At 59.1% G+C, this 56,918-nt stretch carries 54 protein-coding genes (2 of these 54 running past the window's edge); 33 read left to right on the top strand and 21 right to left on the bottom strand.

The window, feature by feature from the left end; genetic code table 11:
* The 9 genes from EV281_RS26000 to EV281_RS25960 all read left to right on the top strand — a co-directional run.
* Positions 1-563, top strand: partial view of an exopolysaccharide biosynthesis protein gene (locus tag EV281_RS26000; protein ID WP_245508359.1) — the 3' portion only. 16 nt of this gene lie to the left of the window's left edge; only the last 563 of its 579 coding nucleotides appear in the window; its start codon lies off the left edge, out of view; its stop codon occupies positions 561-563.
* A gap of 98 nt (positions 564-661) precedes the next feature.
* On the top strand, positions 662-1,615 hold the full coding sequence (locus tag EV281_RS25995; protein ID WP_132657149.1) for a sugar-binding transcriptional regulator: 954 nt from the start codon (positions 662-664) through the stop codon (positions 1,613-1,615).
* A gap of 145 nt (positions 1,616-1,760) precedes the next feature.
* Complete coding sequence (locus tag EV281_RS25990; protein WP_132657148.1) at positions 1,761-3,071, top strand: sugar ABC transporter substrate-binding protein; 1,311 nt, start codon at positions 1,761-1,763, stop codon at positions 3,069-3,071.
* A gap of 134 nt (positions 3,072-3,205) precedes the next feature.
* Positions 3,206-4,078 carry a sugar ABC transporter permease gene (locus EV281_RS25985; RefSeq protein ID WP_132657147.1) on the top strand — a complete coding sequence of 291 codons (873 nt, stop codon included), beginning with the start codon at positions 3,206-3,208 and terminating at the stop codon, positions 4,076-4,078.
* Between the two features lies 1 nt (position 4,079).
* Positions 4,080-4,910, top strand: a complete 831-nt coding sequence (locus EV281_RS25980; RefSeq protein ID WP_132657146.1) for a carbohydrate ABC transporter permease — start codon at positions 4,080-4,082, stop codon at positions 4,908-4,910.
* A gap of 18 nt (positions 4,911-4,928) precedes the next feature.
* Positions 4,929-5,927, top strand: coding sequence for an ABC transporter ATP-binding protein (locus EV281_RS25975; protein ID WP_132657145.1), 999 nt, complete (start codon positions 4,929-4,931; stop codon positions 5,925-5,927).
* Between the two features lie 106 nt (positions 5,928-6,033).
* Positions 6,034-7,515 (top strand): mannitol dehydrogenase family protein, encoded by a 1,482-nt coding sequence (locus tag EV281_RS25970; protein ID WP_132657144.1) that lies wholly within the window; start codon positions 6,034-6,036, stop codon positions 7,513-7,515.
* A gap of 91 nt (positions 7,516-7,606) precedes the next feature.
* Positions 7,607-8,296, top strand: coding sequence for an HAD family hydrolase (locus EV281_RS25965; RefSeq protein ID WP_132657143.1), 690 nt, complete (start codon positions 7,607-7,609; stop codon positions 8,294-8,296).
* Positions 8,296-9,879, top strand: coding sequence for an FGGY-family carbohydrate kinase (locus EV281_RS25960; protein ID WP_132657142.1), 1,584 nt, complete (start codon positions 8,296-8,298; stop codon positions 9,877-9,879). Before EV281_RS25965 ends, EV281_RS25960 begins: the two co-directional genes overlap by 1 nt.
* Position 9,880: 1 nt before the next feature.
* On the opposite strand, the gene EV281_RS25955 is transcribed toward EV281_RS25960, so the two are convergent.
* Positions 9,881-10,735 carry a MurR/RpiR family transcriptional regulator gene (locus EV281_RS25955; protein ID WP_132657141.1) on the bottom strand — a complete coding sequence of 285 codons (855 nt, stop codon included), beginning with the start codon at positions 10,733-10,735 and terminating at the stop codon, positions 9,881-9,883.
* 234 nt (positions 10,736-10,969) lie between these two features.
* Here EV281_RS25955 and EV281_RS25950 point away from each other — a divergent pair, with 234 nt between their 5' ends.
* On the top strand, positions 10,970-11,683 hold the full coding sequence (locus tag EV281_RS25950; protein ID WP_132657140.1) for a sulfate transporter family protein: 714 nt from the start codon (positions 10,970-10,972) through the stop codon (positions 11,681-11,683).
* Between the two features lie 24 nt (positions 11,684-11,707).
* On the opposite strand, the gene nth is transcribed toward EV281_RS25950, so the two are convergent.
* Positions 11,708-12,514 (bottom strand): endonuclease III, encoded by an 807-nt coding sequence (nth, locus tag EV281_RS25945; RefSeq protein ID WP_184328074.1) that lies wholly within the window; start codon positions 12,512-12,514, stop codon positions 11,708-11,710.
* Here nth and EV281_RS25940 point away from each other — a divergent pair.
* Complete coding sequence (locus tag EV281_RS25940; RefSeq protein ID WP_132657249.1) at positions 12,513-13,010, top strand: DUF2244 domain-containing protein; 498 nt, start codon at positions 12,513-12,515, stop codon at positions 13,008-13,010. The two genes, nth and EV281_RS25940, sit on opposite strands and share 2 nt — an antisense overlap.
* A gap of 69 nt (positions 13,011-13,079) precedes the next feature.
* Positions 13,080-13,952, top strand: coding sequence for a bifunctional helix-turn-helix domain-containing protein/methylated-DNA--[protein]-cysteine S-methyltransferase (locus tag EV281_RS25935; protein WP_132657138.1), 873 nt, complete (start codon positions 13,080-13,082; stop codon positions 13,950-13,952).
* 22 nt (positions 13,953-13,974) lie between these two features.
* Here the strand turns inward: EV281_RS25935 and EV281_RS25930 are convergent, their stop codons facing one another.
* Positions 13,975-14,958, bottom strand: coding sequence for a sugar-binding transcriptional regulator (locus EV281_RS25930; protein WP_132657137.1), 984 nt, complete (start codon positions 14,956-14,958; stop codon positions 13,975-13,977).
* Between the two features lie 446 nt (positions 14,959-15,404).
* On the opposite strand from EV281_RS25930, the gene tal reads away from it, so the two are divergent.
* Together tal and EV281_RS25920 are read left to right on the top strand one after the other, a co-directional pair.
* Positions 15,405-16,370 (top strand): transaldolase, encoded by a 966-nt coding sequence (gene tal / locus EV281_RS25925; RefSeq protein ID WP_132657136.1) that lies wholly within the window; start codon positions 15,405-15,407, stop codon positions 16,368-16,370.
* A 97-nt stretch (positions 16,371-16,467) separates the two neighbouring features.
* The gene (locus EV281_RS25920) at positions 16,468-17,136 is read left to right on the top strand and encodes a DUF1345 domain-containing protein (protein ID WP_132657135.1); all 669 of its coding nucleotides are present in this window, start codon (positions 16,468-16,470) and stop codon (positions 17,134-17,136) included.
* Here EV281_RS25920 and EV281_RS25915 read toward each other — a convergent pair.
* On the bottom strand, positions 17,133-17,933 hold the full coding sequence (locus EV281_RS25915) for an anti-sigma factor (protein ID WP_132657134.1): 801 nt from the start codon (positions 17,931-17,933) through the stop codon (positions 17,133-17,135). The genes EV281_RS25920 and EV281_RS25915 overlap by 4 nt on opposite strands.
* Complete coding sequence (locus EV281_RS25910) at positions 17,933-18,685, bottom strand: sigma-70 family RNA polymerase sigma factor (RefSeq protein ID WP_132657133.1); 753 nt, start codon at positions 18,683-18,685, stop codon at positions 17,933-17,935. The genes EV281_RS25915 and EV281_RS25910 overlap by 1 nt, the downstream gene beginning before the upstream one ends.
* Before the next feature lie 294 nt (positions 18,686-18,979).
* On the opposite strand from EV281_RS25910, the gene EV281_RS25905 reads away from it, so the two are divergent.
* From EV281_RS25905 to EV281_RS25895, 3 genes are read left to right on the top strand one after another with little or no spacing between them, the layout of a single operon-like run.
* Positions 18,980-19,954 carry an MBL fold metallo-hydrolase gene (locus EV281_RS25905; protein WP_132657132.1) on the top strand — a complete coding sequence of 325 codons (975 nt, stop codon included), beginning with the start codon at positions 18,980-18,982 and terminating at the stop codon, positions 19,952-19,954.
* A gap of 28 nt (positions 19,955-19,982) precedes the next feature.
* Positions 19,983-20,447, top strand: a complete 465-nt coding sequence (locus tag EV281_RS25900) for a tetratricopeptide repeat protein (protein WP_184328115.1) — start codon at positions 19,983-19,985, stop codon at positions 20,445-20,447.
* A gap of 60 nt (positions 20,448-20,507) precedes the next feature.
* Positions 20,508-20,954, top strand: coding sequence for a DoxX family protein (locus tag EV281_RS25895; protein ID WP_132657130.1), 447 nt, complete (start codon positions 20,508-20,510; stop codon positions 20,952-20,954).
* 57 nt (positions 20,955-21,011) lie between these two features.
* Here the strand turns inward: EV281_RS25895 and EV281_RS25890 are convergent, their stop codons facing one another.
* The gene (locus EV281_RS25890) at positions 21,012-21,185 is read right to left on the bottom strand and encodes a DUF1328 domain-containing protein (RefSeq protein WP_007817547.1); all 174 of its coding nucleotides are present in this window, start codon (positions 21,183-21,185) and stop codon (positions 21,012-21,014) included.
* 184 nt (positions 21,186-21,369) lie between these two features.
* On the opposite strand from EV281_RS25890, the gene EV281_RS25885 reads away from it, so the two are divergent.
* Positions 21,370-21,990, top strand: coding sequence for a YjbE family putative metal transport protein (locus tag EV281_RS25885; RefSeq protein ID WP_132657129.1), 621 nt, complete (start codon positions 21,370-21,372; stop codon positions 21,988-21,990).
* Here EV281_RS25885 and EV281_RS25880 read toward each other — a convergent pair.
* From EV281_RS25880 to EV281_RS25850, 7 genes are all read right to left on the bottom strand, one after another.
* The gene (locus EV281_RS25880) at positions 21,987-23,093 is read right to left on the bottom strand and encodes a LuxR C-terminal-related transcriptional regulator (protein ID WP_132657128.1); all 1,107 of its coding nucleotides are present in this window, start codon (positions 23,091-23,093) and stop codon (positions 21,987-21,989) included. The two genes, EV281_RS25885 and EV281_RS25880, sit on opposite strands and share 4 nt — an antisense overlap.
* A 186-nt stretch (positions 23,094-23,279) precedes the next feature.
* On the bottom strand, positions 23,280-24,707 hold the full coding sequence (locus tag EV281_RS25875; RefSeq protein WP_132657127.1) for a gamma-aminobutyraldehyde dehydrogenase: 1,428 nt from the start codon (positions 24,705-24,707) through the stop codon (positions 23,280-23,282).
* Between the two features lie 75 nt (positions 24,708-24,782).
* The gene (locus EV281_RS25870) at positions 24,783-25,598 is read right to left on the bottom strand and encodes an ABC transporter permease (protein ID WP_132657126.1); all 816 of its coding nucleotides are present in this window, start codon (positions 25,596-25,598) and stop codon (positions 24,783-24,785) included.
* Positions 25,588-26,550, bottom strand: coding sequence for an ABC transporter permease (locus tag EV281_RS25865; protein ID WP_132657125.1), 963 nt, complete (start codon positions 26,548-26,550; stop codon positions 25,588-25,590). Before EV281_RS25865 ends, EV281_RS25870 begins: the two co-directional genes overlap by 11 nt.
* Positions 26,547-27,533 (bottom strand): ABC transporter ATP-binding protein, encoded by a 987-nt coding sequence (locus EV281_RS25860; protein ID WP_132657124.1) that lies wholly within the window; start codon positions 27,531-27,533, stop codon positions 26,547-26,549. Before EV281_RS25860 ends, EV281_RS25865 begins: the two co-directional genes overlap by 4 nt.
* Before the next feature lie 198 nt (positions 27,534-27,731).
* The gene (locus EV281_RS25855) at positions 27,732-28,892 is read right to left on the bottom strand and encodes an ABC transporter substrate-binding protein (protein ID WP_132657123.1); all 1,161 of its coding nucleotides are present in this window, start codon (positions 28,890-28,892) and stop codon (positions 27,732-27,734) included.
* A gap of 120 nt (positions 28,893-29,012) precedes the next feature.
* Entirely contained in the window at positions 29,013-29,921 is a 909-nt protein-coding gene (locus tag EV281_RS25850) for a LysR family transcriptional regulator (protein WP_132657122.1), read from the bottom strand.
* A 179-nt stretch (positions 29,922-30,100) separates the two neighbouring features.
* Here EV281_RS25850 and EV281_RS25845 point away from each other — a divergent pair, with 179 nt between their 5' ends.
* Positions 30,101-30,823, top strand: coding sequence for a hypothetical protein (locus tag EV281_RS25845; RefSeq protein ID WP_132657121.1), 723 nt, complete (start codon positions 30,101-30,103; stop codon positions 30,821-30,823).
* A 108-nt stretch (positions 30,824-30,931) separates the two neighbouring features.
* Here the strand turns inward: EV281_RS25845 and lysS are convergent, their stop codons facing one another.
* From lysS to EV281_RS25820, 5 genes are all read right to left on the bottom strand, one after another.
* Positions 30,932-32,428, bottom strand: coding sequence for a lysine--tRNA ligase (gene lysS, locus EV281_RS25840; RefSeq protein ID WP_132657120.1), 1,497 nt, complete (start codon positions 32,426-32,428; stop codon positions 30,932-30,934).
* Between the two features lie 22 nt (positions 32,429-32,450).
* A complete protein-coding gene (gltX, locus tag EV281_RS25835) occupies positions 32,451-33,905 on the bottom strand; it encodes a glutamate--tRNA ligase (RefSeq protein WP_132657119.1) in 1,455 nt (484 codons plus the stop codon).
* A gap of 360 nt (positions 33,906-34,265) precedes the next feature.
* Positions 34,266-35,015: a TerC family protein gene (locus tag EV281_RS25830; RefSeq protein WP_132657118.1), complete on the bottom strand. Its 750-nt coding sequence runs from the start codon at positions 35,013-35,015 to the stop codon at positions 34,266-34,268.
* A gap of 101 nt (positions 35,016-35,116) precedes the next feature.
* Positions 35,117-35,956 (bottom strand): AraC family transcriptional regulator, encoded by an 840-nt coding sequence (locus EV281_RS25825; protein ID WP_132657117.1) that lies wholly within the window; start codon positions 35,954-35,956, stop codon positions 35,117-35,119.
* A gap of 106 nt (positions 35,957-36,062) precedes the next feature.
* Positions 36,063-36,743, bottom strand: coding sequence for a TetR/AcrR family transcriptional regulator (locus EV281_RS25820; protein ID WP_132657116.1), 681 nt, complete (start codon positions 36,741-36,743; stop codon positions 36,063-36,065).
* A 152-nt stretch (positions 36,744-36,895) separates the two neighbouring features.
* Between EV281_RS25820 and EV281_RS25815 the strand changes: the two genes are divergently transcribed.
* The 6 genes from EV281_RS25815 to EV281_RS25790 all read left to right on the top strand — a co-directional run bounded on the left by EV281_RS25815 (position 36,896) and on the right by EV281_RS25790 (position 44,498).
* Positions 36,896-38,104, top strand: a complete 1,209-nt coding sequence (locus EV281_RS25815) for an HlyD family secretion protein (RefSeq protein ID WP_132657115.1) — start codon at positions 36,896-36,898, stop codon at positions 38,102-38,104.
* A 23-nt stretch (positions 38,105-38,127) separates the two neighbouring features.
* Positions 38,128-39,726, top strand: a complete 1,599-nt coding sequence (locus EV281_RS25810) for a DHA2 family efflux MFS transporter permease subunit (protein ID WP_132657114.1) — start codon at positions 38,128-38,130, stop codon at positions 39,724-39,726.
* Between the two features lie 157 nt (positions 39,727-39,883).
* Positions 39,884-40,909: a LacI family DNA-binding transcriptional regulator gene (locus EV281_RS25805; RefSeq protein WP_132657113.1), complete on the top strand. Its 1,026-nt coding sequence runs from the start codon at positions 39,884-39,886 to the stop codon at positions 40,907-40,909.
* A gap of 21 nt (positions 40,910-40,930) precedes the next feature.
* Positions 40,931-42,385 carry a xylulokinase gene (gene xylB, locus EV281_RS25800; RefSeq protein WP_132657112.1) on the top strand — a complete coding sequence of 485 codons (1,455 nt, stop codon included), beginning with the start codon at positions 40,931-40,933 and terminating at the stop codon, positions 42,383-42,385.
* A 35-nt stretch (positions 42,386-42,420) separates the two neighbouring features.
* The gene (gene xylA / locus EV281_RS25795) at positions 42,421-43,731 is read left to right on the top strand and encodes a xylose isomerase (protein ID WP_132657111.1); all 1,311 of its coding nucleotides are present in this window, start codon (positions 42,421-42,423) and stop codon (positions 43,729-43,731) included.
* A gap of 146 nt (positions 43,732-43,877) precedes the next feature.
* Positions 43,878-44,498: a class I SAM-dependent methyltransferase gene (locus tag EV281_RS25790; protein WP_132657110.1), complete on the top strand. Its 621-nt coding sequence runs from the start codon at positions 43,878-43,880 to the stop codon at positions 44,496-44,498.
* Here the strand turns inward: EV281_RS25790 and EV281_RS25785 are convergent.
* Positions 44,482-44,886 carry an ester cyclase gene (locus tag EV281_RS25785; RefSeq protein ID WP_132657109.1) on the bottom strand — a complete coding sequence of 135 codons (405 nt, stop codon included), beginning with the start codon at positions 44,884-44,886 and terminating at the stop codon, positions 44,482-44,484. The two genes, EV281_RS25790 and EV281_RS25785, sit on opposite strands and share 17 nt — an antisense overlap.
* An 86-nt stretch (positions 44,887-44,972) precedes the next feature.
* Complete coding sequence (locus tag EV281_RS25780) at positions 44,973-46,004, bottom strand: LacI family DNA-binding transcriptional regulator (RefSeq protein WP_132657108.1); 1,032 nt, start codon at positions 46,002-46,004, stop codon at positions 44,973-44,975.
* 168 nt (positions 46,005-46,172) lie between these two features.
* Between EV281_RS25780 and EV281_RS25775 the strand changes: the two genes are divergently transcribed.
* The 5 genes from EV281_RS25775 to EV281_RS25755 all read left to right on the top strand — a co-directional run bounded on the left by EV281_RS25775 (position 46,173) and on the right by EV281_RS25755 (position 52,336).
* Positions 46,173-47,699, top strand: a complete 1,527-nt coding sequence (locus EV281_RS25775; protein WP_132657107.1) for a sugar ABC transporter ATP-binding protein — start codon at positions 46,173-46,175, stop codon at positions 47,697-47,699.
* A 78-nt stretch (positions 47,700-47,777) separates the two neighbouring features.
* Positions 47,778-48,782: an ABC transporter permease gene (locus EV281_RS25770; RefSeq protein ID WP_132657106.1), complete on the top strand. Its 1,005-nt coding sequence runs from the start codon at positions 47,778-47,780 to the stop codon at positions 48,780-48,782.
* An 86-nt stretch (positions 48,783-48,868) separates the two neighbouring features.
* Positions 48,869-49,816: a substrate-binding domain-containing protein gene (locus EV281_RS25765; RefSeq protein ID WP_132657105.1), complete on the top strand. Its 948-nt coding sequence runs from the start codon at positions 48,869-48,871 to the stop codon at positions 49,814-49,816.
* 247 nt (positions 49,817-50,063) lie between these two features.
* Positions 50,064-51,119 carry a sugar phosphate isomerase/epimerase gene (locus EV281_RS25760; protein ID WP_132657104.1) on the top strand — a complete coding sequence of 352 codons (1,056 nt, stop codon included), beginning with the start codon at positions 50,064-50,066 and terminating at the stop codon, positions 51,117-51,119.
* Positions 51,120-51,148: 29 nt separating this feature from the next.
* Complete coding sequence (locus tag EV281_RS25755; RefSeq protein ID WP_132657103.1) at positions 51,149-52,336, top strand: Gfo/Idh/MocA family oxidoreductase; 1,188 nt, start codon at positions 51,149-51,151, stop codon at positions 52,334-52,336.
* A 78-nt stretch (positions 52,337-52,414) separates the two neighbouring features.
* On the opposite strand, the gene EV281_RS25750 is transcribed toward EV281_RS25755, so the two are convergent.
* Positions 52,415-52,819 carry a DoxX family protein gene (locus tag EV281_RS25750; protein ID WP_132657102.1) on the bottom strand — a complete coding sequence of 135 codons (405 nt, stop codon included), beginning with the start codon at positions 52,817-52,819 and terminating at the stop codon, positions 52,415-52,417.
* Between the two features lie 241 nt (positions 52,820-53,060).
* On the opposite strand from EV281_RS25750, the gene EV281_RS25745 reads away from it, so the two are divergent.
* From EV281_RS25745 to EV281_RS25735, 3 genes are all read left to right on the top strand, one after another.
* Positions 53,061-54,434, top strand: coding sequence for a GH1 family beta-glucosidase (locus EV281_RS25745; protein WP_132657101.1), 1,374 nt, complete (start codon positions 53,061-53,063; stop codon positions 54,432-54,434).
* A gap of 246 nt (positions 54,435-54,680) precedes the next feature.
* Positions 54,681-54,884, top strand: a complete 204-nt coding sequence (locus EV281_RS25740; protein ID WP_132657100.1) for a hypothetical protein — start codon at positions 54,681-54,683, stop codon at positions 54,882-54,884.
* 82 nt (positions 54,885-54,966) lie between these two features.
* A protein-coding gene (locus tag EV281_RS25735) for an EAL domain-containing protein (RefSeq protein WP_132657099.1) crosses the window boundary here: on the top strand, positions 54,967-56,918 show its 5' portion. 241 nt of this gene lie beyond the right edge of the window; only the first 1,952 of its 2,193 coding nucleotides appear in the window; its start codon is at positions 54,967-54,969; its stop codon lies beyond the right edge, outside the window.

Genomic DNA, 56,918 nt, shown 5'->3' with positions numbered 1-56,918 from the left:
CGGATCAAAGCCGCGAACGCGTCTCGATCGGCGATCTGTTCCAGACGATGGGCGGCCGGGCCATCGGCGCGTTGATGCTCATCTTCGCGTTGCCGAATGCTTTTCCGACGCCGCCCGGTACCTCCTCATTGCTCGGCGCTCCCTTGGTCTTCCTAGCTGCGCAGCTCACCTTCGGCCTCAAGCCCTGGCTGCCGCGGGCGATTGCGGCTCGCTCCATGCGGCGAGAGGATTTCGGGACTATCGTCGGGCGCATCCATCCCTGGCTTGCCCGGGCGGAACGGATGATGCAGCCGCGGCTTGGTATTTTCGTCGAACCGCCTGCAGAATATCTGGCGGGTCTTTGCTGTCTGGTGCTGGCGATCGTTCTCGTGCTGCCGGTGCCGCTCGGCAATATCCTGCCGGCAATTGCGATATCGCTTTTCTCCTTCGCGATTCTTGGCCGGGATGGGTTGTTTTCGCTTCTGGGCTTCCTCTTGACGGCGGTTTCGCTCACTGTCGCCGTTGGGGTTATTTACGGCCTCGTTAAGGCGGCCATCTACGTCGTCATGCGGTGGTTTGCGTAGGGAAGCGACTGCTCACTTTTTCAACGCCCTCGACATTTGCCCGATTTTTGTTTTGATCTGACGCCAGATAGACTCAAAGGGAATATTGGCGGCAGCACATGGTTAAGAAAGCGGAGACTTCCGGACGGCTGGATGATGCGGCGCGCGCCGGGTGGCTCTATTATGTCGCCGGCCGCACGCAAGACGAAATCGCCTCCGCCATGGGTATTTCTCGCCAGTCGGCGCAGCGGCTGGTGTCGCTTGCCGTAGCGGAGCGGCTGATCAAGGTGCGGCTCGATCATCCGATTGCCGCGTGCCTCGAACTCGGCAATCAGCTTCGCGAGAAATTCGGCCTCAAGCATGTAGAGATCGTTCCGAGCGATTCGGGTTCGTCCTCGATGACGGTCGGCATTGCGGAGGCGGCAGCTTCTGAAATCGAGCGGTGGTTGAAGCGCCCCGAGCCGATCGTGCTCGCGGTCGGTACCGGGCGAACCCTGAAGGCCGCCGTCGATCAGCTGCCGGCGATCGAATGTCCCAATCATCGCATCGTTTCATTGACGGGCAATATCGCGCCCGACGGTTCGGCTGCCTATTACAACGTCATCTTCAGCATGGCCGATGCCGTGAAGGCGCGGCACTATCCGATGCCGCTGCCGGTTCTCGTCACCTCGGCGGAGGAGCGAGAGCTTCTGCATGGCCAGCAGCTGGTGCGCTCAACGCTGGCGATCAGCGCGCAGGCGGATGTGACATTCGTCGGTATCGGCGAACTCGGCATCGACGGCCCGCTCTGCGTCGACGGTTTCCTTGAGAAAGACGAAATGATGGCGCTGATGCGCGGCGGGGCGGCAGGTGAGATCTGCGGATGGATCTTCGACGCCGACGGCAGGCTGCTCGACGACCCGATCAACGAACGTGTCGCGTCCGCTCCCATCCCGTCGCGCGATTCGTCTGTCGTCATCGGGATTGCCAAGGGCAAGCGCAAGTTCAAGGCAATCAAAGCTGCCATATCAGGCCATCAGGTGAACGGTTTGATCACTGACGAAGAGACGGCCGAGTTTTTGCTCAATAGCTGAGCAAAAATATTACACTTTTGAATCAATAACATAGCTCGATTGTTCGGCATCGCAGCAACGATTGCCGATTGACAAATTATCGCCATTGGTGAGTAATTGCCCATGAGCAAAGCGAATGCTCACACTCGTCTTCTGGGAGGAAGATATGACATTGAGAACTTTCCTGCTGGGCGCCTGCTCGGCAATAGCGTTTGCCGGCATGGCTTCGGCCGAGACGCTGACAATCGCGACCGTGAACAACGGCGACATGATCCGGATGCAGAAGCTGACGGATGATTTCAAGGCGAAGAATCCCGGCATCGACCTTGAATGGGTAACCCTCGAAGAAAACGTACTGCGCCAGAAGGTGACGACCGACATCGCGACCAAGGGCGGCCAGTATGACGTGCTGACGATCGGTACTTATGAAGTTCCGATCTGGGCAAAGCAGGGCTGGCTCCTGCCGCTGGACAATCTCGGCGACAGCTATGATGTGAATGACCTGCTGCCGGCTATCCGCAGCGGCATCAGCCAGGACGGCAAGCTCTATGCAGCTCCCTTCTACGGCGAAAGCTCCATGGTCATGTATCGCAAGGATCTGTTCGACGCTGCAGGCCTGAAGATGCCCGATGCACCGACCTGGGACTTCATTGCAGACGCTGCGAAGAAGATCACCAACAAGGACAAGGAAATCTACGGCATCTGCCTGCGCGGCAAGGCCGGCTGGGGCGAAAACATGGCCTTCCTGACGGCCATGTCGAACTCCTTCGGCGCTCGCTGGTTCGATGAAAAGTGGAAGCCGCAGTTCGATCAGCCCGAGTGGAAGGACACGCTGACCTTCTACGTCAACCTGATGAAGGAAGCCGGCCCTCCCGGCGCTTCTTCCAACGGCTTCAACGAAAACCTGGCGCTCTTCCAGACCGGCAAATGCGGCATGTGGATCGACGCAACGGTTGCTGCTTCCTTCGTAGCTGATCCGAAGCAGTCGAAAGTTGCCGACAAGGTCGGCTTTGCACTGGCTCCGGACAAGGGGCTCGGCAAGCGCGGCAATTGGCTCTGGGCCTGGAACCTTGCCATCCCGGCAGGCTCGCAGAAGGCAGAAGCAGCCGAGAAGTTTATCGCCTGGGCAACGAGCAAGGATTACACCAACCTTGTCGCCGAAAAGGAAGGCTGGCTGAACGCACCTCCCGGCACCCGCACTTCGCTCTATGCAAATGCCGAATATCAGAAGGCTGCTCCGTTTGCGAAGATGACGCTCGACAGCATCAACTCCGCCGATCCGACCAAGCCGACCGTCAAGCCGGTGCCTTATGTTGGCGTCCAATTCGTGGCGATCCCGGAGTTCCAGGGCATCGGCACGGCCGTAGGCCAGCAGTTCTCCGCAGCCCTTGCCGGCCAGATTTCGGTCGACCAGGCCCTGCAGAGCGCGCAGCAGCTGACCACCCGCGAAATGACCAAGGCGGGCTATATCAAGTAAAACCTCCTGAGCATGTACGGAATGCTTGACATTCCGCACCTCCGGGCCGCCGATCATCCGAACTGCATCGGCGGCCTCTTTTTTCAGAAACGTCCTGCAGCCGTTCCCGCTTCAGATCAGACCGGTGATTTGCCATGGCAACGTTACACACCCGCTCCGCAGCACGCCTGATGATGGCCCCTTCCGTGGTGCTTCTCTTCGCGTGGATGATCGTCCCGCTGGCGATGACGATTTACTTCTCCCTGCTGAACTACAATTTGCTCAGCCCGGGCATGGAAACCTTCGTCGGTCTCTTAAATTACCAATACTTCCTCACCGATCCGGCCTTCTTCGCCGCGCTCATCAATACGCTGGTGCTGGTCGCCGGTGTGCTCGTCATCACCGTCGTCGGTGGTATCCTCTTTGCGCTGTTGCTCGACCAGGATATTTACGGGCAGGGGATCGTACGCATCCTGGTGATCGCGCCCTTCTTCGTTATGCCAACAGTCGCAGCGCTTGTCTGGAAGAACATGTTCATGAACCCGGTCAACGGCCTCTTCGCCTATATTGCGAAGGCTGTCGGCTTGCAGCCGATCGACTGGCTGGCAACGATGCCGCTGTTCTCCATCATTCTCATTGTCGCCTGGCAGTGGCTTCCCTTCGCCACGCTGATCCTACTGACGGCACTTCAGTCGCTTGACGAAGAGCAGAAGGAAGCTGCCGAAATGGACGGCGCCGGCGCGATCTCGAAATTTATCTACATCATCCTGCCGCATATGGCCCGAGCCATCACGGTTGTGATCCTCATTCAGACGATCTTCCTTCTGTCGGTCTTTGCCGAAATCCTCGTCACCACCAATGGCGGTCCGGGCACGCAGAGCACGAATCTAACCTATCTCGTCTATGCCCAGGCGCTGCTGCAGTTCGATATCGGCGGGGCTTCTGCCGGCGGTATCGTGGCGGTTGTGCTTGCCAATATCGTTGCGATCTTCCTCGTGCGCCTCGTCGGCAAGAATCTGGAGGCTTGAGATGGCTAGAAAGGTTACGACCCAACACAAGGTCATCATGACCGCGATCGCCTGGGCGTTCGCTATCCTGATCTTCTTCCCGATCCTCTGGACGTTCCTGACGAGCTTCAAGTCGGAAGCGGATGCCATCGCTTCCCCGCCGCAATTCCTGTTCTTCCAATGGACGACGGAAAACTATGCGGAAGTGCAGAGCCGTTCCAACTATCTCAGCCACTTCATGAATTCGGTGGTGATCTCCTTCGGCTCCACGCTGATCGGCCTCATCATCGCTATTCCCGCTGCCTGGGCCATGGCCTTCGCGCCAACCAAGCGGACCAAGGACGTGCTGATGTGGATGCTGTCGACGAAGATGATGCCGCCGGTCGGTGCGCTCATTCCGATCTATCTGATGTTCCGCAATTCCGGCCTGCTCGATACGCGGACCGGTCTGGTGGTCGTGCTGACGCTGATCAACCTGCCGATCATCGTCTGGATGCTCTACACCTATTTCAAGGAAATCCCCGGCGAAATCCTGGAGGCTGCGCGCATGGACGGCGCCTCGCTCGTCAAGGAAATCGTCTATGTGCTGACGCCGATGGCGGTGCCGGGCATTGCCTCGACGCTGCTGCTCAATATTATCCTCGCCTGGAATGAAGCCTTCTGGACGCTGAACCTGACGGCATCAAAGGCAGCACCGCTCACGGCCTTCATCGCCTCCTATTCGAGCCCGGAAGGCCTGTTCTACGCCAAGCTTTCGGCGGCGTCGACCATGGCGATCGCGCCGATCCTCATTCTCGGCTGGTTCAGTCAGAAACAACTTGTCCGCGGCCTGACCTTCGGCGCGGTGAAATAAGATCATAGGGAGAGAAACATGGGCAGCATTACCCTTCAAAAGGTTTCGAAGGTCTTCGGCGAAGCCAAGGTCATCCCTTCGATCGATCTCGATATCAAGGACGGCGAATTTGTTGTCTTCGTCGGCCCGTCCGGCTGTGGCAAGTCCACGCTGCTGCGCCTTATCGCCGGTCTCGAAGATGTCTCCGGCGGCAAGATCGTCATTGACGGCAAAGACGCGACCGAGAAGGCGCCGTCCGAACGCGGGCTGGCGATGGTCTTCCAGTCCTATGCGCTCTATCCGCATATGAGCGTGCGCAACAACATCGCATTCCCTCTGAAGATGGCGGGCATGGATAAGGCAGAGATCGACCGCAAGGTGAACGATGCCGCGCGCGTGCTGAACCTCGGCGACTATCTGGACCGCAAGCCGCGCCAACTCTCGGGCGGCCAGCGGCAGCGCGTCGCCATCGGCCGCGCCATCGTTCGCCAGCCTTCGGCCTTCCTCTTCGATGAGCCCCTGTCGAACCTCGATGCAGCGCTGCGCGTCAACATGCGCATCGAAATCAGCGAGCTGCACCAGCAGCTCAAGACGACGATGATCTATGTGACCCACGACCAGGTGGAAGCCATGACCATGGCCGACAAGATCGTCGTTCTGAACAGGGGCAATATCGAGCAGGTCGGTTCGCCGCTGGAGCTCTACCGCAGCCCGCGTAACCTATTCGTGGCAGGCTTCATCGGTTCGCCGCGCATGAATTTCATCAACGGGCAGAATGCCGCGCAGCTCAATGCGCACACGATCGGCATTCGTCCCGAGCATGTGCTGCTGTCGACCGAAAGCGGCGACTGGAAGGGCAAGGTCACGGTCGCTGAGCATCTCGGCTCCGACACCTTCCTGCATGCCGATGTCGACGGCATCGGCATGGTGACGGCACGCAGCAATGGCGATTTTGCTTCCAGGGCCGGCGACACCGTGTACCTGACGCCGGACAAGACGCGCATTCATAAATTCAACGAGAGCGGCCTCGCGATCTGAGGCGGCCGCCGGCTGGGGGCAGACATGCGGACCGGGCGATCTCGTCCGATCCGCGCTACCGGAGAGGCCAAGAGCCTCTTCGCAAGACCTTCGAGAGGACTGAAACATGACGTGCAAACTATCGCTGGCAACGCTCGCCGAGGCGGCAAAGACCGCGGCCATTCCGGCTTACGACCGGGCGTCGCTGAAAGCCGGCATCGTGCACTTCGGCGTCGGTAACTTCCATCGCGCCCATCAAGCGATCTATCTCGACGATCTCTTCAATGCCGGCAGCGACCATAACTGGGCCATCATCGGCGCCGGTGTGCTGCCTTCGGACGCAGCCATGCGCGACAAGCTTGCGGCGCAGGACTTCCTGACGACTGTCGTCGAGCAGGACAACAACAGGACCGCGGCGCGTGTGACCGCGCCGATGATCGATATCCTGCCTGTCGGCGAACCTGATGTCATCATCGCCAAGCTTGCCGATCCTGAGATCCGCATCGTCTCCATGACGATCACCGAAGGTGGCTACTTCATCGATGCTTCCGGCAAGTTCAACCCAGCGCATCCGGCAATCGTCGCCGATGGCCAGAACCCATCCGCGCCGAAGACGGTCTTCGGTCTGATCGTCGCAGGCCTGAAGGCGCGGAAGGACAAGGGCATCGCGCCCTTCACCGTCATGTCCTGCGACAACATTCCTCACAATGGCGTCGTGACGGCAAATGCCGTTATCGGTACGGCGCAGCTTTCCGATCCGACCTTTGCCGACTGGATCAAGGCGAACGTCTCCTTTCCGAACGGAATGGTCGATCGCATCACGCCGGCAACCAGCCAGCGCGAGATCGATTTTCTCAAGGACAATTTCGACATCGAGGACAACTGGCCGGTCTATTGCGAAGAGTTCAAGCAGTGGGTGCTGGAAGACAAGTTCCCGATGGGTCGCCCGGCGCTCGAAAAGGTCGGCGTGACCTTCGTGCCCGATGTCACGCCCTATGAGCATATGAAAATCCGCATCCTCAATGGCGGTCATGCGGCGATCGCCTATCCGGCCGCGCTGATGGATATTCATTTTGTCCATGAGTCGATGGAGAACGATCTGATCCGCGCTTTCCTCGCCAAGCTCGAAAACGAGGAAATCATCCCGATCGTACCGCCGGTTCCGGATACGTCGCTTGCCGATTATTTCAAGCTGATCGAACACCGCTTCCTCAACCCCAAGATTGCCGATACGATCCCGCGGCTTGCACAGGACGGTTCCAACCGTCAGCCGAAATTTATCCTGCCCTCGACGCTCGACAATCTGCGCCAGGGCAAGGATGTCGTCGGCCTTGCGCTCGTCTCGGCGCTCTGGTGCCGCTACTTCTTCGGCAAAAGCGACAGCGGCAAGGACATCGTCTTCAACGATGCCAGTGCCGATCGCCTGCACGAAGCGGCGGTGAAGGCCAAGGACGATCCGGCCGCCTTCCTCGTCTTCGACGATATTTTCGGCGAAGCGGCGAAGTCCGAGCTTTTCCGCAAGCGTTTTTCCCATGCCCTCAAAACCCTGTGGGAAAAGGGCACGAAGGAAACCTTGCAGCTCTATCTCGACGGCAAGCTCGCAGTGTAAAGAATCCCGATGGCGGCATTTCTGCCGCCATCCCGGCCTTGCGGACAAAGCAGGACGGTCTCGTCCGAACTGAACTCAGGTTGGGTCTTCCATGGCTGATGCTGGACCACGGCTGGTCATTTTCGATTGCGATGGCGTGCTCGTGGACAGCGAGCCGATTTCGATCGGTGTCCTCGTCAGGGCGATGGCCGATCTCGGCGTGACGATTACCGAGGATGAGGCTTATGAGCGCTTCCTCGGCAAAAGCCTCGCGACGCTGATCGACATACTAGAGACGGAGTTCAATGTGCATGCCAACGAGGAATTCCTCGAAGGCATCCGCACCAATCTCTATGCCCGTTTCCGTACCGAGTTGAGGGCCATGCCCGGCGTCGGCGATACCATCGATGCGCTCAGCGTTCCCTGCTGCGTTGCCTCGTCCAGCCAGATCGAGCGGATCAAGCTGTCGCTTTCCGTCACCGGGTTATTGCCGAAGTTGCCGAACATCTTCAGTGCCAGCATGGTCAAGCGTGGCAAGCCGGCCCCGGATCTCTTCCTCTATGCGGCGGACCAGATGCATGTCGAGCCGCACGACTGCATCGTCATCGAGGACAGTCCGGCGGGTATTGCAGCAGCAAAAGCAGCAGGTATGACGGTTTTTGCCTTCACCGGCGGTTCGCACGCCAACTTCGCCGGTTATCGGGAAGAGCTTGACCGGCTTTCGCCGGAAGTCGTGTTTGACGCCATGCCGGAATTGATACACCTTGTCCGCCAGCAAAAGCGGGACGGGACTCAGCATTGATGCGTGATCATGTGGTTGCGGTGGATATCGGCACGGGCAGCGCGCGTGCCGGTGTCTTTGATGTGCGTGGCCACCTGCTTGCCAAGGCCGAACATCCGATCATCATGAACAGACCGCGGCAGAACCATGCCGAGCATGATTCCGAGGATATCTGGGCGGCTGTCTGCAGCGCGGTGCGCACGGCGATGGGCCAGTCCGGCATTGAGGCGGCCGCTATTGGCGCCGTTGGCTTCGACGCCACCTGTTCGCTTGTAGTGCGCGACACCGAGGGCAGGCAGATCAGCGTTTCCGCAGGCGGCGAGACGCGTTTCGACACGATTGTCTGGCTCGATCATCGAGCATTGAACGAAGCCGATTTCTGCACGGCGACGAAGCATGAGGTGCTGGAACATTCCGGCGGTGTCATGTCGCCGGAAATGGAAATGCCGAAGCTGATGTGGCTGAAGAAGAAGCTGCCGGCGACCTGGGAGAAGGCTGGCTATCTTTTCGATCTCGCCGATTTCCTGACGTGGAAGGCCACCGGCTCGCTTGCCCGCTCCCGCTGCACCCTGACGGCCAAGTGGAATTATCTTGCCCATAAGGAAAAAGGCTGGCGGCAGGATTTTCTGCAGCAGATCGGACTTGAGGATCTACAGGCGCGTGGTCATCTGCCGGACGAGGCGGCAGCAGTCGGCGAGAGCATCGGCAGGCTGACGCCGGAGGCTGCCGAAGGGTTGGGCCTGACGACCGATTGCTGCGTCGCGGCTGGAATGATTGATGCCTATGCCGGTGCGCTCGGCACGCTCAGCAGTTATGCCGGCGATCACGAGAAGCTGGAGCATCAGCTTGCGCTGATTGCTGGGACATCAAGCTGCGTTGTCGCCTTTTCCCGCGAGCGAAAACCGAGCCAGGGAATGTGGGGGCCTTACTACGAGGCAGTCTTTCCGCAATCGTGGCTCGTCGAGGCTGGCCAATCGGCGGCCGGCGGGCTGCTCGATCATATCGTGCGTATGCATGCGGCTGGCGGCGAGCCGAACACGGTGCTGCATCAGAGGATTGTCACCCGCATTGCTGAACTCAGGGCAGAAGAAGGTGATGCGCTCGGTGCACGGATCTTCGTCCTTCCGGATTTTCACGGTAACCGGTCGCCGCTGGCAAATCCGCATGCCGTCGGCGCCATCAGCGGGCTGACGCTCGATACGTCCTTCGATGGACTCTGCGCGCTCTATTGGCGGACCGCGGTCGCGATTGCGCTCGGCATCCGCCATATCCTCGAGACGATGAAGGGTTACGGCTATGTGCCGGATACGCTGCATGTCGCTGGCGGGCATGTAAAGAACCCGGTGCTGATGGAGCTCTATGCGGATGTTACCGGCTGCAAGGTCATCGTGCCTAAAATGAACGAAGCGGTGCTGCTCGGCACCGCGATCGCTGCGTCGGTTGCCTGCGGCTTACACAAGGATCTGGCGGCAGCGGGCAAGGCAATGTATCCGGGCGGCGCCGAACGCCTTCCCGACCGGAGCAAGCAGGCGATTTACGACCGGGACTATCGTCGCCTCCTTGCCATGTATCGTCACCGGGCAGAGTTGGAAGCCGTGGATTAGGTCAGCGGTTTGGCGGTTCACCGAGGATAGCTGCAAATTCTACCATGCGTCGGCGGCGCTGGCTTGCCTCCTCGCCGGCGCTCAAAATGACCGCCTCTGAAAGACAGTCTAGCAAGGCAATGAGCGGTGGCAGGTTATCCATATCGGGCGCGCGGGCAGGCGGCAAAGGCAGGACGACGTTCGACTGTTCAGGCAGCCAGTCTGCATGCTGAGCGGAAATCAGGATTACTTTGTAGCCGTAGCGTCGGGCGGTGCGCGCGAGCAGCCGCGATCTCGCAAAACGCCGGCAATCGATAATGACAAGCACGGCATCGTCGACGAAGGAACGGGCGAAAAGTTCGGTGAAGTGGTTAGCCGCGCCGTCGATCGGATGCACCCCATCCCGGGCCTGGGTCAATCGCTGACAGAAATGATTGGAGAAACCGGCAAGTCTGGCATCGGTTGCGACGAAGACCTCTCGGGAGGCGCCGATCATCGCGACGGCTTCACTCCAATTCGGCTGCGCGGTCAAATGATAGATGTGATGCAGTGCCTGTATCTGCTCGGCCACGAGAACAGCAAGCGCTTTACCTTCCGTCGCGTCAGCTTGCAGTTCCGTCATCGCGCTCTGGAACTGGACGGGCGAGGTCGTCGCCGTTTCACGGATCTCCACCTTGACACTGTCCAGGCCCTGATAGCCGAGAGCACGCAGGAAGCGCCCGACCGTCATCGGAGAAAGATCAAGCCGGTCGGCAACCGACGCGGCGGTTTCGAATGGCAGATCGCTTAAGTGTTCGGTGAAATATTTGGCGATGCGCCGTTCGGCGGGCGTGCCGGATTTTGCGTATTGCCTAAGCTTCTGTACAAAGTCTTCCACGCCGCAGCCTCCCCATACCTTCCGAGGCTTTCCGTGGATTCATGCAGAGCCGAATCCTTGTTTCTTAATATTGTCCGGAAGCTCTTCTTAGGCCCACACGTATTTCTAACGTTGAGAACTATATATTAGCATATAATTTTCGACAAGTTTTCTATTCAAACATGTAATTTTCAACTGACTTGCCGACAGGACGCAGGTTTCCTACATGGTGGTGCGTAACGGAGACGCCAGAGAATGATCCTTGACGCCGCTCGCCTTTCACTCATCAACCTGTTTGCGCCGGAGACGCGGTCGGTTTTCTGGAAAGTTCTGGGACTGACGGTGCTGGTGCTGATTGGCTTGTGGTTTGCGCTGCGCAGCATTTTCATCGCCTTCATCTTTCCTTTTGTGGCCGGGTTCTTTCCAGAAATGCCTGATTGGGCCGGGTGGCTGAGCTTCGCTTTTCTGATTGCCGCCGGTATCGGTCTTGGGCTTGGGCTGGCGCTCCTGCTTTCGCCGGTCACGGCTGTAATTGCCGGCCTTTTCCTCGACGACGTCGCCGAGGTAATCGAGAAGCGGGACTATCCGCAGGATGATCCGGGCAAGGCCATGCCGCTTGGTCCGGCAATGGCAAGCTCGCTCAAATTCCTCGGCGTGGTCATTGTCGGCAATATCATCGCGCTCCTGCTGCTGTTCATTCCCGGCGTCAATCTCGTGGCCTTCTTCCTGGTGAACGGCTACCTGCTCGGGCGGGAATTCTTCGAGTTCGCAGCCATGCGCTTCCGCTCGCCGCCGGAGGCGCGGCTGTTTCGCGTCAAGCATAGTCCAACCGTCTTTCTCGGCGGTCTGGTGATCGCACTTTTCCTGGCAATCCCGATTGTCAACCTGCTTACGCCGCTCTTTGCTGCCGGCATGATGGTGCATCTACACAAGCTGATTTCGGCGCGCGATCCCGGTTTTCGCGCCTGAGATTGAACAGAGAGGACTGTGTTTCTACTCGACGGCCTCGCCGATCACTTGTGGCGGTAGTTCGACCAGCGGTGCCGGGATATCGCAGCTCTTCTCCGGCGATTTGCAGATATCTGCGATCACGCATCGTTCGCATTCCGGGCGGCGGGCCTTGCAGGTATAGCGACCGTGCAGGATCAGCCAATGATGGGCGTGATAAAGGTAGTGTTTCGGCACGACCTTCATCAGCCGCTCTTCCACCTCGTCAGGCGTCTTGCCCGGGGCGAGCTTAATGCGGTTGGCGACGCGGAAGATGTGCGTGTCCACAGCCATGGTGGCCTGGCCGAAAGCCATCGACAGCACCACGTTGGCGGTCTTGCGGCCGACGCCCGGCAGGCGTACCAGTTCCTCACGTGTCTCAGGCACCCTGCCGCCGAATTCATCGACGAGCATCTGCGAGAGCGCAATGACGTTCTTCGCCTTGTTGCGGTAAAGGCCGATCGTCTTGATATAATCGCGCAATTTCTCCTCGCCGAGATCGAGCATCTTCTGCGGCGTATCGGCGACCTTGAAGAGCGCTCGCGTCGCTTTGTTGACGCCGGCGTCCGTAGCCTGGGCGGAGAGCGCCACCGCCACGACGAGGGTGAAAGGATTGGTGTGCTCCAGCTCGCCTCGCGGCTCGGGCCGCTGGATCGAAAAGCGGCGAAAGATCTCCTCGCGTTCGGCGAGGGAATAGGCGGTCTTCACCGCCGTCGCTGGCTTGCGGCGGACGATCACATTCGAGTTCTGCGATGGTTTGCTAACGGATTTGAGTTTCGGATTGGCCATGAAAAATCTATACTCAACGGTCATGATAGAAAGCAACGCCGACAGCCGCAACGAGCCGCCTGTTTTCGCAGCTGAGCTCTTTCCCTACCGCTCCCTTGGGCGGAAGGGCTTCAAGGTGCTGCTTGGTATTTCTGGCGCCATCTGCTTCATGTACGGCATGTTCTTTATCGTCACCGGCGCCTGGCCGATCGGCTTCTTCTTCGGGCTCGACTTTTTGCTGCTCTATGGCGCCTTCTGGCTGAATTACCGGTCTGGTAAGGTGCGGGAAGAAGTGACGGTTTCGCGCACGGATGTATCGGTACGCAAGTTCTCTCCGTCCGGCCGAATGACCGAGCATCATTTCAACCCGTTCTGGACACGCTTTCTCGTGCGCCGGCATCAGGAAATCGGCATTCTCTCCATGCATATTTTCGGGGAAGGCAAGCGCACGGATGTCGGCTCCTTCCTCAATCCTGATGATCGCGAGAGCTTCGCCAAGGCTTTCAAGGGCGCATTGGCGACGGTCAAACGGCGTATCTGAGAAATCACGCAAGAAACGGGTGGTTTGGCTGCCCGCCGTTGATTATCTCCTTTGTAAAGGAGAAAGACGATGAACATGATCGCGAAGCTCGAAACAGATATCACTCCTGATGGTCCGGATTACGACATCGTCCGTCAGGTCATCGAACTCATCAGCGAAGAATATCGCGACCAGCCGTCATTGGAAGCGATTGCTGCGCGGATGCATCAGTCGCCGACGCAACTCCAGAAGACCTTTACCCGTTGGGCTGGCCTGTCACCCAAAGCGTTCCTGCAGGCCGTGACGCTCGACCACGCCAAGCGGCTTTTGCGCAAGGAAGAGATGCCGCTGCTCGAAACCTCCATCGAGGTCGGCCTGTCGGGGCCGAGCCGTCTGCATGACCTGTTCGTCACGCATGAGGCGATGTCGCCGGGCGAATGGAAGGCGAAGGGCGGCGGTCTGACGATCCGCTACGGATTTCACATCTGTCCTTTCGGGACGGCACTCGTCATGGTCACGGAACGCGGTCTTGCAGGTCTTGCCTTCAGCGATACCGGCGATGAAAAGGCTTGCTTTGAAGACATGACCTGCCGCTGGCCGAATGCGGATTATATCGAGGACGCCCAAGCGACGGCGCCTTATGCGGAACGTATCTTCCAACCTGGCCGGTGGACGTCGGATCAGCCGCTACGCGTCGTGCTGATCGGTACGGATTTCCAGGTCAGTGTCTGGCAGAGCCTGTTGAAAATCCCGTTCGGCAAGGCTGTGACCTATAGCGATATCGCCAAGGATATCGGCCGGCCGACTGCGATGCGCGCGGTCGGTGCGGCTGTCGGTGCCAACCCGATTTCCTTCGTCGTGCCTTGCCACCGTGCGCTCGGCAAAAACGGAGCGCTGACCGGGTACCACTGGGGCCTGACCCGCAAACGGGCGATGCTCGGCTGGGAAGCGGCGCACGCCTGACCGATGTGACAGACGAAGCCGTTCAGGCGGCTTCGGCGAGTTCCAGCAGTGCTTTTGCCGCGCTCTCGTCGGTGATCAGCGTGTTGCAGCCGACACGCTTGATCGTTGCCCGGATCGCGACAGCGCGATGTGCGCCGCCCGAGGAGAGCACGATGTGTTTTGCCTTCTTCAGCGTATCGAGGTCCACCGACATCACCCGCTGATTGATCGAGTGGTCGACTGAGTTACCGTCCCTGTCCAGGAAGTTGAACATGGTGTCGCAGACGCAGCCGGCGTCGATCAACTGCTGCAACTCCGCCTTCGAAATCCAGCCTTCGGACAGTGAGGTCGAATGGGGGCCTATATCGCCGCAGCTGACGATTGCAAGATCAAGATTTTCGGCTAGCCTGTAGATCGTGTCCAGCCCGCATTTTTCGATAAGATTGCGTTTGGTCTCAGTCGAATCGACGAGCAGCGGCGCGAGAAACATGTAGCATTCGGCGCCCAGCTGGTTTGCCAGCCGCCAGGTGTAGTCGATCGGGTTCGTCTGGTGGACGGCGACGACGCCGCCGAGCAGGGAGACGACCTTGCAATTATCGCGGCGCGGTGGGCGGAAGCTTGCCAGCGAAGCCGTCATGGTGCGGCCCCAGCCGACACCGATCGTGTAATCGTCCGGTATTGCCTCCGACAGGAACTGACCAAGCGCCAGACCGACATTCTTTGCCAGCGAGTTCGCATCGCAATTGGCGGGCTCCGGAACGACGATCGCTTCGTCGAGACCGTAAGCTCTTTCGAGCTTGACCGATAATTCGACACAATCGCCGATCGAATCGTTGATCCAGATCTGCACTTCGCTGCGTTTCATCGCCTCGTCGAGCAGCCGGATAACGGTGGTGCGGCTGATGCCGAGTTGCTCGGCGACATCTTTCTGGGTCAGGCCTTCGTTATAGTAGAGCCATGCAGCCTTGAGCCTGAGCGACGAGGCTTCGGAATAGGCAGTGTGCGTGCCGCGTTTCAGCTTGACCACATCTCCTCCCGCGCCGATTCCGCCCTAGATCTTTGTCGTTGATAGCATAAGGTTGCGCTATCGGCATTGTTCCCGCGATAATGCCGGGTGTGACACTTATGTCAATTGAAATACACAAATGTCCTTGACTTTTCGTTGCGACAGCGGCGATAGTCATAACCGACAACGTCGTTCTTGTCCGTCCGAGGAGGACAATGTGCGGGCATGCGGAAAGTCACGACCGGCCCTTCAGCCGCAGGCGGTATCGCCTGCGATGCACCTGTTGTTTTCCAGAGCCTGGGACGAAGCCCTTGGGAACACCGCCAATGCCTCTCACGTTTATGACTCATCCGTGACGGGCAAGCGTCTTTTCGCCTGCAGCATGCAAACCAGCTGTCCTTAGATCACATCTTCGCCGGGCGGAACTCGCGCCGGTCCGCAGCCCAAGTTCACAAAGGATTTTGACCATGACATCCAAGCTTGACCAACTCCGCGAGATTACAACCGTGGTCGCCGACACTGGCGATATTCAGGCTGTCGCTCGCCTGAAGCCGGTCGATTGCACGACCAATCCCTCCATCGTTCTCAAGGCGCTTGGCACCGAGATGTTCGCGGACGATATGAAGGAAGCGATCGCTTGGGGCAAGAAGCTCGGCGGTGATGCCGATGCTGCGGCTGCAGCCGTTGCCGATCGCCTTGCGATCTCCGTTGGCGCGGCACTCGTAAAGCTCGTTCCCGGCCGCGTTTCGACGGAAGTCGACGCCGATCTTTCCTTCGACATGGAAGCTTCGCTCAACAAGGCACGCAGCATCATCGCCGCCTATAAGGAGCGTGGCATCGAGAGGGATCGCATCCTCATTAAGCTCGCTTCCACGTGGGAAGGCATTCGCGCCGCCGAAATCCTGCAGAAGGAAGGCATCGACTGCAATCTGACATTGCTTTTCTCCAAGGCCCAGGCAGTTGCCTGTGCTGACGCCGGCGTGTTCCTGATCTCGCCTTTCGTCGGCCGTATCCTCGATTGGTACAAGAAGTCGACCGGCAAGGACTTCACCGCCGAGGAAGATCCGGGCGTTCTGTCGGTTCGCGACATCTACAATTACTACAAGGCCAACGACATCAAGACCGTCGTCATGGGCGCCTCCTTCCGCAATACCGGCGAAATCGAAGCGCTGGCCGGTTGCGATCGCCTGACCATTGCTCCGAACCTGCTCGACGAGTTGTCGAACGACCGAGGCAAGCTGGAGCGCAAACTTTCGCCGGAAACCGTCAAGCCGGCTCCGAAGATCGCGGTCGACGAAAAGACCTTCCGCTGGATGATGAACGAGGATGCGATGGCTACCGAAAAGCTCGCTGAAGGCATCCGCGCATTCGCGAAGGATCTCGGCACGCTGCGCAGCCAGGTCCGCAAGGAACTGCAGCTCGCTGCCGCCTAGGAGTCGGGCCAGCCGCTATTTTATGAAAGGCGCGGTGCCGCTGGCATCCGCGCCTTTTTCGTGTTGATATCAAAGGCATAGAAATGGAGGGAAAACGGTGGCTGACGAGGATGACGGAAATTCTCTCGTCTCGCTTGCCCATAAGCATGCGAGTTTCATCATAGCGGCCGCAGGCGGTTTCATCCTCTTTCTGCTCCTGACCTCGCGGGACGCCAGCGCCAGCAATATCCTGTTCGGCTGGAATGCGGCGGCGCTCATTTTCATTGCGCTCAGCTTGCGCAAGATGCTGCGGGCGACCGTTGAGAGCATCAAGAAGCGATCCGAAGATCTCGATTTTTCCGATAATTTCCTGCTCTTCCTGTCGATTGCTGCGGCCCTCGCAAGCATTGCCGGCATCGGCATCGAGCTTCATTCGATCAAGGATGCACCCGCCAATATCGCGCTCTGGCGGGCGGCTGCGGCGATCCTGACCATCTTAATCTCCTGGATTTTTCTGCACACGCTTTTCACGATCCACTATGCCCATTATTTCTACGGCGGCCCGGATAAGTACGAAGGGCTCAAATTCCCTGATGGTATCGAAGAGCCCGCTTATTGGGACTTCCTCTACTTCTCATTCACGATCGGTGTCGCGGCTCAGACCGCCGATGTCGCGGTGACCTCCACGACGATGCGCAAGTTTACCTTGCTGCACGCGCTGCTGTCGTTCCTGTTCAACACCACTATACTGGCACTGGCCATCAATGTCGGGGCAAGCCTGCTTTAGAGCCTTACCGTAGACCGGAAGACGCTCTCGAATTGGGCGAGATCGCCCGAGGCGACATCCGAAATCGCCCAGAACATCAGTCCCCCATCCGACCATTGCACCATGTTGTAACCGTCGTGTTCGGTTGTCGTCTGGGCGCTGGATGCGGCGGGCCAGATGAACAGGTTGATGATGTGGCCGTGGCGTCGGTAGACAAGGGCGGCAACGGCGCGGCCGCCGATATAATCGACGCGGCCACCGACCAGCGGGAAGCCATCCTTGGTGAGATCGCCGACGGGCGGCGAAAAATCGATCTTGCCGTTGAACCAGGGCTTTACGGTATGCTGATCTGAGGTCAGCACGTCGGTCAGGTGATCTGCCATCATGGAGCGGACATGGCTTGCCATGATTTCATTCTGCAGAATCAGGGTCTGCGACGGAGCATTGACGAACAGGAAGCCGCTCGCCGCCAGCACCGCCAGGGACGGTACGAAGCTCCACTGCCGGACGAAGTCGAAAGCACGGCGCCAGAAAGGCGGCTGATGTTGCGGTGGCCGGCCGGCGATGGTTGCCGTTTGTTCGAAAGACAGCAGGGAGAGAACCTGTGACCGCAGCGCCTCCGGCGGTCTCCAGCGAACGCCATCCTGATCGATGATCTTCCTCACTGCGCCAACCCTTTCCAACTCCGCCCGGCAATTTTCGCAGGTCGCGAGATGATTCTCGAACTGCGATGCGTGGACGGAATCAAGTTCACCGTCGATAAAACCGTGCAGCATGATGCGCCATTCAGGACAGGCTTTCTGATGGGCTTCACTCATCACGCTGTCTCGCTCCTGTTGCCTGCTTCCCAGGCTTCGCCAAATTCACGCCGGGCCCTCGCAAGACGCGACATGACAGTGCCGATCGGCGCGTCGATGATTTCGGCGATCTGTCGATAAGAGAGATCTTCGAGTTCCCGCAGGACGAGGATCTCCCGCATCGTTTCCGGAAGCCTGCTGATCGTGGCACGCACACGCTGCTGCTCGCTCAGCCGGATCAGCGCGGTCTCCGGAGAATCCTCCTCCGAGGCGATCTGAAAGCCTTCATCCTCATCGGGATCGGAGCTGCCGCTATCGTCCAGATGCCGCTCGAAATGTGCCTTGCGACGATCCTGCTGGCGCCAGACGTGGCAGCAGTTCCTGACGATGGCAAAGAGCCAGGCACGCGGATCGCCGCCACGATAGGCTTCAAAATTGCGATAGGCACGCAGGAATGCCTCCTGGACGATATCCTGAGCGGCGTCGCTATCGCGACTGAGGAAACGGGCGAAATTAAAGGCTGCGTCCAGATGCGGAACAATCACGTGCTGAAAGCGCAGCATGAACTCATGCTGTGCCGACGCATCTGCCGTCGAAGCGACCTGCTCGCTAACGGATTTCTCTGAGACCGAAAGGTGAAGCAGTCGCAGGGCGCCGGCGAAAAACGTCGCCAGCGCTGATGTTCGAATGCGGGTCTTCGACATTTGCCGGGTGAGCAGCAGCATGCAGCCGCTGGACCCGACGGGATAGGCGATCTGAGCGTTTGTCATCATCCTCCCTGCCTCAACAGCAGCCGATTTGGACGTGAGACCCGCGGTCATCTGCGGTCCCTGCAGTCTAGACCGATTGGCGTGTGATTTTATTCCAAATCGCGCCGATTTATTTGCGTTCAGCAGAGCGAAAGCCGCGTCGAGCGGAAATACGAACGTGTTTCCAATGATTTGTCAAAAATTTTGTTCGAGCCGGGAATAACAGCGCGCTGCCGTCGATCTAGTTCGTCAGCGAGGGCAGCCGAATGGTGGCGGTCTTCGCCGATCGAAATGCCATCAACAAGAGGAGGCATATTCATGTTTACCATGTCACGCCGCGCGGTCCTTGGATCGGCTGCCGCAGCGGCCGCGTTCGGCCTGTCGTCGAAACTTGAATTCGTCATGCCGGCACTTGCGGCCACACCCCTGGAGCCGACGGTCGGTTTCTACAAATACAAGGTCGGCGATATCGAGGTGACGGCAATCTATGACGGCATCTGGAAGAAGCCGCATGATCCGACCTTCATCAAGAACGCCTCGATCGAAGACACCAAGGAGGCGCTTTCCAAGGCCGGGTTGACGACCGAATTCATGCCGATCCCGCTGACGGTGGTCGTCCTGAAGATCGGCAGTCACATGATCATGATGGATGCCGGTTCCGGCGTCGGTCAGTGGCAGGAAAATGCCACCCATCTGCCGGCGAATATGGCGGCGGCCGGTATCGACTATAGGAAGATCGATACGATCATGATCTCACATTTCCATCCGGACCATGTCTGGGGCCTGATGGAAAAGGGAACGAACAATCCCGTCTTCCCGAACGCCGAGCTCATCGTCAACGCCGTTGAATATAACTGGTGGACGGAGCCCGGCCGCGTCGAAAAGCTTGCCGAAGGCCGCAAGCCCGCTGGCAAGCGTATCGCCGACGTCTTCCCGAAATGGAAGAATTGGAAACTGGTGAATGACGAGGCAGAGGTTGCGCCGGGCATGACGCTTCTTTCAGCGCCTGGCCATACACCCGGCCATTCGACCTACCTCGTCAGCTCCGGCAACAAGCAGCTGCTCGTTTCCGCCGACATCATGTACGTGCCGGCGCTGCTCGCCCCGCATCCCGACTGGCAGGGCAGCTACGACCAGGACGGACCAATGGCCATCGACACGCGCCGCCGTCTCATCGATCGCGTCATTGCCGACAATATCGCGATCTGCGGCTCGCATTTTCCGTTCCCCGGCTCAGGCACCTTCGTCAAGGACGGAAATGCCTATGCCTTCACCCCGACAATCCAGGCCTGACGGGCCGAAAGGAGATATCATGGTAAAGATCAGGAAATATGTCGTTCTGACTTTCATCGGCCTTTGCGCAGCGTCCGCCGGCTTTACAGCGATCAGTGCTCTGCCGGCTTTTGCCGTCGACAACATGGAATCGACTGACGCCCCCGATCTCACTTCGGTGCGCGCCAAGATCGACGCTAAGGACTATGCCGGCGCGCTCGCCGAACTTCGCGATATTGCCGAAGATAATCAGCAGGCGGACGTCTATAATCTGATGGGATTTACGCTGCGCAAGACAGGCGATTACCGGACGTCGCTGACATATTATACCAAGGCGCTGGAGCTTCAGCCCGATCACAAGGCGGCACATGAATATCTGGGTGAACTCTACGTCGAGACCGGCGACATGGCGAAGGCCGAGGAGCAGGTATCCATGCTGAAGCAGCTTTGCCCCGTCGGCTGCGAGGAACTTGACGACCTTGAGAAGGTTATTGCCGCAAAGGGCGGCAATTGACCTGCACATCAACGACGGAAGCAGGCGGTTTCGCCGCCTGCTTCCGGAATAGTGGAGGTTATGATGGAAAATGCTGCAAGCAGGCCTTCTCTGGCCGACCTCATTCTTCTTCTGGGCAGGATTCTCCTGTCCTTGATCTTCCTGCATGAGGGGTTTTCGCTCATCGCGACTATCACCGTGACGCTTGATACGTTCGAAAAGCTTGGTCTGCCGGCACTGGTGGCATTTGGCGTCATTGCCCTGCAGATCGGCGCCGGCCTTTCCATTGCCGCCGGTTTTCTCAGCCGGTTCGGTGCGGTGGCCCTGGGGCTATTCTGCCTCGCGACCGCCTTACTGTTTCACACCAATTTCGCGAGCCAGAACGAGTTGCTGCACTTCGAGAAGGACTTCGCAATCGCCGGTGGCATGTTCGTACTGGCGGTTTCGGGTGCAGGATCGATATCGATCGACTATCTCGTGAAAAGCCAGCTGAAGGGAATGCACCCCTGGCTGACGGCAGTGCTCTAGCACTTTCATCATCGAGCCATGACCGCCGTCGTCCCGTCGCCCCTGGCCGGCCCCTGGCTAGAAGATCGCCTGTCCGGCCATCAGCGCCAGGATGAGGAAGATCAGGAAGACGACGAGGAATATGCCGAAGAGAACGCGGGCGATCGTCGCGGTCGCCGCGGAGATGCCGGAGAAGCCGAAAAAGCCGGCGACGATTGAAATTACCAGGAATATCAAAGCCCATTTTAGCATGGATATCTTCCTTCCGTGATTGTTGGAAGAAGACGCTTCAAAGCCGATTTTGTTCCAAATCGTTTAAAATGGAACAGCGTTCCTTAAAAGCCTATTTCTCTGGCCTGCAAGGGCTTTTCAAAGATGCAACGATCTGTTTCAAGGGAAGCGTCATCGATTTGCCCCATCGACGAAAGCCATTTCCATGCACGTATTTCTGGACCCTCAGGTCATTTCCGCCTACCTCGAAGTCATCATGATCAACATTATCCTCTCGGGGGATAATGTGATCGTCATCGGCATGGCAGCTGCCGGCCTTTCCACCGAACTGCGCGGGAAGGCAATCGTCACCGGCATTGCCGCAGCAGCCGTCATTCGTATCGTTTTCGCCGTCATTGCCGCACAGTTGCTCGTCATCAAGGGCATTAATCTCATCGGAGGCCTTCTGCTTCTATGGATCTGCTGGACGATGTTGAAGGAATTGCGTGAAGCGGAGGAAGAGGAGGCCGAGCAGGAGGCCGGCCACCATGCTCACAAGCCGAAACTTTTCCGGCAAGCGATCGGCCAAATCATCTTTGCAGATCTTTCCATGTCGCTCGACAACGTGCTGGCCGTTGCAGGCGCTGCGAAGTCGAACATGAACGCCTTAATCTTCGGACTGATCCTTTCCGTCATTCTTATGGGCGTCGCATCCAATTTCGTGGCAAAGCTGCTCAACCGCTTTCGCTGGATTGGCTGGATCGGCCTCGCTATCATCATCTATGTGGCGCTCGACATGATATGGGAAGGCGGCTGGGAACTGTTCGCGCTTTATAATCAGGCCTAGATTTTCAGGCTTGAAAGCAGTGAAATGAGCTGTGACTGACGCTGCGTCCCAGTCTTGGCAAGGACCCGTTTCACGTAGCCCCGGGTCGTTTCATAGGACAGTCCGGATATTTCGGCGATCTGCCGTGGCGACGAACCTTCCATGAGCAGGCGCGCGACAGTTGTTTCTTGTGGGGTAAGCGCGAAAAGCCGGCGCAGAAGGTCACGGCTCGGGGTCGCGCGTTCGGAAAGATCAGTGATGATGGCGACTGCAGCAGAATGCGAGAAGAGATCGGCCGTCACGCCATTCAGCCGTTGAGCGCGGACCACCAGCGGTGCCTTGCCCGGACGGGAAAGCAGGACGGGTGTGGAAACGAGGGGATTGGCGAAAGGCTCTTTTGAAAGGATCGCCTGCAGGTGGCGCCGCAGCGCCCCGGTCTCTTCCTGACTGATGCCGACGAGTTCCCGATCCAGGATACGGATATTTCCGTCGAGCAGTTTCTCCGCCCGCTGGTTCAGCCGAGTGATACGCCCGGCACGATCGAAGAAGATGACGGCGGTACCGGCGAGCTCGAAGGCCTCGCTCATGCTATCGATCTTGGCGACATGCAGTGCGCGGATGATTTCGGCCGCGGCGGTCAACCTAGACTGCATTTTCACGAGCAGCCGCTCGTCGTCGTGATCGAACGGCTGATCTTTGATCCGGCGCTGCAGATTGAGGCTTAACATCGTATCGCCTGCAGTGAAGCCGACCATGGCGGAATAGCGGAGGCCGAAGCGGGCCAGAAACTCCGTGTAGAAGCTGTGGTGGTCGAATTCCTCCTCGCCGGCGATGTCGTGTTCGATGATGACGCCCTTGGTCATCGCAACCGCCAAGCCACGTTCGCGAAAGTCGCGCTTGTACCACTCTTCGGCAAAATAGACCTGGAAGGCTTCCAGCAGGTTCGGCGTGCTCAGAAAACCAGATGGGAATTTCCCGCGGACCGGCATGATATGCGTCCCTACGGAACTGGTGGCTTGGCTGATCTGCTCCAGCGTGCGCTCCCAGCTCCCCGGCACCAGTGCGGATTCCAGCAATCCCTCCAGGGCCGTTTCGAGCTCGGATATATCGATGCGTGTCGCCATGGGTAAGTAATGCCTGACCGATTTCCGTGATCCATTGAAGAATCACACTTATCGCGAAGCGCCACGTATTTACGAAATGGCAATTCCACGTTTAGAAATATTATCTGCAGTTGTATTATGACAAAGTGACAAAAGTCACTGATGGCGACAGCGACTTTTGACGCTGATCAAGAAACTTTTATTCAACTATCCGTGATTGATCATCACATGGCGGACAGCCGTATAGTCTTCCAGGGCATAGGCAGATAAGTCCTTGCCATAGCCTGATTGCTTCAAGCCGCCATGCGGCATCTCATTGACCAGCATGAAATGCGTATTGATCCAGGTGCAGCCGTATTGGAGCTGGGCCGCAGTCTTCATGCCGCGGCCGATATCCTTGGTCCAGACGGAAGAAGCGAGGCCGTAATCGCTGTCGTTTGCCCAGGTTACTGCATCCTCTACATCGTTGAAGCGGGTGACCGAAACAACGGGGCCGAAAACTTCGCGGCGAACGATCTCGTCTTCTTGCGTGGCGCCTGCAACAACAGTCGGAGTGAAGAAGAAGCCCTTGTCGCCAGAGACCTTGCCACCGGTGGTGATCTCCATGTGCTTGTGTTCGGAAGCGCGCGTGACGAAGCTTTCGACCCGGTCACGCTGACGCTTGGAAATCAGCGGGCCGATTTCGTTCTGCGTATCGTCGGCCTGGTTGAAGCGGATGCTGGAGACAGCCGAGGTCAGGTCGGCGACGAAATTGTCGTAGACCCTGGCGTCGGCATAGATCCGGCAGGCGGCTGTGCAGTCCTGGCCGGCATTGTAGTAGCCGAAGGTGCGGATACCGGCGACAACGGCCTCGAGATCGGCATCGTCGAAGACAATGACCGGCGCCTTGCCGCCAAGTTCCAGATGGGTGCGCTTGACCGTTTTGGCGGCGGCCTGCAGCACCTTCTTACCGGTTGCAACATCGCCTGTTATCGACACCATATTGATTTTTGGGTGGTTGATCAGTGCGTTGCCGACGCTCTCGCCGCGGCCGAGGATGACATTGACCACGCCTTCGGGAAGGATATCAGAGAGGAGCTTCGCCATCTTCAGGGCCGTCAAGGGCGTCTGTTCGGAAGGTTTGAAGACGACTGTATTGCCGCCGGCAATCGCCGGCGCCAGTTTCCAGGCCATCATCATCAATGGATAGTTCCACGGCGCGATCGAGCCGACGATGCCGATCGGATCGCGACGGATCATCGAGGTGTGGCCGGGAAGATATTCGCCGGCGACGGGTCCATGCAGGTTGCGCACCGCACCGGCAAAGAAGCGGTAGCAATCGACGATGGCGGGGATTTCGTCATTCAGAACGGCGTTGATCGGCTTGCCGCAGTTGAGCGCCTCCAGGGTGGCGAAGCTCTCGGCATCCCGTTCAATGACATCGGCGATCTTTAGGAGATAGGCGGAGCGTTCTGACGGCGTGGTGCGAGCCCAGCCGACAAAAGCCTTCTCGGCGGCATCGACGGCGGCATCGATCTGACCCAGCGAGGCTTCGGGAAGGTTCAAAACCGTCTCGCCCGTCTTCGGGTTCAGGATGTGCTCTTCCGTTTCCGTGCCGGTCTCAAAGCGGGAACCGATCAGCATTTGCGTGTCCATGGGCGTTCTCCCTGTCGTTGGTGGAGTGAGGTGGGACAGGAAAGCGTTTGACACTTTCCGTATTCCCGCTCCGGGTTATTTGCCGGCGCCGGCGATCTGATCGCCGTCACGTGTGAGGTAATAGGCTGCCAGGATCGGCAGGAAGGTGACGAGCACGACGACCACAGCGACCACATTGGTGACTGGGCGCTGGCGCGGGCGGATCAGTTCTTCGAGCATCCAGATCGGCAGGGTGGATTGCTGGCCGCCGGTGAAGGTGGTGACGATGACTTCATCGAAGGACAGAGCAAAGGCAAGCATTCCGCCGGCAAGAAGCGCAGTACCGATATTCGGCAGGATGACATGGCGGAAGGTCTGGAAGCCGTCGGCGCCAAGATCCATCGAAGCTTCGATCAGCGAACTGGACGTGCGGCGGAAACGGGCGACGGCATTATTGTAGACGACAACGACGCAGAAGGTGGCGTGGCCGAGCACGATCGTCCAGACGGAGAAGGGGATGTCGAACAGGCTGAAGGCGGAGCGCAGTGCGATGCCGGTGATGATGCCAGGAAGCGCGATCGGCAGGATTACGAGCAGCGATATCGCTTCGCGACCGAAAAATTTCGTCTGGCTGACGGCTGCTGCGCCCAGGGTGCCGAGGATCAGCGCAATCGCCGTCGCGATGCAGGCAACCTGCAAGGAGAGGCCGAGTGCCGACCAGACATCCGGGCGGTTCCAGGCAATGCCGAACCATTGCAGAGTCAAGCCCGGGGGCGGCCATTGATAGCTCTTCTCTTCCGTCGTGAAGGCGTAAACGAAGATCAGCAGAATCGGCAGATGCAGGAAGAGCAGGCCGCCGGCAGCCGCGAGTTTGAGAATGAGGGGGGATTTCTGTCCACGGTCAGAGCGCATCGAAGGCTCCCATGCGTTTGGCAAGCCATAGATAGATCGCCATGATGACGATCGGCACGACGGAGAAGGCGGCAGCGAGCGGCACGTTGCCGGCCGTTCCCTGCTGCGTATAGACTGCCTGGCCGATGAAGAGGCGGGACGAGCCGATGATCTGCGGGATGATGTAATCGCCCAAGGTCAGCGAGAAGGTGAAGATCGAGCCGGCGACGATGCCGGGCAGGGCCAGCGGGAAAAGCACGGTTCGGAAGGTCTGGTGCGGCGTGGCGCCGAGATCCGCAGAGGCCTCGATCAGGTTGCCGGGCACGCGCTCGAGCGCGGCCTGTGTGGGCAGGATCATGTAAGGCAGCCAGATATAGACGAAGACGATGAAGGTTCCGAGGTAGCTGACGGAGAGGGAGTTGCCGCCAACGATAGGCAAGGCAAGGACGCCGTCGAGAAGCCAGGATAGATGGAGCTTCTCGAAAAGCCAGGTGAGGATGCCTTCCTTCGCAAGGATCAGCTTCCAGGCATAGATCTTCACGAGATAGCTCGACCAGAGCGGCAGCATGATGCCCAGATAGAAGAGGGCCTTCCATTTTCCCTGCGCGTAGCGTGCTGCATAATAGGCGATCGGGAAGGCGACGAGGGCAGAGGTGACCGTTACCAGCGCGGCCATCAGGATTGTTCTGACGATGATGTCGAAATTGCCGGGATTTAGGAGCTGCGCATAGGTATCGAGGGTGAACTCGTAATTCACCATCCCCGAGAAATCATCGATCGAGAAGAAGCTCTGCAGCAGCAGCGCGATCAGCGAGCCGATGTAAATGATGCCAAGCCAGAGCAATGGCGGCGTCAGCATCAGGAACAGAAGCAGTTTCGGATGGCGCCAGAAACTGTCCGACAGCCGGCCGAAGAAGCCGCCGCGCCGTGGCAGGATCGAGGTTTCCGGCTTGGTGATCGCCAAGGCCGTCATGCCGCATCATCCATGTAGTGGACGTCGCCCTGCTGCCAGACGAGGCGAATGGCGGTGCCGATATCTGGGATTTCGCTGCCGGCCGGCAGCATGACATGAAGGCGCAATCCCTTGATATCGACGGTCAGGCGAGTCGCGGCACCCAGGAAGCTCGCATTTTCGACCCTGGCTTCGATGCCGTCAGCGGCAAGGCGGATTGCTTCCGGCCTCAAGCTCGCCCAGCGCTTCTCGCCGCCGAGGGCCCTCATGATATCGGGAGAAATGACATTAGATGAGCCGACGAAATCGGCGACGAAGCGTGTCTTCGGGCGACGGTAGATATCCTGCGGCGTGCCCTGCTGGACAATGCCGCCATTGTTGAAGACCGCGACACGGTCAGCCATCGAAAGTGCCTCGCCCTGATCGTGGGTGACGAAGATGAAGGTAATGCCGAGCGCCCGCTGGAGGCTTTTCAGCTCTTCCTGCATCTGTTCGCGCAGCTTCAGATCCAGAGCACCGAGCGGCTCGTCGAGCAGTAGCACTCGTGGCTTGTTGACGAGCGCGCGGGCGAGCGCCACGCGCTGTCGCTGGCCGCCGGACAGCTGACCGGGGCGGCGGCTGCCATAGCCCGGCAATTTCACAAGTTCCAGCGTCTTTTCGGCCTCTCTGATCCGCTCCGCCTTGCCGACGCCTTTCACCATCAGTCCGTAGGCGACGTTGTCGAGGATATCGAGATGCGGGAAGAGCGCGTAATCCTGAAAGACGGTGTTGACGTTGCGGCGATAGGGCGGAACATGCTCGGCGGTTTCGCCGAAGATTTCGATATGTCCCGATGTCGGCTGCTCGAAGCCTGCAATCAGCCGCAGGCAGGTGGTTTTGCCGGAGCCGGACGGGCCGAGCATGGCGAAGAACTCGCCGGGCGCGATCTCAAGATCGACGCCGTCGACGGCGCGAACGGCGCCGAAATGGCGAGAAACCTTCTCGAAACGGACGGCAGACGTCATGGGGGCTCCGAATTTATATCATTGAAAGCGGAGGCTTGATTTGCCTCCAAACCCCTCCCCGCGCGGGGGAGGGGCTTAGTCTGCCGCGCCCACGCTCAAACCCTGCGGCGTTTCGGCAGGAATGCGGCGATGCCTCTCAAACGTCCCACTTGTGCGGAGTGTTGAAAGGAGGTTTTGGCCAGATCTGCCGGCTCGGCGTTATCGCCCGCCGATCACGCCGATATAATCCGATACCCAGCGATGATAGGGCACGCATTCGCTCTCGCTCGCGCATTTGGCGACGGGCGTCTTCCAGAACTTGATCTTGTCGAAGTGATCATAGCCATTCGTGTCGCAGCCAGCGTCGGTCAAAAGTTCGTTGCCCTTGCAGGCTGCCGGAACCGAGGGGACGGCGCCAAACCAGGCGGCGGCATCACCCTGGACCTTGGGCTTCAGGGAATGCTCCATCCACATATAGGCGCAGTTCGGGTGTTCGCTGTCGGCGTGCAACATGGTCGTGTCAGCCCAGCCGGTCACGCCTTCCTCAGGGAAGGTGGAGGCGATCTTCTGCTTGTCGGCCTGCAGCAGGTTGACCTGGAAGGGCCAGGAGCCGGAGGCCACGACACCTTCGTTCTTGAAGTCGTCGACCTGGATCATCGCATCGTGCCAGTAGCGCGAGACGATCTTGCGCTGACCACGCAACAGGTCGAGCGCAGCCTTGTACTGGTCTTCGTTGAGTTCGTAGGGATCCTTGATGCCGAGGTCGGGCTTGTGGGCCATCAGATACATGGCCGCATCGGCGATATAGATCGGGCCATCATAGGCCTGGACGCGGCCCTTGTTGGACTTACCATCAGGCAGGTTCTGTTCCTCGAAGACGATGTTCCAGCTTGTCGGCGCCTTATCCTTGAAGGTGTCGGTATTGTACATCAGCACATTCGGCCCCCAGAGATAGGGCACCCCGTAGTGGACGCCGTTCACCGTATTCCAGGGCGCATTTTGCAGGCGTTCGTCGACAGTCTTGAAGCTCGGGATGAGGTCGATGTTGATCGGCTGGACACGCTTACCGGCGACGAGACGGAGCGATGCGTCGCCCGAGGCCGTGACGAGATCGAAGCCGCCTTCATTCATCAGCGCCACCATTTCATCCGAGGTGGCGGCAGTCTTGACGGAAACCTTGCAGCCGGTTTCCTTTTCGAAGTCGGTGACCCAGTCGTAGTTCTTGTCAGTCTCGCCGCGCTCGATATAGCCGGCCCAGGCGACGATGCTGACGGCGCCTTCCCCCTTGCCCAATTTCTTGAGCGGTTCGGCAGCGACAACTTGCGTCACGAAGCTCAGGCTCGCGAGCGCAACAGTGCACGATTTCAGAAGATGTTTCATCGTCCGTCTCCCGGTTCGGTGCCGCTTTTGCGGCGCTTTGTTCCCGAAAGAAAAGGTGACGCGGAAACCCCGGTTTCGCAAATTCATTTATCAGAAAGCCGATATCGGAAATTCCGATATCTAGCGGGACCGCCCTGATCGCATATTCTCGGCGATGGCGACGAAATCGCGCGCCGCCTGCGGCAGACTGGATCCCTTTCGCCAGACGATGCCGACCTGCACGACGGGCAGGGAGCCGGAAACGTCGCGGCTTTCGATACGGTCGCCTTCCAGCGACCATGGGCGATAGACGAGGTCCGGCAGCAACGCCACACCGGCGCCGGTGGCGACCAGGCTGCGTACCGCTTCCACCGAGCGGGTACGGAAGGCGACGTGCGGGCGGGCGCCAAGTGCACTCAGGAGCTTGCCAGTATTCTCCTCGATTTCATCCACCGTCAGCATGATCAGCGGTTCGCGGGCGATATCGGCAACTGAAATGATATCGGCAGAAACGAGCGGGTGACCCATTGGCAGCCAGAGGCGATAGGGCGAGGTTTCCAGGATTTCGGCCTGCAGCGCCATGCGATCACGCAGATTTGAAATCACCATGACTGCGACGTCCAGTTCGCCGCCGACGAGCAGATGTTCGAGATAACCGCCATTGTCCTCGATGGCGCTGACCTCGACACCAGGGCAGGCGCGGCGGTAGCGAGCCAGCAAATCGGACAGGACGTAACCGGCGACGAGTGAGGTGACGCCGATATTCAGCGTGCCGCCCGGAGCATCCTGCTGACCTGAAAAACTGGTGCGCGCGTCGGAGACAGTCGCCAGGATTTTCGTGGCGTGACGCAGGAATTGGTGGCCATTATGGGTAATTGAGAGCCCTCGCGGGTGGCGTTCGAAGAGCGCAACGCCGAGGTCGTTTTCGAGTTCCTTCAGCGCCTCGGTGATCGAGGATTGCGAGATCGACAGGTTCTGCGCGGCGCGCGTGACCGAGCCCTGTTCGGCAACTGCGACAAAATATTGGATCTGGCGAAGCGTGAATGCCATGGCGTTTTAGAGCACGCGTTTCAGCGATCTGGCAAGCGCACCGGCGGCTGGACCTTTTTTGGTATTTTGCTAGTTCGGACAAAGTCGGACGGGCCACTTAAAGATTCCGAAACGTCATTTCCCTTAGTTTCACAGTCACTTGTATTGCGTTGGAGTTTTTAGATGGCGGAGCAGTTGGCGTGAAGGCCTTACTGCGCATGTTCCGGCCTTCCCGGAAATTGGCTTTAATCATCGGTGGCAGCGCCCTGTTGGCGGGCGTTTCCGGCGGCGCGGCGGTTTATGTCGGTAAAGACAGGCTGCTGGGCGACGGGGAATCTGCCGATGGCGTTGCCTGCACCGACGTCAATCTCGTGACGATCAAGAAGCAGGACCACGTCTGGGTCCGCAAATACATCAAGACCGAACCCGTCGACGGCATGACACGCGTCAAGACGGCGCTGCGTGTCGCACAGGCGGTATATTCCGCTCAGAAGCCCGACCTTGTACAGGTCGTGGTGCTCGATGAAAACGGTCCTTCCCTGCGTTCGGATATTCGCGGTCGGGCGATCGGCGCCGACGTGGTCTATATCGCCCATCCAGACAAAATGGTCGAAGGGCTGAACGACAAGCCCTATACGGCCCGTTATTACGACGGCAAGGCCAGCGAGCGAGGGCTGTTCTATGGCGAGCGCATCGACCTGCCGGACGATCAGATTGCCGCGCTGAACGCCGCTCTCAAGGATCCTGCCGATTGCATCGATCCTGTTGCCGTCGCCTCCACCAAGGGAGAAGGCAAGGCAGCAGGCGGAGCGCCGGCCAAAGAACCCGAGGAGCCGTCCGCTAAAGAACAGGCGGCTAAGGATGCAGCCACTCCAGCGGAAGCTGCTCCCGCAGAGGAACCGCTGGCGAAGAGCGGACACTAGACTCGAAACAATTAAGGTCGCCGGCGGCTATATGATCTGAGGGAAGACCTCAAAAGAAAACGGAGCGTCCATCCGGCCGCTCCGTTTTTCATTCAAACAATCCGTTTCTCAGTCGGCCTTGCTGCGGCGGGACGGGAAGAGGATGACATCGCGGATCGACGGTGCGTTGGTGAGCAGCATGATCAGGCGGTCGACGCCGATACCGAGACCACCTGCGGGCGGCATGCCCTGGTCGATCGCATCGAGAAACTCTTCGTCGAGCTGCTTTTCCTTCTCGCCTCGGGCGTGAGCCTGTTCGAGCTGCTCGACCATGCGGCGGCGCTGTTCTTCCGGATCGTTAAGTTCGGAGAAGGCGTTGCCGAGTTCCCAAGCGTTGCAATAGGTTTCGAAACGTTCCACAAGGCGCGGCTCGCCAGGCACTTCCTTGGCGAAGGGAGATATGTCCTTCGGGAAATGCGTAACGTGTGAGGGCTGGATCAGCGTCTGCTCGACCTTTTCTTCGAAGATGAAGGCCAGGCATTCGCCCCAGGTCCAGTCCTTCTCGACTTCGAAGCCGGCAGCCTTGGCGGCGGCGCGGGCTTCCTCGTCCGTCTTCATCGCCAGGAAATCGATGCCAGTGACTTCCTTGACGGCGTCAGGCATCGGAACGCGCTTGAACGGACCCTTGAACGACATGGTCTTGTCGCCGAAGGGGAATTCCGTCGTGCCGTGGATGGAGAGCGCCAGGGTCTCGAACAGCCGCTCGACGAGGTCCATGATGTCCTCGTAATCGGCATAGGCCCAGTAGCACTCCATCATCGTGAATTCCGGATTGTGCCGGGTGGAGACGCCTTCATTGCGGAAGTTGCGGTTGATCTCGAAGACTTTGTCGGTCAGGCCCGAAACCAAGGTACGCTTCAGGAACAGTTCCGGCGCGATGCGCAGGTACATGTCGAGCTTCAGCGTGTTGTGATGCGTCTTGAAGGGCTCGGCGGTGGCGCCGCCGTAGACCGAATGCAGCATCGGCGTTTCGACTTCCATGAAGCCGTCATTTTCCATGAAGCGACGGATGCCGGATAGGATCTTCGAGCGCTGCTGGAAGCGCCGCTTCGATTCCTCATTGGTCATGATGTCGAGATGGCGCTTGCGATAGCGCAGCTCGATGTCGGAGAGGCCATGCCACTTTTCGGGCATCGGCAGCAGCGACTTGGTCAACATCTCGATCTTCTGCGCGTTGATCGTCAGTTCGCCGCGCTTGGTGCGTCGCACGATGCCGGTCACACCGATGATATCGCCAATATCGATCATCGGCAGCAAGGCGCGGGCTTCCTCGCCTGTAACGTCCTTGTGGGAGAAGATCTGGATCTTGCCCGAGGCGTCATGGATATCCATGAACATGCCGGAATTGCGCGAAGAGTAGACGCGGCCGGCGACGGTCACGACATCCTGCGTTTCGACGTCCGGCTCCAGGCCTTCGTATTTCGCGGCAAGTTCAGCATTGCTCATCGTCCGGTGGAAATGCGCCGGATAGACTTCGCCAATCTGCTCGCGCAGCAGCTTCAGCTTCTGCGCGCGTACTTCCGTTGCGTCGGAAGAGAGGGTGTTTTCGGTCTTGTTGTCAGCCATTGTCGAAATCCTCTGACTGTTCTTACTTCGAGCCGACGAGCGCGGCGACTGCCTGCGAGGCGAGTTTCAAGCGCTGGCGTACGACCGAGCGGCCCAGGATCGCCATGGAATCGAAGAGCGGCAGCGAGCGCGACGAACCGGAGACGGCGACGAAGAGCGGTGCGACGACGACCTTCAGCTTCTTGCCCATGCGGTCGGCGACGGCGCGCAATTCCGCCTCGATCGTCTCGACGTTCCACTCCAGGATCTTTTCGAGATCCGGCTGGACGGTATTAAGGATCTCGAGGATCTCTTCCGGAGGCGATTTGATCTTGGCGAAGTCGGACGGCTGCAGGCTGAGATCGGACTTCAGCAGGAAGCCGGCGAGATCGGGCAGTTCACCGAGCTTGGAAATCCGCGTCTGCGACAGGCGCAGGCCTGCCTGCAGGCGGTCATTCTCCATTGCCCAGGATATCACGCGGGCGCGGAATTCCTCTTCCGACAGCTTTTCGCGGATCCAGCGACCATTCAGCCAGTCGAGCTTTTGGATGTCGAAGATCGCACCGGCCTTGGAGAGATTTTCCGGATCGAATTTTTTGGAGAGCTCGTCCATGGTCAGCAGCTCTTCGCCTTCGGCGATCTGGATGAAGAACAGGCCGAGGAAGTTCATCAGCGCTTCCGGTATATAGCCGAGCGCGGAATAATAGGAGATCGAGGTCGGGTTCTTGCGCTTCGACAGCTTGGACTTGTCGGCGTTGCGCATCAGCGACAGATGCATGAACACCGGCTGGTCCCAGCCGAAATACCGATAAAGCAGGATATGCTTCGGCACGGAGGCCAGCCACTCCTCGCCGCGGGCGACATGGGTGATCTTCATCAGATGGTCGTCGATGACGTTTGCCATGTGATAGGTCGGCATGCCGTCGCCCTTGATGAGCACCTGCATATCGACGGAATCCCACGGGATTGACACGTCACCATAGACGCCATCGGTGAAATCGCAGGAGCCCTCGGTCGGGATCTTCATGCGGATGACGGAGCTTTCGCCTGATGACATCTTGGCCGTGACTTCTTCAGCCGTGAGGCTCAGGCAGAGACCGTCATATTTCGGCTGCTTGCCGGCAGCGCGCTGGGTTTCGCGCATCTGCTCGAGGCGTTCAGGCGTGCAGAAACAGCGGAAGGCATGGCCCTTGTCCAGCAGTTCCTGGGCGTAAGGCTGATACATGTCCTTTCGGTCAGACTGGCGATAGGGGCCATAGGGGCCGCCAATATCGGGACCTTCCTTCCATTCCAGCCCGCACCATTTCAGCGCATCCAGCACCTTCGTCTCGAATTCAGGGGTCGAACGCGTCGCATCGGTATCCTCGATGCGCAGAATGAACTCGCCGCCGTGCTTCTTAGCAAAGAGGTAGTTGAAGAGAGCGATGTAAGCAGTGCCGACATGCGGCTCGCCGGTCGGCGAGGGAGCGATGCGGACGCGGACGCCGGAAGCTGTCATTTTATGTGCCCGTCAATGAATGCCGAGCGGCTTTTCAATGAAAGCGACGTTCGGCCTGGAGAATGCAGATATCTTTTCGGAAACCAGCTGGAGGAAGGCTTCTGCCCGCAAAATCCGCCGATTATCCTGATGGCTGCGCTTAGGCCATATTCAAAAGGGCGCGTCAAGAAAAACCGCTTCTGATAGGGGCTTCCTGCCTCTCCGGGCGGCCGCTTCGGATGATCTGTTCGTCGAGGTGAAGCATCGCGACCACATGAAGCAGGCGATGTTTGGTTTTTCAGGAAGGTCGCCATTCGCGGAACAATCTCCGCCTTACCGAGTAAGGCGGAGGAACAATTGTTCTCAGGTGGATAGGCAGTCTCAGTAGCCGCCCTCGCGCTTTCGCCGGCGCCCGTTTCTCGCGAGCATGTTCAGCACCTCGACGAGGGCCGAGAAGGCCATGGCGGCGTAGACGTAGCCCTTCGGCACGTGGAAGCCCATGCCGTCGGCAATCAGAGTCGTGCCAATCATCAGCAGGAAGGCGAGCGCCAGCATCACGATCGTCGGGTTGCGCTCGATGAAATTGGCGAGGGGCGTTGCGGCGACAAGCATGACCGTGACGGCGGCGATGACGGCGATGATCATGATCGGCAGATGCGGGGTCATGCCGACGGCAGTGATGATGCTGTCCACTGAGAAGACGAGGTCGAGCAGCAGGATCTGCCCGATCGCCGAAGCAAAGCTCGTTGATGTCGCGCCTGCAATGAAATTCTCCTGATGATCCTCCGGATCGACGTTGTGGTGGATTTCCTTGGTAGCCTTCCAGACGAGAAAAAGACCGCCTGCGATGAGGATCAGATCCTTCCAGGAGAAGCCGTGGCCGAAGAGATCAAAAAGCGGCTCGGTGAGCTGGACGATCCAGGCGACCGTGCCGAGCAGGGCAAGACGCATGACGAGAGCAAGGCCGATACCGGTCTTGCGAGCCCTTTCCCGATGCTCAGGCGGCAGCTTGTTGGTGAGGATCGAGATGAAGATGAGGTTGTCGATCCCGAGAACCACTTCCATCACCACGAGTGTGACAAGCGCCACCCAGGCAGCCGGGTCCTGGATAAGCGTCATGATATCCTGCATCGGCGTATTTCCCCTTTGCGTCGCCTATGGACGCGGACAATCTATCGATACGGGCCTGTCGGGCAAGCGCCGCAAGGGGGTATACGAAAATGATCAGGCTTTTATTCCTTGATCGGCAGCCAGATTTCCGTGATACCCATCCCGGTATAGGGATCAAAGCGGTCATCGTAGCGTTCGAACATGTCGGGCATGCTGCCATGTTCAAGGCCAGACGTCGGCCACCAGTTACCGAAGATCAGGTCCATCGTGGCGGGAATGCCGGAGACATGACCACGATGGGAGAAGACGGCGTAGCGCTGGGCCGGCAGCTTCAAAGTCGTAAAGTCTTCCGGCAGATCGTCGGCATCGGATATCTCGGCGGCAGCCATATAGCGGAATTTCTCCGCCTCGCTGTCGATATGGGTGCAGATGCCGTAGGCGACATTGCCCTTCTGGCTGGGGATATGGCCGAAATGCTGGTTGAATTTCTGCCAGAGCGAGGGGATGGCAGCATTGCCGCCATAGGCATAGATCTCCTGCAGGCCGGCGAAAAGCATCGGCGGCAGGGTTTCGAAACGAGGCGGTTCGAGATCATTGAGGTTTGCGGTTTTCATTCTGATGGGCTCCATCAAAGCGAGATTGCGAATGTGTCCTTGTCGTCGCACCGCATCCGGCGTCATGCCGAACTGGTCACGAAAGGCACGCGTGAAGGCCTCGTGCGAGCCGTAGCCCGCGCCAAGGGCAACCTCGAGAATGCTGGATGAGCCTGAGATGAGAGACAACGCGGCGACGCTCAGACGCCGCGCGCGGATATAGCCGCCGATCGAATGGCCAGTTACCAGGCCGAAGACACGCGACAGATGATAGCGCGACAATCCGGCGGCTTCAGCGATTTCGTCGAGACTTATATTGGTTTCGAAATGGCTCTCGATGAACCATATCGCCCGTCCGATGGCGCTCATCTCTTCTCCCTTGGTTGCCGCTTTATTCCTAGAGGAAATGCGGCCGCCGGATTTGATCGCTATTGCGCAAATCCGGCGGAAAACCAAATCGGGGTAGGGATCAGGATCAGGCGGGTTCGCGTTTGCGAACGCCGTAGGCGGCCATGAAGACATAGATCGCGCCACGGATGACACGTTCCATCTCGCTGCGTGGCGGCGGTCCGTCCATATTGCCGAAGAGGCGAAGCTTGAAGAAGCTGCCGCTTGCGAGGTCGAGGAACTGACCGGCGGCGAGATCGATATCGTCGATCTTCAGCGTGCCGGCTTGCACATGCCGCTCCAGGAAGTCGTGCATAATGGTGCGCAGGTTCTGCGGACCCTTGAAGAATCGTTGACAGAGAAGCGGCATGCGCTCGCGCACGCCGAGCACAGTGCGCATGGCATCGATGACCTTGTCTTCGGTCATGTGGGTGATGAAGGTCATCCCGAATTCATACAAGCCAGCTTCGACGTCGTCATGCTCTGCGAGCACCGAACGAACGGCTGCGACGAAGGCAGCGCGCTCGGTCTCGATCATGGCGTGGAAAAGCTCTTCCTTGTTGGCAAAGTAGACATAGAGCGTTCCCTTGGAAACGCCGGCCTCGCGGGTGACGTCATTCATGCTGGCCGCGTCGAAGCCCATCTTCATGAACACGCGCCGGGCACCATCAAGAATCTGCTGGCGCTTGGCCGGATCTTCGCCCGCAGCAAAGCGGCCTCCCGGATTAGGGGGGCTGAATACGGCGGTGATCTCAGGCTTCAGTGTCATGTCTCCTTAACCGTCTTCGCGAATTCGACTTTTCTTTCACAGAAATCGAACCGATTGGTTCTATGCATCTTGATATGAAGTCAAAAACCCTTTATGTCAACTGAACCGAACCGTTCAGTTCGATTATTTTACTCCAGATCGGTAGTCTGTATATGTCGACCAACCAGAAAAGCAACGTCGCGCGCATCGTAAGCGAAAATGCCGACGCCGAAGAGGTGAAAGCGGAAGCCGCAGCTCCTGCCGAAGCCCCGAGGGCAGAAGCACCGCGGACGGCTCCTGCGCAGTCTGCGCCTGCCGTCGCACCGGCTGCTGCCGCTCCTAAGAAACGCCGCAGCTTGGTGCTGCCTGTTGTCGTGCTAGCCCTTCTCGCCGGCGCCGGCTGGTATGGCTACGACTGGTGGACCAACGGCCGCTTCCTCGTGTCGACCGACGACTCCTACATCGAGGGCGATATTGCGACGATCTCGCCGAAGGTTACCGGCTATGTCGCGAAGGTGAATGTTGTTGCCAACCAGGAAGTCAAGGCGGGCGATGTTCTCGCCACGCTTGATAACGGCGACTACCAGAACGCCCTCGATCAGGCGAACGCGCAAATCGCGACCGAGCAGCTTTCTCTGAGCCGTATCGACGCGCAAATCGAAGGCGCCAAGGCGAGCCTCGCGCAGGCGCAGGCCCAGAAGACCGCTCTCGAAGCCACCGTGCGCGGCGCTGAGATCAAGCAGAAGCGCCAGAGCGACCTGCAGGCAAAGTCGGTCGGCACGACAGCCGATCTCGATGACGCCAATACCGCACTCGATCAGGCCAAGGCAAACCTTGCCGGCGGTGACGCCAATATCGTTGCTGCCCAGGCCAACATTGCGATCCTCGAAGCGCAGCGCAAGGAAGCCGAGGGATCTGTGCGTACGCTGGAAATCCAGCGCGACAAGGCCGCCCGCGACCTCTCCTTCACCGTGCTGAAGGCACCTTATGACGGCGTCGTCGGTAATCGTTCGGTTCAGGAAGGCGATCTCGTTTCGCCCGGCCAGCGGCTCATGGCGCTGGTGCCGACCCGTCAGCTCTATATCGATGCCAACTTTAAGGAAACGCAGATCCAGCATCTCGTTCCCGGTTCGAAGGTGAACGTCCACGTCGACGCTTATAGCGATTATCCTGTGGTCGGCACCGTTGAATCGATCTCGCCGGCCTCCGGTTCGGTCTTCTCGATGCTGCCGCCGGAAAACGCAACGGGCAACTTTACCAAGATTATCCAGCGTGTGCCGGTTCGCATAGCGCTGCCGCAGGATGCGCTTGATAGCGGTCGCCTGCGCGCCGGTCTCAGCGTCGTCGTCGACGTCGATACCCGCACGGCGCCGGTGAAGTAAGGTCCCAGGGCGGAGGTAGTCCCATGGCCGGGAGTGCGACAGCAACGGCAGGTTCGATTCCGGCAGCGCACGCGCATGCCGCCGATCGGATGGATCCGAAGAAGCTCATCGCCTTCTTCGCTATGGTGCTCGGCATGTTCATGTCGATTCTCGACATTCAGATCGTCTCCGCCTCGCTTGCCGAAATCCAGGCCGGTCTTTCTGCGGGTTCGGACGAAATCGGTTGGGTGCAGACGGCCTATCTGATTGCGGAAGTCATCATGATCCCGCTGTCGGGCACGCTCGCGCGGATTATTTCGACGCGTTACCTTTTTGCGATTTCGGCTGCCGGTTTCACCATGTCGAGCGCTCTGGCCGCGACGGCGACGAATATCGACCAGATGATCGTCTATCGCGCCATCCAGGGCTTCATCGGCGGTGGCATGATTCCATCGGTCTTTGCGGCTGCATTCACGATTTTCCCGCCGTCGAAGCGCGCAATCGTCTCACCGATCATCGGCCTCATCGCCACGCTGGCGCCGACCATCGGCCCGACGGTCGGCGGTTATCTGAGCCACGCCTTTTCCTGGCATTGGCTGTTCCTGGTCAATATCGTGCCCGGTATCATCGTCACACTCGTCACCTGGAACTTCATCGATTTCGATAAGCCGGAACTGTCGCTCTTCAAGAAATTCGACTGGTACGGATTGCTTGCCATGGGCGTTTTCCTCGGTGCGATGGAATATGTGCTCGAAGAGGGCAACTCGAACGACTGGTTCAATGACAGCTACATTGTCGCCGGTGCCGTTGCTTCGGCTGTCGCCGGTGTCATTTTCTTCTACCGGGCCTTTACGGTTGAATTTCCGGTCGTCGATCTAACGGCCTTTGCCAACCGAAACTTCTCCTTCGGTTCGGTATTCTCCTTCGTTATGGGCATCGGTCTTTACGGCCTGACCTATATCTACCCGGTCTATCTCGGCCGTATCCGCGGTTACGATTCGCAGATGATCGGCGAGACGATGTTCGTGTCGGGCCTTGCGATGTTCTTCACCGCGCCGATCGCCGGCCGGCTTTCGACGAAGCTTGACCTGCGCATCATGATGGTGATCGGCTTCGTCAGCTTTGCGGCGGGCACCTATATCATGACGCATCTGACGCAGGATTGGGACTTCTACGAGCTCTTCATCCCGCAGATCCTGCGCGGCTTCGGCCTGATGATGTGTATGGTGCCGATCAACAACATCGCACTCGGCACCTTGCCGCCGCAGCGCATCCGCGGGGCCTCCGGTCTCTTCAACCTCACGCGGAACCTCGGTGGTGCCGTTGGCCTTGCTGTCATCAACACCGTGCTGACCAGCCGCCAGGACGTGCATTACGAACGCCTGCGGGAGAGTGTGCACTGGGGCAATACGGCAGCGATCGACCAGATGAACAACATGGCCGCCAACTTCAACAATTGGGGTCTGGATGGGGAGAATGTCGCTGTCAAGCAGATGGTCGGTCTCGCCACCAAACAGGCGGTCATCCTTTCCTTCGGTGACGTCTTCCTGATGCTGACCGTGCTGTTTCTGGCGATGATCCTGGGCGTCTTCATGATCAAGAAACCGGCGCCGCAAGGCGGCGGAGGCGGTGGCGGCCACTGACCTCCGGCTGCCATTCGCAAGAAAGGCCCTCTTCGGAGGGCCTTTTTGTTTTTCAGCATGAGCGGTTCACTCCTCCGTAGCAGGACGTTTTCCCCTTACGCATTTTTTGATTTACGTACATCAGATTTGGCGCTAATGGTCTCTTCCAGGAGGAGTGATGAGGCCAACTGTTCATGATATCGCCGCTGCGGCGGGCGTCAGTCTTGCGACCGTGGACCGGGTTTTGAACCAGCGGCCGGGGGTGCGCCACGTGACCCGGGAGAAGGTGGAAAACGCCATCCGCGATCTCGGCTATGTGCGCGACGTAGCGGCTGCAAACCTTGCTAAGGGTCGCGTCTATCCGCTGACCTTCATCCTGCCCGCCAGCGACAACTCCTTCATGCATGGCTTGAATGCCGAAATCCGCGCGGCGGTCGCGCGCTCGGCGACTGAACGCACCGATATCCACATCGTCGAGGTACCTGCCTTTGATTCCCAGGCGCTGGTGCGCGAGCTGGAAACGGTGGCTGCCGAAAAGCCTGCCGGAGTGGCGCTTGTGGCTACGGATGCGCCCGATGTGCGCGCGGCCGTGGACCGGCTGGTCCATGACGGCATTCCGGTCGTTACTCTCGTTTCCGATCTGACGGGATCGCTGCGTCATCATTATGCCGGCGTCGATAACATCGCCGCGGGACGCACCGCCGCGCGTCTGCTCGGTCGCTTCCTCGGCGGTGCCAAGGGCGAACTCGCCATTCTCGCTGGCTCCATGCTGGTGCGCGACCATCGCGAGCGCTTGGAGGGCTTTGCCTCCGTCATGGCGCAGGAGTTTCCAGCGCTGCATCTTACGCCGGTACTCGAAGGCCGGGATGACCCCGAGGTCGCGCATATGCTGATTGCCGATGCGCTTGCCAGGAATGACGGCATTATCGGCATCTACAGTCTTGGCGCCGGTAATCGCGGCCTTATCCGCGCATTGAAGGAAAAGGCCGTCGACAGGCCGCTGACGGTGATTGCCCACGAATTGACGGCGCATACGCGCGCTGCCCTTCTCGACGGCACTATCGACGCAATCCTCAATCAGGATGCCGGCCATGAGGTGCGTAGTGCGATCCGTGTTCTCAAGGCAAAGGCGGACGGGCTTGCGGTCATCGACGCGCAGGAGCGTATCCGCCTCGACATATTCCTGAAAGACAACCTGCCGTAACGGCAAAGGGAGAAACACCACATGTATCTGGGTCTCGATCTCGGAACTTCGGGCGTCAAGGCGATGCTGATCGACGGTGATCAGAAGATTATCGGCTCGGCCAATGGTTCGCTCGACGTCTCGCGCCCGCATTCCGGTTGGTCCGAGCAGGAGCCGGCTCATTGGATTCGCGCCACCGAAGAAGCTGTCGCCGGGCTCAAGGCGAAGCATCCGAAGGAGCTTGCGGCGGTCAAGGGCATCGGCCTTTCCGGCCAGATGCACGGCGCGACGCTGCTCGACGCTTCCGATAATGTCCTGCGTCCCTGCATCCTCTGGAACGACACGCGTTCCTATGTCGAGGCTGCGGCACTCGACGCCGATCCGCGTTTCCGCAAGCTGACCGGCAACATCGTCTTTCCGGGCTTCACCGCGCCGAAGCTCGCCTGGGTCGCCAAAAACGAGCCCGAGATCTTCGCGAAGGTGGCCAAGGTTCTGCTGCCGAAGGATTATCTGCGCCTCTGGCTAACGGGCGAGCATATTTCGGAAATGTCAGATTCGGCTGGCACGTCCTGGCTCGATACCGGCAAGCGCGCTTGGTCGTCGGAACTGCTGGCAGCCACAAATCTCGACGAAAAACAGATGCCTACTCTGATTGAAGGCACAGAGCAGGGCGGCAAGCTGCGCGGCGAGCTAGCCTCGGCCTGGGGCATTTCAGGCGATGTCGTGGTTGCCGGTGGGGCTGGCGACAATGCGGCTTCGGCCTGCGGCATGGGTACGGTCAGCGATGGCGCCGCCTTCGTGTCGCTCGGCACGTCAGGCGTCCTCTTTGCCGCGAACGCCTCCTATCTGCCAAAGCCGGAAAGCGCCGTGCATGCCTTCTGCCATGCGCTGCCGAACACCTGGCACCAAATGGGGGTCATCCTGTCGGCCACCGACGCACTGAACTGGCATTCTTCCGTCACCGGTAAGTCAGCTGCTGATCTGACCGGCGAACTCGGTGAGAGCCTAAGGGCGCCGACGGGCGTGACCTTCCTGCCGTATCTCTCGGGTGAGCGCACGCCGCACAATGATGCGGTCATCCGCGGCGCCTTCATCGGCCTCGCGCATGAAAGCAGCCGTGCCGTGCTGACACAGGCGGTGCTGGAAGGTGTATCCTTTGCGATCCGCGACAATCTCGAAGCCCTTCGTTCGGCCGGTACGGATATTTCCCGCGTCACGGCGATCGGCGGCGGTTCGCGGTCGCGCTATTGGCTGGCCTCGATCGCGACTGCGCTCGGCGTTCCGGTCGACTTGCCGGCGGACGGTGATTTTGGTGCTGCCTTTGGTGCCGCCCGCCTCGGCCTCATCGCAGCAACCGGTGCTGATCCGGTTGCCGTCTGCACTCCGCCGGTAACTGCCGGCACGATCGAGCCTGTCGCCGCCCTCAGCGGCGCCTATGAAGATGCTTACAAGCGCTACCGCGCGGCCTATCCGGCGATCAAGTCGCTGGCCCATTGATCCATCCATAAGAACTGAACCCAAGGAGAACCCAAATGAGCACCGGATTTTTCGGCGACATCCAGAAAGTGAAGTACGAAGGCCCCGACAGCACCAATCCGCTGGCCTTCCGCTATTATCAGCCGGACGAGATCGTCCTCGGCAAGCGCATGGAAGATCATCTGCGTTTCGCCGTTGCTTACTGGCACACCTTCACCTGGCCTGGCGGCGACCCCTTCGGCGGTCAGACCTTCCTGCGGCCGTGGTTCGAAGACACGATGAAGGCTGCCAAGCTCAAGGCTGACGTCGCTTTCGAATTCTTCTCGCTGCTCGGGGCGCCTTACTACTGCTTCCATGACGCCGACGTGCGTCCGGAAGGCAAGAATTTTGCCGAAAACACCAGGAATCTGAACGAGATCGTCGATTACTTCGCCGAGAAGCAGGCTGCCACCGGCACCAAGCTGCTCTGGGGCACGGCGAACCTCTTCTCCAACCGCCGCTACATGTCGGGTGCTGCGACTAATCCGGATCCGGAGGTCTTTGCTTTCGCTGCCGCGACGGTCAAGACCTGCATCGACGCCACGCAGAAGCTCGGCGGGGAGAACTATGTTCTGTGGGGTGGCCGCGAAGGTTATGAAACCCTGCTCAACACCGATATTGGTCGCGAGCTCGATCAACTCGGCCGCTTCCTCAACCTCGTCGTCGAGTACAAGCACAAGATCGGCTTCAAGGGCACGATCCTCATTGAGCCGAAGCCGCAGGAGCCGACCAAGCACCAGTATGACTATGACGTCGCGACCGTCTACGGCTTCCTCAAGAAGCACGGCCTCGAAAACGAAGTGAAGCTCAATATCGAGCAGGGCCATGCGATCCTCGCCGGCCATTCCTTCGAGCATGAGCTGGCGCTCGCCAATGCGCTCGGCATCTTCGGCTCGATCGACATGAACCGCAACGACTACCAGTCCGGTTGGGACACCGACCAGTTCCCGAACAACGTTCCGGAAATGGCGCTTGCCTACTACCACGTCCTGGCAGGTGGCGGCTTCAAGACCGGCGGCACCAACTTCGACGCCAAGCTGCGCCGTCAGTCGCTTGACCCGGCAGACCTGCTGATCGGTCATATCGGCGGCATGGATTGCTGCGCCCGCGGCCTGAAGGCTGCTGCCAAGATGATCGAAGACAAGGCCCTCTCGCAGCCGCTCGCAGACCGCTATGCGGGCTGGAATTCGGCTGAAGGCCAGAAGCTCTTTCGTGGTGAATATTCGCTGGAAGAGATCGCGCAGTGGGTCGAAGGCAAGGACGTCAACCCGCAGCCGAAGTCCGGCAAGCAGGAACTGCTCGAAAACATCGTCAACCGCTACGTTTGATTGCCGGTCTGACTTTTTGAAGAGCCGGGGAGCGAACGCTTCCCGGCTTTTTTCGTTAGCGAAGCTGGCGATGACGCTGCACTGGTCGGGCAGACAGAAATCTGGCATGCCATTGGCGACCGCGATGAAACGGTGTGGAGCATTTCATGGCAGACGATCGCAAACTGCATTGGGAAAATGTCTATTCGACGAAGGGTGAAACGGATGTCAGCTGGTTTCAGGAAAGCCCGTCGCCGTCCCTCGAATTGATCCATCTTGCGCAAACAAAACAATCGGACGCGATCGTCGATATCGGCGGTGGAGCTTCAAGGCTGGTCGATAGCCTTCTTGCCGAAGGATTTCGCGATGTAACGGTGCTCGATCTCTCGGAAGCCGCACTGGATACGGCGCGAAAGCGACTCGGCGCCAAAGGTGACGAGGTAAAGTGGATTGCCGCTGACGCCACCCTTTGGGAGCCACCGCTGGCTTACGACATCTGGCACGATCGCGCAGCCTTTCATTTCCTGACTGATGAGACTCAGCAGACGGCCTATATCGAGCGGCTGAAGCGCGGTTTGAAATTCGGCGGCCATCTGATTATGGGGACGTTCGCCCCTGACGGGCCGGAGAAGTGCAGTGGCCTGCCTGTCGCGCGTCACAGTCCGGACAGTCTGGGAGATCTTCTCGGAGCAGGTTTCAAGCTGATCGACAGCCGTCGCCACGATCATTCGACACCTTGGGAGAGCGTGCAGAAATTTCAGTTCAGCACGTTCAAACGGATCGCATAAGTCGAAGCTGGACCTCAATGGCGGCCTTGTCGATGATCGACCAGACGTTCGCGATCTTCTCGTCCAGGAATTCGTAGAAGACGTTTTCAGCGAACTGCACCTTCCTACCGTTGACCGGAAGACCGAACAACTCGCCCCTGGGTGTGCAGTTGAACTGCAGACGGCTTGCCACGCGCGGCGGCTCGCAGATCAGCAACTGAATGTCGAAGAAGAGATCGGGAATGGCGCGAAAATCGCCTTCGAGCATCTCGCGGTAGCCGGACAGGCCAATGTGCTCGCCATTATAGCGAACATGTTCGTGGACGAAGTTTCTCAGGTTATCCCAATCCTGCCCGTTCAGGCAGGCAATGTAACCTCGGTACCTGTCAGCCAGCAGATCTCGCGACATCTAGATTGCCTCGACTTCACAAGGAGTCCGTCGCCAAAATTAGGACTGTATGGAGTTCCGGCAATGGCAGATTGGTAACTTCGAACCTATCGTTTCTGCCAGTGGCGCGGCGGTGCCGAGACGGAGTTTCGCACCACGAGATCCGGTCGCAGCAGGATCTCCGTCTCGGCCGGTCGGGCGTTGGAGAGCAGTTCGAGCAGCAGGGCCATGGCCTGTTTGCCGATCGCTGTGCGCGGCTGGCGAATGGTCGTTAGCGACGGGCTCATGAAGACGGCCTGAGGCACATCGTCAAAGCCGGTCACGGAGAAATCCTGCGGAATATTATAGCCGCGGGCGTTAAGGCCAATCATAACGCCGATTGCCGTCTGGTCGTTCACGCACATGAAGGCGGTCGGCAAGGTGTCGCGCATAAAGAGTTGCTCCACGGCATGACGGCCGCTCTCGATCGTGCCGTCGCCTTCCAGCACGATGCGCATGTCCTTCGGGACACCGGCGGCATCGAGGCCTGCGTCATAACCCTGGCGGCGGCGGCTGTAGGCGAGGCGGGTGCGGGATTCGCCGATAAAGGCGATCTTGCGATGTCCTTCCGCGAGCAACAGGTCTACAGCTTTCCTCGCGCCTTCGATATCGTCGACGCCGACATAGGGAATGCCGCCGTTGAAGACCGGCTCGAAGACGCCAACGCTCGGCGGCAGCTGGGCCGTCACGGTCTGATGGCCGAAGGGCAGGATGCCGGTGAAGAGGATGAGGCCTGCCGCCTGGTTGGAATTGAAGAATTTCAGATATTCGAGGCCGCGCTGCGCGTCGTTCTGCGTGTGGCCGATGAGGATGCCGTAGCCATGGGCGCGGGCCTCGTTCTCCAGGCCGATCAGGATGTTGGAAAAATTGGGGTCGCCGATATCGGGCGCCACCACAAGAATCATGTTGGAACGGCCAAGCCTCAGGCTGCGTGCCATCGCGTTGGTCGTGTAGCCGGTGACGGCAATCGCCTGATTGACCTTCAGCCGCGTGGAATTGGCCACCTTTTCAGGCGTATGGATTGCCCGGGAAACCGTCGCGATGGAAACTTCAGCGATCCGGGCGACGTCTTCGATGGTTGCGGGCGTGGAATTCGACACGGGGGCTCTGCCTTGGGCTGTCTTCGCCGCACACTACACAGACTTACCGAGAGGTCAAAGGCGGCCGCCAACAAGTCTGTGTAAATCAACGATGTAAACCTTTACATGCCTGATGTAAAGGTTTACATATGCCAAACATAAGCGGACGGGAGCCGCAGGGAGAAAATTATGACCGTCGATAGCGCAGAGGCTGCGCCAGTGGTGTTGTCCGCCAGGCGCATTTGCAAGTCTTTCAGCGGCGTACAGGTCCTCTTCAGCGTCAATTTCGATCTTCGCGCCGGTGAGATCCATGCGCTGATGGGGGAAAACGGCGCCGGAAAATCCACTCTCGTCAAGATTCTCTCCGGTTTCGAGCAGCCGACTTCAGGCGAAATCCTGCTTGACGGCAAATCCGTCGTGCTACCCCCGAACGGTGCCGCCGAAGCGCTCGGCATTGTCATCATCCATCAGGAATTCAACCTCGCCGAACACTTGACCGTGACCGAGAGCCTGTTCCTGGGTCGCGAGGTCACGCATTTTGGCGTGCTCGACCGCAAATACATGCGCGCGGAGACGCGCCGGGTGCTGGACATGCTTGGTTCGCATGTCGACGAGAATGCGATGATCAGCTCGCTTTCGATCGCCGACAAGCAGATGGTCGAGATCGCCAAGGCCATCAGTCGCGATGCCCGTGTCGTCTTCATGGACGAGCCGACGGCCGTATTGTCGCGCGAAGAAACCAATATGCTCTTCAAGCAGGTGCGTAAGCTGCGCGAAAAGGGCACCAGCTTTGTCTTCGTGTCGCACAAGCTCGACGAAGTCATGGAATTGACCGACAAGGTCACCGTGCTCCGCGACGGCCAGTGGGTCAAGACGGCGCCAACTTCCATGCTTGATGGAGAGTCCATCGCGCAGCTGATGGTCGGCCGCGAGCTCTCCAGCCTCTATCCCACCAAGGTGGAGCCTAATGTGGACGAGGAAGTGGTTCTTCGCGTCAGCTCGGTTTCGACCGGCTATGTGCAGGACGCGAGCTTCGAGGTGCGTAAGGGGGAAGTCATCGGTTTCTCCGGCCTGATTGGCTCCGGCCGTACGGAATTGATGGAAGCGATCGCCGGCTTGCGTTCGCGCCTGTCGGGCGAGGTCGTCATTCACGGGGAAGTCGTCCATTCGGGTGATGCGCGCGCGGCCAATCGCGCCGGCCTTGCCTATATGACCAAGGATCGCAAGTCGAAGGGGCTGCTGCTCGGCTCGGGCATGATTGCAAACCTGACGCTTCAGTCTCTGGAACGCCACGTCAGCCACGGTTATTTGAGCCCGAGCAGCGAGGCGGCCGCGCTTGCCAGGGCCAAGCGTCGTTTCGACATCCGCGTGCGCGACGGCAATATCATCGCCGGTCGCATGTCAGGCGGCAATCAGCAGAAACTGCTTCTCGCCAAGGTCATGGAAACCGAGCCAGAGATCATCATCATCGACGAGCCGACGCGCGGCATCGATGTCGGCACCAAGCAGCAGATCTATCATTTCATCTCGGCGCTCGCCCGCGATGGGCGGTCGATCATCGTCGTATCCTCGGAAATGCCGGAGATTATCGGTCTCTGCACGCGCGTGGCGGTCATGCGCGAAGGCCGGATCGTCGGCATCCTCGAAGGGGATGAAATTTCCGAACAGGAAATCATGCGTTACGCCGCGGGGCTGAAGCGCCAGGCAGCGGCCTGATGCCGGCAAAGCGCGGCGTTGCCGCGCGCGGGACAAAGAAGTGCCCAGCGATCATGGGACGGGAGGTCAGTTTTGGAAATGAGTATTAACGAGGAGACCAGGGAAATCCGGCGCAGGTCCTGGCGTGACATCGATCTGCGCGCGGTTGCACCCTTTGCCGCACTGGCTTTGCTTCTCGTCGTGGGCGCATTGGTCAATCCCAATTTCATCGGCATCACCAATCTCACGAATGTCGCGACGCGCTGCGCCTTCATCGCGATCATCGCCGTCGGGGCGACTTTCGTGATCTCGGCCGGCGACCTCGACCTGTCCGTCGGCTCGATGGTGGCCTTCGTCGCCAGCCTGATGATCCTGCTCATCAATTCCGGCGTCATCGCCGATCCTACGCTGATGCTGACAGCAGCTGTTGCCTTTGCCGTGGTTGCCGGTGCGCTCTGTGGTCTCGCAAACGGCCTCATCACCACAGTCGGCAAGATCGAACCCTTCATTGCTACCCTCGGCACAATGGGCATTTATCGCGGCCTGACAACATGGCTGTCGCAGGGTGGCGCGATCACGCTGCGCTCGGCTGATATCCAGACGCTCTACCGTCCGGCCTATTTCGGCAACATCCTCGGCGTTCCAGTGCCGATCGTCGTCATTCTCCTCGTCACGGCCATCGCGGCCTTCATCCTTTACCGCACGCGCTACGGCCGCCATGTCGTCGCAGTCGGCTCGAACAGCGATGTTGCTCGCTATTCCGGCATTGCGGTCAACCGCGTTCGCACCATCGCCTTCGTCATCCAGGGGCTGTGCGTAGCGATCGCCGTGCTGCTCTATGTGCCGCGCCTCGGGTCGACTTCGGCAACGACCGGCATCCTGTGGGAGCTGCAGGCCATTACGGCTGTCGTCGTCGGTGGTACGGCGCTGAAGGGTGGCGCGGGCCGTGTCTGGGGCACGATCTGCGGAGCCTTCATTCTCGAGCTCGTCGGCAACATCATGCTGCTTTCGAACTTCATCAGCGAGTACCTCATCGGCGCGATCCAGGGTGCAATCATCATCATCGCCATGCTGGTGCAGCGGTCGCTCGTGCGCAAATCGTAAGACAAGTCCGCTTCTCGGATTGGCCGGGCTATCCAGGGCACCCGGCTCGAATTGAAAAGTCCCTGATATCTTTGGGAGGAAATAGCATGCGCAAGCTCATGTTGGGTCTGGCGGTTGCGGGGGTGGCTTTTGCCGGCGCAGCCTACGCCCAGGACAAGAATTACACGATCGGCGTGTCCATTCCGGCCGCCGACCACGGCTGGACATCGGGTGTGGTGTTTCACGCCGAGCGCATTGCCAAGAAGCTGATGGCAGAACATCCGGGCCTGAACGTCATCGTCAAGACCTCGCCGGATGCCGCAACGCAGGCAAACGCCGTGCAGGACCTCGATACGCAGGGCATCGACGCGCTCGTCATCCTGCCGTCCGATCCGGATCCGCTCGTCAACGCCATCAAGGAAGTCAAGGGCAAGGGCAAGTTCGTTGCACTCGTCGACCGCGCGCCGTCGAACAACGACAATTCCGTACGTGACCTCTATGTCGCTGGCAACAACCCGGCGCTCGGTGAAGTTGCCGGCAAGTACATTGCCGAAAAGACTCCGGAAGCTCAGGTTGTCGTCATCCGCGGTCTGCCGATCCCGATCGATCAGCAGCGCCAGGACGGTTTCGATAAGGGTATCGCTGGCTCCAAGGTCAAGGTTCTCGATCGCCAGTATGGCAACTGGAACCGCGACGATGCCTTCAAGGTCATGCAGGACTATCTGACCAAGTATCCGAAGATCGACGTCGTATGGTGTCAGGATGACGATATGGCTGTCGGCGTTCTCCAGGCCATCGAGCAGGCCAAGCGCACCGACATTCAGTATGTCGTTGCCGGTGCCGGCTCCAAGGACATGATCAAGAAGGTCATGGACGGCGACAAGCTGATCCCGGTCGACGTTCTCTATCCGCCGGCAATGGTCGGAACGGCCATGGAACTGACGGCTGCTTCGCTCTACGATCAGGTTCCGGTTCACGGCAACTACATCCTCGACGCAACGCTGGTCACCAAGGATAATGCCAAGAACTTCTACTTCCCGGATTCTCCGTTCTGATATCTGCTTTCATGCATGCGCCCGTTCGAAAGGATGGGCGCATTTTTCGTACCTTCAGACAAGTTGAAGCCAAAATGCGGCACGTACCTCTTGCCGTTCCGTGGCGAGCGTGATTAGTTCCAGACCGCGTCGATTTTTGGCTCCCCCGCTAAATCCTTCGCATAGGCGGGGAGGCGCCTTTCTTATCGAACGGCGCGCTAAGATTTCTCGAAAACGTTTACGATCGATATTCAGGGAGGAAACTGACATGAAGACGATCAAGGGACCAGGCCTGTTCCTCGGGCAGTTTGCCGGCGATACCGCTCCTTTCAATTCCTGGGACGCGATCACAAAATGGGCGGCCGATATCGGCTACAAGGGCGTGCAGGTTCCGACCTGGGCAAGCCAGCTCATCGACCTCAAGAAGGCTGCAACGTCCAAGGACTACTGCGATGAATTCGCAGGCAAGGCACGTGAAAACGGTGTCGAGGTGACCGAACTCTCCACCCACCTGCAGGGTCAGCTCGTTGCCGTTCATCCGGCCTATGACGAAGCCTTTGATGGTTTTGCCGCACCCGAAGTGCGTGGCAACCCAAAGGCCCGCCAGGAATGGGCCGTTCAGCAGGTCAAGTACGCGCTGACCGCTTCGAAGAACCTCGGTCTCAAGGCTCATGCGACCTTCTCCGGCGCGCTTGCCTGGCCTTTCATCTATCCGTGGCCGCAGCGTCCGGCCGGTCTCGTCGAGACCGCCTTTGACGAGCTTGCCCGCCGCTGGAAGCCGATCCTCGACCATGCCGACGAAAATGGCATCGACGTCTGCTACGAAATCCATCCGGGTGAAGACCTGCATGACGGCATCACCTACGAGATGTTCCTGGAGCGTGTCGGCAACCATCCGCGCGCCAACATGCTCTACGATCCGTCGCACTACATCCTGCAGTGCCTCGACTATCTCGACAATATCGACATCTACAAAGACCGTATCAAGATGTTCCACGTCAAAGATGCGGAGTTCAATCCGACCGGGCGTCAGGGCGTTTACGGCGGATATCAGGGCTGGGTCGAGCGTGCCGGCCGCTTCCGCTCGTTGGGCGACGGCCAGGTCGATTTCGGCGCCGTGTTCTCCAAGATGACGGCCAACAATTTCGACGGCTGGGCCGTGGTCGAGTGGGAATGCGCGCTGAAGCATCCTGAAGACGGTGCGCGTGAAGGCGCTGAATTCGTTTCGGCGCACATCATCCGCGTCACCGAGAAGGCCTTCGACGATTTCGCTGCCGGCGGTACTGACCAGGCCGCTAACCGGCGCATGCTGGGTCTGGCGTAAGCCGGTTTCGAGAATTCGAGGAGAATATAATGGCAATTGAAGCATCATCCGAACAGACCCGCGAGCCACGCATCCGGCTCGGCATGGTGGGTGGCGGGGCAGGGGCCTTCATCGGCGCCGTGCACCGCATCGCAGCGCGTATCGACGACCAGTATGACCTGATCGCCGGCGCGCTGTCATCCACGCCGGAAAAGGCTGTTCAGTCCGGTCGCGATCTCGGTCTCGATCCCTCGCGCACCTATTCCAGCTACCGCGAAATGGCGATCCGCGAAGCCAAGCTGAAGAACGGTATCGAAGCCGTTTCCATCGTCACGCCGAACCACGTGCATTATGACGCCGCCAAGGAATTCCTGCGCCGCGGCATCCACGTCATCTGCGACAAGCCGCTGACGTCCAACCTTGCCGACGCCAAGAAGCTGAAGAAGGTTGCCGACGAAAGCGGCGCGCTCTTCATCCTGACGCATAACTATACAGGCTATCCGATGGTTCGTCAGGCGCGCGAAATGGTCGCCAACGGCGAACTCGGCGATATCCGCATCGTCCAGGCTGAATATCCCCAGGATTGGCTGACGGAAGCGATCGAGCAGTCCGGCCAGAAGCAGGCTGCATGGCGCACCGACCCGGCGCAGTCGGGTGTCGGCGGTTCGACCGGTGATATCGGCACACATGCCTATAACCTGGCTTCGTTCATCACAGGCCTCGAGCTCGACAGCCTTGCTGCTGACCTCGACAGCTTCGTGCCGGGCCGTCGTCTCGACGACAACGCCCATGTGATGCTGCGCTTCAAGGCCAAGGGTTCGGAAAAGCCGGCCAAGGGCATGCTCTGGTGCAGCCAGGTGGCACCGGGCCATGAGAACGGCCTCAAGGTGCGCATTTATGGCACCAAGGGTGGTCTCGAATGGGTCCAGGCCGATCCGAACTATCTCTGGTACACGCCGTTCGGCGAGTCCAAGCGGCTGATTACCCGCAACGGCGCCGGGTCCGGTGCCGCCGCCGCCCGCGTTTCCCGCGTTCCCTCGGGTCATCCGGAAGGCTATCTTGAAGCCTTTGCGACGATCTATACGGAGGCCGCACATGCCATTAACGCTCACAAGAAGGGCAAGGCTGTCGACAAAGCCGTGATCTATCCGACCGTTGATGATGGCGTGAAGGGTGTCGCTTTCGTCGAAGCTTGCGTCGCCTCCTCGAAGCGCAACGGCGCCTGGGTGAAGGTCTGACGTTTAGCGCTGACCAAGCGCATATCATGAGAACGCCGAGGCGGTTTTACCGTCTCGGCGTTTGCATTTCTTTTATGTTCAGGCAGCAGCGTTGCGATCGCGCTTCAGCAGGTTATCCACACTGAATGGGCCTGCGCCGGCTGCGACCAGATAGAGGAAAACGAAGCAGAACAGGATCGCGGCAACGCCGCCATTCTGTGCCGGATAAAAATTCTTCGATGCATGGCCGATGAAATAGGCAGAAGCCATGAGGCCAGAAAGCACGAAGGCCGCAATGCGTGTCCGGAAACCGATCAGCACCAGGAAACCGAGTGTGAGTTCAATGAGGCCGGCAATCCAGGAAAGCGATCCGACGGGCGGCACGCTTGCCGCGGTCGGGAAATGCAGGATCTTCTGTGTTCCGTAGCTGAAAAGCACGAGGGACGAGACGATGCGCAGCAGGCTCAAGAGATGCGGCTGCAGCAGATGGATCGAAGAAAGCATTCGTTTCCTTTCATATTATGATGCCTTTTCCCGTGTAAGGATCGGGATCGCCACAGCAAGTCACGACTGCTGACATTGGCGTTATGAGATCGAGAGAAACGGTCTGTGGCAGCCTTGCCGCTCTCTTGTCTTTCCTCCTGTAACGTTGCAGTTTTTCCGTCTACCGGCCTGTACTTTGCGTTCGGGCTTGGCTAGACCCGGCGCAAACGGTCAGTCCACAATTGAGAGATGGGATTTAGAGATGCTCGATCCGAAAACGCTTGCAGACCGCTTCCCCGGCGATTTCACCTTCGGTGTTGCCACCGCCGCCTTCCAGATCGAGGGTGCCAGCAAGGCAGATGGCCGCAAGCCGTCCATCTGGGACGCTTTCTGCAATATGCCCGGCCGCGTCTATAATCGCGACAACGGCGATGTCGCCTGCGACCACTATAATCGGCTGGACCAAGACCTCGATCTCATCAAGGATATGGGCGTCGACGCCTATCGTTTCTCGATCGCCTGGCCGCGGATCATCCCCGATGGCACCGGCCCAGTGAATGAGAAAGGCCTCGATTTCTACGATCGTCTCGTCGACGGCTGCAAGGCGCGCGGCATCAAGACCTTCGCGACGCTCTACCATTGGGATCTGCCACTGCTGCTGGCCGGTGACGGCGGCTGGACGGCACGTTCGACGGCTTATGCCTATCAGCGTTATGCCAAGACCGTCATGAATCGCCTCGGCGATCGTCTCGATAGCGTCGCCACCTTCAACGAGCCTTGGTGCATTGTCTGGCTCAGCCACCTCTACGGCATTCATGCGCCGGGCGAGCGCAACATGCAGGCGGCGCTACACGCCATGCACTACATGAATCTGGCGCACGGTCTCGGCGTCGAGACAATCCGTTCGGAGGCGCCGAACGTGCCCGTCGGTCTGGTGCTCAATGCTTCCTCCATCATTCCGGGCTCGGACCGCGCGGCCGATCTTGCTGCCGGCGAGCGCGCGCATCAGTTCCACAACGGTGCCTTCTTCGATCCCGTCTTCAAGGGCGAATATCCCAATGAATTCGTGGAAGCACTCGGCGACCGCATGCCCATCATCGAGGACGGCGATCTCAAGATCATCAACCAGAAGCTCGATTGGTGGGGCCTCAACTATTACAAGCCGGAGCGTGTCGCGGACGATGAAAGCCGCAAGGGCGATTTCCCCTGGACGGTCGAAGCGCCTCCGGCAAGCGACGTGAAGACCGATATCGGCTGGGAGGTCTACTCGCCGGGCTTGAAGCTGCTCGTCGAGGATCTCTATCGCCGTTACGATCTGCCGGAATGCTACATCACCGAGAACGGTGCCTGCGACAATACCGGTGTCATCAATGGAGAGGTCGATGACGTCATGCGCCTCGACTATGTCAGCGACCATCTCAACGTCGTCGCCGACCTGATCAAGGACGGTTATCCGATGCGCGGCTATTTTGCCTGGAGCCTGATGGACAATTTCGAATGGGCGGAAGGCTATCGCATGCGCTTCGGCCTCATCCATGTCGATTACGAAACGCAGGTCCGCACCGTCAAGAAGAGCGGCAAGTGGTATCGGGAACTCGCCAGCCAGTTTCCGAAGGGCAATCACAAGGCTGTCTGAGCCGACGTGTTTTCGGCAGGGCATCTGTCCCCTGCCGTTTCAGATCGCATTCAATGTTTTTTGCCGCGGCGAGACGTTTCCCTCTCGTCATTTTCCGGCCGTCACTGAAATTGAGCGCGAGCAGCGAAAGCTGGACGGAACCGGCCAGTATTTCCGGAAACTGCATGATGTGGAAAGGGTCGCGAAGCTCAAGCCCCTGGCGGCAATGATCTTCATGCGCATGCGTTTCCTGTCGGTAGCCGGCGAATGACGGCCGCGGGCAAGCGAAAAGCCGCTGCCGCCGGTGATTGTGATTGCTGGAATCAAAAGACAGAGGCCGATCAGGATCGCCTTCTTGACTGCAAGGATGGCGGTCTCATCCAGAAGAAATTCAGAAATCAGCGTTGCGCTCAGGAAACTCGCGATGCTGCGGCGTTTGATACCGATGTAAATGGGGAGCCGGATTCTTGATAATTCTCAAATTTTTAAGCGTTTCTTGACCGTTGACTGCAAAGATTTCCTGAACGGGGAGTTGTATGAATTGCCGGCAGTCATGAGGTCTAGAAGCAACGGATCAGGCTTGGGTCGCCATACCACGGTTACTGGCGTGCTTTTTTCCTTTGCGGTCATCGTCGCTGTTGTCACCGTCATGGTTCTAACTGCGCTGGAACGCGTTGCCGAAAATGCCAATACTCTCGACGACGAGCGTTCGCGCGAAACGACCGTTGGCGCTCTCAAGACCTTCGAAGACCAGCTTGCCGCCACGCTAGACGATTATGCCGCCTGGGACGATGCGGCCGCCAATGTCTACCGTCCGGAAGGCATGGCATGGACCATCAGCAATTACGGTGAGATGTCGGCCAACAGCTCCCTTTTTGACATGGCGGTCGTTATCGACGACCAGAAAAAGACCGTGATGGCTTACCAGGACGGTTCGCCGATGGAAAAGCCAGTCAGCGGCTTTTTCGGCCCATCTCTCTGGCTCCTTCTGGAGGAGGCGCGCGCGCCCGGTGCCGGCGGCAAGCCGCAGGCAATCGGTTTCCTCAAGACTGAAAGGGGGATTGCTGCCGTCGGTGTTGCGCTCGTGCGCGAGAAATCCGGTGCGCTCGATGTGCCGAGCGGTCAACATCGCTACCTGATTTTTGCCCGGCATCTCGATGATGCCAAGGTCTCGGCTCTCGGTACGACTTACGTGCTAAATGGATTGCGGCTGGTGCCTGCGGATTTTGCCGCTGCCTATTCGGTCGAGATCGCCGACCCCGCCGGTGCAGTTCTCAGCAAGCTCGTCTGGATCTCGCGATCGCCCGGCGATATTGGTTATGCGCAGGTCAGGCCCATGGTCATCCAGGCGCTCGGTCTTGTCGGCCTGTTCTTCATCGTCCTGCTCATCATCGGCTGGCTGGCCGGACAACGCCTGAAGGCAGAGGAAAACCGTGCGCGCGAAGAAGCGCTTCGCGATCGCCTGAGTGGCCTTTTCAACCGTGACGGCCTGGGGCTTGCGGTCGACAGCTTCATTGCGGAAGCTCGGCAGACGAAGCGTAACGTCCTGCTGCTCTACCTCGACCTCGACGGGTTCAAGGAAGTCAACGACAGTTACGGCCACGGCACTGGCGATCAGCTCATCCGGGCCGTCGCGGCCGGACTGGATGTGCTGATCCCCGGTGGTGCGGTGCTCGCACGCATTGGCGGTGACGAGTTCGCAATCGCTTTCTTTTCGGACGCGGAAAACGCCGCTGCACTGCAGCTCGCCGAGCAAATTCTCGATTTTCTTGCCGAACCTCTGGAGGTCGGTCGCCGGATTGTCGTCGTCGGCGCCAGCATCGGCATTGCCATGTCGCCGCTTGGCTCGGTGGACCGTGAAGAACTGGTGCGTCGCGCCGATCTTGCCATGTACAAGGCAAAGGAAGCTGGCCGTGCCCGCATGACGCTTTACGAGCCCGCCATGGATGCGGATCGCGCACAGCGCAATGCGCTGGAACTTGACCTGCGTATGGCGATCGAAAGCGGCGATCTGACGCTTGCCTACCAGCCGTTGGTAGACGCAGCGACTCACGAGATGAATGGCGTTGAGGCGCTGGTGCGCTGGAACCGACCGGGTCACGGCCCGGTTTCGCCTGAGATATTCATCCCGATTGCCGAGACGAGCGGGCTCATCGAATCCCTCGGCCTGTTTGTGCTGCGCAAAGCCTGCGAGACGGCAAAGCAATGGCCGGAGCTGAAGATCTCAGTCAACGTTTCCCCAGGGCAATTCCGCAATCCCGCCTTTACCGATTATGTTCGTTACGTCCTAAAACAGACGGAGATCGAAGCGAGCCGCCTCACGCTGGAAATCACAGAAGGCTACATGATCCAGAACCCGCAGCGTACGCGCCAGTCGATCGAGCGGCTGAAGTCGCTCGGGGTGAAAGTGGCGCTCGACGACTTCGGCTCCGGTTTCTCGTCGATCGGCTATCTTCGCCAGTTCGGCTTCGACCGCATAAAGATCGATCGCTCGCTGGTGACCGA

This window comes from Rhizobium sp. BK418 (assembly GCF_004341105.1).
Classification (GTDB): domain Bacteria; phylum Pseudomonadota; class Alphaproteobacteria; order Rhizobiales; family Rhizobiaceae; genus Rhizobium.
Note: the sequence above shows the minus strand (reverse complement) of the source record. Positions and strands in the feature narration are given on the sequence as shown.

Bases quoted from the DNA above. Each gene is read 5' to 3' on its own strand.
- EV281_RS25790 (WP_132657110.1), top strand. From the start codon at position 43,878: ATGGCAGACGATCGCAAACTGCATTGGGAAAATGTCTATTCGACGAAG.
- EV281_RS25880 (WP_132657128.1), bottom strand. From the start codon at position 23,093: ATGGCGACACGCATCGATATATCCGAGCTCGAAACGGCCCTGGAGGGA.
- xylA (WP_132657111.1), top strand. From the start codon at position 42,421: ATGAGCACCGGATTTTTCGGCGACATCCAGAAAGTGAAGTACGAAGGC.
- EV281_RS25750 (WP_132657102.1), bottom strand. From the start codon at position 52,819: ATGCTTTCTTCGATCCATCTGCTGCAGCCGCATCTCTTGAGCCTGCTG.
- EV281_RS25890 (WP_007817547.1), bottom strand. From the start codon at position 21,185: ATGCTAAAATGGGCTTTGATATTCCTGGTAATTTCAATCGTCGCCGGC.
- EV281_RS25775 (WP_132657107.1), top strand. From the start codon at position 46,173: ATGACCGTCGATAGCGCAGAGGCTGCGCCAGTGGTGTTGTCCGCCAGG.
- EV281_RS25985 (WP_132657147.1), top strand. From the start codon at position 3,206: ATGGCAACGTTACACACCCGCTCCGCAGCACGCCTGATGATGGCCCCT.
- EV281_RS25865 (WP_132657125.1), bottom strand. From the start codon at position 26,550: ATGACGGCCTTGGCGATCACCAAGCCGGAAACCTCGATCCTGCCACGG.
- EV281_RS25745 (WP_132657101.1), top strand. From the start codon at position 53,061: ATGCTCGATCCGAAAACGCTTGCAGACCGCTTCCCCGGCGATTTCACC.
- EV281_RS25815 (WP_132657115.1), top strand. From the start codon at position 36,896: ATGTCGACCAACCAGAAAAGCAACGTCGCGCGCATCGTAAGCGAAAAT.
- EV281_RS25910 (WP_132657133.1), bottom strand. From the start codon at position 18,685: ATGATGACAAACGCTCAGATCGCCTATCCCGTCGGGTCCAGCGGCTGC.
- EV281_RS25885 (WP_132657129.1), top strand. From the start codon at position 21,370: ATGCACGTATTTCTGGACCCTCAGGTCATTTCCGCCTACCTCGAAGTC.
- EV281_RS25990 (WP_132657148.1), top strand. From the start codon at position 1,761: ATGACATTGAGAACTTTCCTGCTGGGCGCCTGCTCGGCAATAGCGTTT.
- EV281_RS25755 (WP_132657103.1), top strand. From the start codon at position 51,149: ATGGCAATTGAAGCATCATCCGAACAGACCCGCGAGCCACGCATCCGG.
- EV281_RS25980 (WP_132657146.1), top strand. From the start codon at position 4,080: ATGGCTAGAAAGGTTACGACCCAACACAAGGTCATCATGACCGCGATC.
- EV281_RS25905 (WP_132657132.1), top strand. From the start codon at position 18,980: ATGTTTACCATGTCACGCCGCGCGGTCCTTGGATCGGCTGCCGCAGCG.
- EV281_RS25830 (WP_132657118.1), bottom strand. From the start codon at position 35,015: ATGCAGGATATCATGACGCTTATCCAGGACCCGGCTGCCTGGGTGGCG.
- EV281_RS25825 (WP_132657117.1), bottom strand. From the start codon at position 35,956: ATGAGCGCCATCGGACGGGCGATATGGTTCATCGAGAGCCATTTCGAA.
- EV281_RS25970 (WP_132657144.1), top strand. From the start codon at position 6,034: ATGACGTGCAAACTATCGCTGGCAACGCTCGCCGAGGCGGCAAAGACC.
- tal (WP_132657136.1), top strand. From the start codon at position 15,405: ATGACATCCAAGCTTGACCAACTCCGCGAGATTACAACCGTGGTCGCC.
- EV281_RS25915 (WP_132657134.1), bottom strand. From the start codon at position 17,933: ATGAGTGAAGCCCATCAGAAAGCCTGTCCTGAATGGCGCATCATGCTG.
- EV281_RS25870 (WP_132657126.1), bottom strand. From the start codon at position 25,598: ATGCGCTCTGACCGTGGACAGAAATCCCCCCTCATTCTCAAACTCGCG.
- EV281_RS25935 (WP_132657138.1), top strand. From the start codon at position 13,080: ATGAACATGATCGCGAAGCTCGAAACAGATATCACTCCTGATGGTCCG.
- EV281_RS25950 (WP_132657140.1), top strand. From the start codon at position 10,970: ATGATCCTTGACGCCGCTCGCCTTTCACTCATCAACCTGTTTGCGCCG.
- EV281_RS25850 (WP_132657122.1), bottom strand. From the start codon at position 29,921: ATGGCATTCACGCTTCGCCAGATCCAATATTTTGTCGCAGTTGCCGAA.
- EV281_RS25810 (WP_132657114.1), top strand. From the start codon at position 38,128: ATGGCCGGGAGTGCGACAGCAACGGCAGGTTCGATTCCGGCAGCGCAC.
- lysS (WP_132657120.1), bottom strand. From the start codon at position 32,428: ATGGCTGACAACAAGACCGAAAACACCCTCTCTTCCGACGCAACGGAA.
- nth (WP_184328074.1), bottom strand. From the start codon at position 12,514: ATGACCGTTGAGTATAGATTTTTCATGGCCAATCCGAAACTCAAATCC.
- EV281_RS25995 (WP_132657149.1), top strand. From the start codon at position 662: ATGGTTAAGAAAGCGGAGACTTCCGGACGGCTGGATGATGCGGCGCGC.
- EV281_RS25940 (WP_132657249.1), top strand. From the start codon at position 12,513: ATGATAGAAAGCAACGCCGACAGCCGCAACGAGCCGCCTGTTTTCGCA.
- xylB (WP_132657112.1), top strand. From the start codon at position 40,931: ATGTATCTGGGTCTCGATCTCGGAACTTCGGGCGTCAAGGCGATGCTG.
- EV281_RS25740 (WP_132657100.1), top strand. From the start codon at position 54,681: ATGACGGCCGCGGGCAAGCGAAAAGCCGCTGCCGCCGGTGATTGTGAT.
- EV281_RS25960 (WP_132657142.1), top strand. From the start codon at position 8,296: ATGCGTGATCATGTGGTTGCGGTGGATATCGGCACGGGCAGCGCGCGT.
- EV281_RS25975 (WP_132657145.1), top strand. From the start codon at position 4,929: ATGGGCAGCATTACCCTTCAAAAGGTTTCGAAGGTCTTCGGCGAAGCC.
- EV281_RS25820 (WP_132657116.1), bottom strand. From the start codon at position 36,743: ATGACACTGAAGCCTGAGATCACCGCCGTATTCAGCCCCCCTAATCCG.
- EV281_RS25965 (WP_132657143.1), top strand. From the start codon at position 7,607: ATGGCTGATGCTGGACCACGGCTGGTCATTTTCGATTGCGATGGCGTG.
- EV281_RS25860 (WP_132657124.1), bottom strand. From the start codon at position 27,533: ATGACGTCTGCCGTCCGTTTCGAGAAGGTTTCTCGCCATTTCGGCGCC.
- EV281_RS25895 (WP_132657130.1), top strand. From the start codon at position 20,508: ATGATGGAAAATGCTGCAAGCAGGCCTTCTCTGGCCGACCTCATTCTT.
- EV281_RS25785 (WP_132657109.1), bottom strand. From the start codon at position 44,886: ATGTCGCGAGATCTGCTGGCTGACAGGTACCGAGGTTACATTGCCTGC.
- EV281_RS25875 (WP_132657127.1), bottom strand. From the start codon at position 24,707: ATGGACACGCAAATGCTGATCGGTTCCCGCTTTGAGACCGGCACGGAA.
- EV281_RS25805 (WP_132657113.1), top strand. From the start codon at position 39,884: ATGAGGCCAACTGTTCATGATATCGCCGCTGCGGCGGGCGTCAGTCTT.
- EV281_RS25765 (WP_132657105.1), top strand. From the start codon at position 48,869: ATGCGCAAGCTCATGTTGGGTCTGGCGGTTGCGGGGGTGGCTTTTGCC.
- EV281_RS25855 (WP_132657123.1), bottom strand. From the start codon at position 28,892: ATGAAACATCTTCTGAAATCGTGCACTGTTGCGCTCGCGAGCCTGAGC.
- gltX (WP_132657119.1), bottom strand. From the start codon at position 33,905: ATGACAGCTTCCGGCGTCCGCGTCCGCATCGCTCCCTCGCCGACCGGC.
- EV281_RS25770 (WP_132657106.1), top strand. From the start codon at position 47,778: ATGAGTATTAACGAGGAGACCAGGGAAATCCGGCGCAGGTCCTGGCGT.
- EV281_RS25760 (WP_132657104.1), top strand. From the start codon at position 50,064: ATGAAGACGATCAAGGGACCAGGCCTGTTCCTCGGGCAGTTTGCCGGC.